The following is a 55,290-nucleotide window of genomic DNA, read 5'->3' on the forward strand; positions in this document are numbered from 1 at the left end:
GGACCGCCCTTACAGCGGGGGCTGCAGCAATCGCTCTCACCCTGGCCGCTTGTTCCGGCGGTGCCGCGCCAGGCGACGGGAATGGCGGCGGCGGAGGCGACGCCGACGCGTACAAGGTCGGCGTCCTCGTCGGGCTGACCGGCAGCTACGCGGCCCTCGGCGAACCCGAGCAGAAGGCGATCGAGCTGTACGTCAAGCAGCTCAATGCCGACGGCGGCATCGACGGTCACCCCGTCGAACTCGTCGTTCTCGACAGCGGAAGCACCGAGAGCACCGCGGTGAACCAGTTCCGCAAACTCGCGATCGAGGAGAACGTGCATGCCATCCTCGGCCCGTCATCATCCGGCGAATCGATCGCGTTGCAGACGTTCTCGAAGGATCTGACCGTACCGACGATCGCGCTGGCGTCGTCGAGTGCGATCGTCGACCCGGCCGAGAACGCGACGTACATGTTCAAGCAGTACTCCGGCACGAACGAGTCACTGAAGGCCCAGTTCGAGTTCGCGAAGGCTGAGGGGTGGACCAAGGTCGGCCTGCTCCACACCAACGACGGTTACGGCCAGGACCCGGCGAACCGCATTGACGATGTGGCCGCCGAGTACGGCATCGAGGTCACGGGCAAGGAAGCATTCGACGCCACCGCGACCGAGGTCACCGCACAGCTTTCGAATCTCGAGCAGGGAGACCCCGATGCGGTATTCGTATGGGCGGTCAATCCGGCGAATGCGATCGTTGCGAAGAGCGCGGAGTCGATCGGATTCGAACCGGCGCTGTTCAACTCGCCGGGCGCAGGTTCGGCTGCATACATCGAGAACGCCGGAGCCGCCGGTGACGGCACCTACCTCCAGGGATCCGTCGTCCTCGCGCCCGATTCGCTCACGGAGGACAGCCCGCAGTACGAAGCGACGATGGCACTCGTCGACGGCTACCAGGAGGCCTACGGCGAACCTGCCGGTCAGTACGCCGCAAACGGCTGGGACGGAGCGACCCTGTTGGTCAACGCGATCGAGAAGGCAGGCGCGCCGGACCCCTCAGATGTGCAGGCCACGCGCGACGCAATTCGCGATGCGCTCGAGAACGATACGCAGTCCGTTGTCGGCGTCAACGGCATCTACACGTACACGCCTGAGTTCCACGGGTCGACATCGCTGGAGGGGCTCGCGGTTCTACGGGTGACCGATGGCACGTTCGAGGTCGTCAAGACCTACTGATCGCTCGCCAACTCGAAGGGGATGTCCGGTTCGCCGGGCATCCCCTTCACCACATGTCAAGGAGATGAAGCATGGACGCAATGACCTGGCAGGACCTGCAGGAGATCCAGGACCTGAAAGCGCAGTACTTCTACTGGATGGACAACAAGCGGTGGGACGCACTCCGCCGCGTGTTCACCGACGACGCTCGATTCGAGGGCTTCCCGTTCGAGATGGACGGGCCGGACGACTGGGTGGAGGGGCTCAGCTCGTTCTTCACCGGCGTGACCTCACAGCATCGCGGAACCAATCCTCGCTTCCAGCAGGTGGCTGCTGGTCAGGTGCGTGGCGTGTGGTCGATGACGGATCACCTGACGTGGGAACCCGGCACGAAGGTCTACCGCGGAATCGAGATACCCGGCATGTACGGACTCTACGGATACGGCTACTACGAAGAGGAGTACCGGCGCACCGAAGCCGGGTGGCGGATCGCCTTCATGCGCCTGACACGCGTGCGCATCGACCCTCTGGTCGATAGGAAGGGCCCCGCCCCGGAGTATGACGTTCCCAGACCGACGCTCGACTGGATCGGCGGCGTGTGAGCGTTCCGTTCTATCCTGGTGCCGCAGGGCCGAGCCCGACTGTGCCCCGCGATCCGCGAACTCCCACGCCGACCCCGAGAAGAACGATCGCGGCGCCGATGAAGTGATTGAGGCTCAGGGGCTCGTGGAGCACGATGATCCCCAGCGCCACCCCGACCAGCGTCGTCAGGTATGTCACCATCGAGGCGGATGCCGCCCCCCACTGGGCGATGACGTGGAAGTTCCACACGTAGGCTATGCCCGTTGCGAAGATGCCGCTCATCAGCAGACTCCCGATCACCGGCAGACTGAGCTCCCGGAAGCCGACTGTCGCGAAGGGCACGACGGCGCCGAGCACCGCCGTGCACACCAGCATCTGCCCCATCGCGACGGCGATCGGATCGATACCCAGAGGGCTGATCGCCTTACGCGTGTAGGAGAAGGCGAACCCCAGGCCGAGCACCGCGCAGATGCACGCGACCTGCCCCCAGACATCGAACTCCGAAGCGTCCAGCCGCCACGGCTGCATCACAACGACGATGCCGAGCGCCCCGATACCGATTGCCAGCAGCTTCTGTGCGCCGAGCCGCTCCTGCCGCATGGCGACCAGCGTGACAAGGGCCGTGGCGACGGGGACGGCGGCGTTGTAGATGCTGGACAGTCCGCTCGGGATCCGCTGGCCGGCCCAGGCGTAGAAGAGGAACGGGACAGCGCATCCGACGATGCCCAACGTTCCGATGCGGCGCCACGCCGTCCACCCTCTGGGCCATCGACGACGCGTGACGAACATGATCAGGGCGAGCACCACGCTGGCCATGAGAGTCCGCGCGAACACGAACTCGACGGGAGCGAACTCGCTCATCGCCACTCTGATGAACAGGAACCCGGCGCCCCAGACGATGCCGGTGAGGACGAAGGCGACGATCGTGTACACGCCGCCCCTCAGCCGCATCTACGGCCTGTCGAACAGCTGGAAGTAGCGCGTCGCCCCACCATCGATCAGGATGTCTGCGCCGTTGATGTTCTTCGCGTCATCACTGAGAAGAAATGACGCGACCCCACCGATCTCGTCGGGATCGATGATCTGCTCCGTCGGAACCTTTCGCGGCACCTGGTCGCGGATCTCCTGGATGACCATCGGGGTGTCGACGACGCCGGGGCAGATGGAGTTCACCGTCACGCCTGTGCCCCAGAAGTCGATCACGAGCGACCTGGCGAGGTTGGACAGCCCGGCTTTGGACGCGGCATAACTCGGATACGGATATCCGGTGACGCCGGCGATCGACGAGATGTTGATGATCCGCCCCCAACGACGCTCGATCATCTCGGGCGCAAACGCCTGGATCATCCGGAACGGACCGATCAGGTTGATGTCGATCGTGCGCTCGAACGATGTGGCGTCATGATCCGCGAGGTACTTCCGATCCAGGATGCCGGCGGCGTTGACGAGCGCGTCGACACCGCCGACCCGCTCATGCACGGCATCCACCAACGCCGCGACACTCTCGTGGCTCGACACGTCCACCGCGAACGCCTCGGCACGACCGCCCGCGTCGCGCACCGACTGAGCCGCGCTCTGCGCGGCATCGAGCGACAGATCCGCGCACAGCACGGTGTGGCCGGCAGCGCCGAGTCGGGCGTTGATGCCGCGACACATACCGCCGGCGGCCCCGGTGATGAGCACGGTGCGATCAGTCTTCGTTTCCATGATTCTCCGTTTCGCGGGATGGGCGAGAGTGGAACAGCGGCTCAGAACGAGCGCGGCAGTTTGAGGTGGAACTCGCCGATGAAGTTGTGCATCATCTCGTCGGTGAGCGGGGCGAACGTGTACAACCGGGCGTCCCGCCAGAAACGTTGCATGGCGTACTCTCGGCTGAGCCCCGATCCGCCCATCGCGCGCATCCCGTTCTCCGCGATCGTGGTCGCCGCTTCGGATGCGGCGAGCTTGGCCATCGCCGACAGGGTCTCGGCCTCACCACCGTCGTCAGCGGCACGCGCAGCTCGCTGGAGAAGACCCCGCGCCCCCTCGATCTTCACGGCGCCGTCGACGAGTCGGTGCTGAAGGATCTGGAATCCCCCGATCGGACGGCCGAAAGCCTGCCTACTCTGCACGTACTCGAGCGCGGCCTCGTGCGCGCCACGTGCGATCCCGAGCGCGACGGCGGCCGCGTTCAGACGCTCGCCGTTGAGGGTGGAGATGACTTGGCGGAACCCCTTGTCGACTTCACCGAGCACGGCATCGTCGGGCAGGATGACGTCGGCGAATCCGACCTCGCATGTCGACAGCCCGTGGATGGCGACGGTGTCCATCTCGTTCACCGTGACCCCGGGCGCATCCGCGGGCACGAGGAACATGGTGATTCCGCTGACGGCCGACCGCTCGATGGGCGAGGTGCGGGCGAGCACCACGAGGAAGCCGCAGTCGGTTGCGCCCGAGATCCACATCTTGGCGCCGTTGACGACCCAGCCGCCCTCAGGCCTGCGGACCGCCTTGGTCTGCATGGCACGGGCGACATCCGTACCGCCTCCGGGTTCCGTCAACGCGAAGGCTGCGCGATGCGCGCCGCTGTACAACTCCGCGAGGTAGTTCTGCCGCTGGGCGTCGGTGCCGTGCTGCGACAGCAGCGTCACCGCCATGTACTGCACCACCAGCGAGACACCGATCGACGTCGCGGTCGCTCCGAGCTCCTCGAGGACGACAGCCTGGCTGGCATGGCTCGGCGCGTCGCCTCCGAGCTCTCCCTCCAGCTGGAGAAGCCCCGCCTCGGCCAGCGCCCTGTACAGCTCTTCGTCGAACGCTTCCCGCTCATCGTGGTCGGACAGCCGTTCAGGTGTGGCGAGCTCGGCAAGGATCTCCCGCACCATGCCGCGCAGGTCGGCCTGATCCTCGGTCTGCTCGATCGGCAACGGACTGTAGTCGCTCATCTCCGCCTCCTCAGTCGGCAACGGTCTCGCCACGGCGCATCATGAGCGCGGTGCGACGGACGACGCACACGAGCTCGTCGTTCTGGTTGTATGCGCGGTGCTCGATCCCGACGATCCCCGTCGTCGGGCGTGACTTCGACACCCGCGTGTCGAGCGCTTCGGTCTCGACACGCAGCGTGTCACCGATGAAGACCGGTTTGGGGAACTCGATGTCTCGGAAGCCGAGATTGCCGAGCGTCGTCCCGAGCGTGGTCTCCTGCACGGGGATGCCGGTCGCGACCCCGAGCGTGAACACGCTGTTCACGATGCGCTGCCCGTACATGCTCTTCCCGGCGAACTCGGAATCGAGATGCAGGGGCTGCACGTTCATCGTCAACGTCGTGAAGAGCAGATTGTCCGTCTCGGTGACGGTGCGGGTGACCGCATGGCGGATGACCTCGCCGACGACGAAGTCTTCGAAATACATGGGCATGGCGTGCTCCTGTTCACTCTGCCGTCTGGACGACGGAAAGTCCCGCGCGCCGCAACTGCTCGCGCGCATTGTTGGCGTGAGCGAGATCGATGTGCTCGCCCTCGAAGCTCACGGCCCCGTGCCCCGCGCGCTCTCCGGCTTCGAAGGCGGCGATCAGTCTCCGGTAGTAATCGACGCGATCGCTTGAGAGGCCGTACTCCTCGTTGGCGATGTCGGCATGCGTCGGATGGATGAGAACCTGACCGGTGAACCCCAGCGCAGCATTGTCGCGGGCGAAGGTGCGCATGCCGTCGAGGTCGCGCACGTCCTGCCACAGGCCGAGAACGATCAGCTCCAGCCCCGCAGCACGGGCAGCGAGCAGGATTCGACTGCGCAGATACAGCGTTTCCAGGCCCTGGGCGCTCCAGCGGAATCCGACCGCCCGCGAGATATCGGCATCCTTCGCGGCAGCGGCCATGACCCCGCCGACACGCGGTCCGCTGAGGATGCTCTCCACGTCGACGATCGACTCTGCCGTCTCGAACGACGGCACGACCTCGACGGATCCCCGCGGGACGCCGTTGAGTATCTCGGCGGCGGCGATCACGCCGTCGAAGGCCACGACGTCGTCGCGATGCCGGAGCATCGGCAGAAGAAGCCCGCCCACACCCTCGACGGCCACGGCGCGTGCGTCGTCCCCGAAGTGCGGAGTCTCCAGTCCATTCACCCTGACCAGCACGGTCTTGCCACCGGAGTACGACGAGATCGCGGTGCGTGCATTCTCACGTGCGAGCGCCTTGTCGGTCTCCGGAACGGCATCCTCGAGGTCGATGATGATGCCGTCGGCCGACGACGAGAGAGCCTTCTGGATCCAGTCCGCCTTGTGTCCGGGGACGAACAGCACCGAGCGCAGTGCCCGCATCAGGCATCCGCCTTGGCGAACTCGGCGAGAAGCGTTCCTGACGGCGTCGACTGCCCGATCTCGGCGTGCACCGCGGCGATGACACCGTCCTGCTGCGCCTGGATCGGATTCTCCATCTTCATGGCTTCGAGGACGAAGAGCACCGTTCCGGCGCTGACCTCGTCACCCGGTGCCACGTTGATCTTGACGATCGTGCCCTGCATCGGAGCCTTGACGGTGCCGTCCCCGGCCTTCTTCCGGGAGCGCCCTCCGGCCGTTCGAGGCCCGGCCCCTCGCGAGGCGGCCGGCTCAGTAGGTGCGAGGACGCCCGCTGGCGCGGCCACGACGCCCTCCGGGAAGAAGGGAATCCGATACCAGCGTCCGCCCACCTCCACCTCGAAGCGGTCTTCCGGCTCTTCGTCGAATTCGGGGAACTCCACGTCGGACTCGAGCCAGAGCGTGTTGATCTCCATGCCACGGAAGGCAGCGAGGCCGATGATGTGACGAGCCGCCGGAGCCGTCGTGGCGACGCCGGCGACGGCCAGGCGCGCAAGCCCGTCACGCAGCTGGTCGATGGCCTCCTCACGAGTGGGTGCGGCGGAGATCAATTTGCCGATGAGGCTGTCGTAGAGCGGCAGCACCTCGTCGCCGCTCTCGTAGCCGGCATCCCATCTCAGGCCATCATCGTTCGGCGCATCCAGCGTAGCGATGGGGCCGGGCGCGGGGAGGAACAGCCCACCGGAGGCGTCTTCGGCGTTGACGCGAGCTTCGATCGCCGCGCCGGTGATGCGGACGTCCGCCTGCGTCATGCCGAGTGGCTCGCCGTCCGCGACCCGCAGTTGGAGCTCGACGAGATCGAGGCCGGTCACGGCCTCGGTCACCGGATGCTCCACCTGGATTCGCGTGTTCATCTCGAGGAAGAAGAACGCCCCGTCCTCGACGAGGAACTCGACCGTACCCGCACCCACGTAGCCGACGTGGCCGGCCAGTCGCACTGCGGCTTCGCCCATCGCGGCCCGGAGCTCGTCGCTCAGCCCAGGTGCAGGAGCCTCTTCGATGAGCTTCTGGTGACGGCGCTGTACCGAGCAGTCGCGGTCACCGAGATACACGATCTCGCCGTGGCTGTCACCGAACACCTGCACCTCGACGTGGCGGGCGTTCACCAGGTAGCGCTCGCAGTACACCTCGCCGTTGCCGAAAGCCGCGGTCGCCTCGCGCACGGCGGCGGCGAATGCTTCAGGCGCTTCGTCGGCCGAACGGATCTCGCGCATGCCGCGTCCGCCGCCGCCGTATGCGGCTTTCACCAGCACCGGGTACCCGTGTGCGTCGCCGAATGCGATGACCTCGTCGGCGGATGTGATCGGCCCGTCGGAGCCAGGGGCGAGCGGAACCTTCGCCTCCACGGCGACGGCGCGGGCAGCGACCTTCTCGCCCATCGTCGTGATGGCACCCGCCGACGGGCCGATGAATGCGATCCCGGCGTCCGTGATCGCCTCTGCGAACGACGCGTTCTCGGCCAGGAACCCGTAGCCGGGGTGCACGGCCTGTGCCCCGGTGCGCTTCGCCGCCTCGACGATCTTCGCGACGTTGAGGTAGTTGTCGCTCGCGGGGCCCCCGCCGAGCGGGAACGCCTCGTCGGCGGTCCGCACGTGCAGGGCACCGGCATCCGCATCGGAGTACACGGCCACGGTCGCGATGCCGAGGCGCTTGGCGGTGCGCATCACGCGAACGGCGATCTCGCCGCGGTTGGCAATCAGGATCTTCTCGAACATCTCAGTCTCTCTTGCTGTTCTTCGGCGGATCAGTTCCAGCCGAGCTTGTGCTTCAGCTGCTCCTTGACGAGCTTTCCCGCGCCCGAGCGCGGCAGTTCGGACGCCCTCATGAAGGCGAACTCCTTGGGGATCTTGTACCCGGCAAGTTGGGTGCGAAGGAACGTCGACAGCTCCCCCGCATCGGCCTCGCGGCCCTCGCGCAACGACACGACTGCGCGGACCTCCTCGCCCCAGGCCTCGTTCGCGACGCCGACGACGGCGGCTTCGAGCACGGCGGGGTGCAGATAGAGGGCCTGCTCGATCTCGACGCAGTAGACGTTCTCGCCGCCGGACTTGATCATCTCCTTCAGTCGGTCTTTGAAGAAGTAGTACCCGCGGTCGTCCTGTGTGGCGAGATCGCCGGTGTGCAACCATCCGTCGACGATCGTCTCGGCGGTGGCCTGCGGCCGCCGGTGGTAGCCGGTCATGATGCTGGGGCCGCGAACGCAGATCTCACCCAGTTCGCCCGGCTCGACCGCACGATCATCGCCGTCGATGCTCATCAGCTTCGACTCGACGAGCGTGTACTCCTGACCGATGGATCCGTCGACACCGGGGTCGAGCATGTCGTCATGGTGGAGCCTCGTCACCATCGGTCCTGCTTCTGAGAGCCCGTACCGGAAGAACAGCTTGGCGTTGGGCATGGTCTCGATGAACTCGACCTTGTTGGGCATGCGGAGCAGGCCGGCCCCCGTGTGCATCGCCCTGAAGTGCTTCTGCACCTCCGGGGCCTCGAAAGCGCCCGCCTGCATTAGCCGGCGCATCATGTTCGGGATCATGAAGCTATTGGTGGCCCGCTCACGACCGACCCATTCCACGAATTCCTGCTCGTCGAACTTGTCGACGAGCACGGTGGTCTTTCCCGCCACGAAGTGTGTGACCAGCCACGTCAGCAGACCTGCTGAATGGAACATCGGGGTGACGAGGAGGCCGCGCTCCTGGGGGTGTGCACCGATCCCGAGGTCGATGTACTCGTTGAATGCGTTCGCGGTGGCCGCACGATGCGACAGCACCACGGCCTTCGAGGTGCCGGTGCTGCCGCCCGTGTAGATCAGGCAGAGGGCGTCATCGGGTGCGACGACGTCGGGAGCCTCTCCCTCGCCGATGCGCAGCGCGTCGACGCGCGGTTGTTCGATCACGCGCGGCAGACGCTTCGTCTCGGGTCGCGCGGCGATGATGCTGAGCGCGTCGTTGAGCAATGACAGGAAGCGATCCTCCACGACGACGATCGACGTCTCGCTCTCGCGGATCCCCTCGGCCAACTCTTCCGCTGCCCACCGCCAGTTGTACGCGGTGTAGATGCCGCCGCTGATCGCCGTGCCGATGAAGACTTCCGCGTTGAACACTGTATTGCCGGCGAGGACGCCGACGGTGCCTCCCGGCTGCACGCCCGCGGCGCGCAACCCACGGGCGAGTTGCCATGCTCGCTCGGCGACCTCGCCGAACGTCACCCGACCGTCGATGCCGACGAAAGCTTCTCGGTCGGGGTGCCGCCGAGCGTTGAGCCGAGTCCATTCTCCGATGGTGCGCATCTTTGCTTCTCCATGTCATAAACAAACGTACAAGCGTTCGTCTGTCATCGAGTGTAGCTCATCGGAGAACGGACGCAAGCCCGGCAGACCGGATACTCAGCCGAGAGTGGCGAGGTGCTCGCTCACGCGCGTATCCGCGTTCTCCACGCTCAGACTGCGGAGCACCATGGTGGTGTAGATCTCGATGATCTCGTCGAGCGGGAGGCCGCCATCTTCGCGGTACCAGCCGGCAACGTGCGTTCCGATCGCGACGATGCTGAATGCGTGAAGCCGGGCATTGAGGATGTCGGCTTCACCGGCTTCCCCTACCCGGACGATCAACTCCTCCAGCAGCTTGCGATACTCGCGGCGCTTCTGGGAGAGCTCAGCGCGCGCGTCGTCGCGCAACGACCGGAGTTCGGTGTTGCCGATGAATACTTCCTGCGCACGCTCAGCGTGAAATCGGATGTGGCATTCGACGAAGGCGATGAGCCTGTCGACGGGGTCGGTGGGACCGTCCAGAGCCTCTTCCATCAGCGCGTTCAGGTCATCCATCGTCCCGCCCATCACAGAGAGGAGCAGATCCTCCTTGCTCGTGATGTGGTTGTAGAGGCTTCCGACCTTGATGCCTACTGCAGCAGCGATGTTGCGGAGGCTTGTGGCCTCGTAGCCGTGCTTCACGAAACTGGCCGCCGCCTCACGTCGAATCGCCGCCGCCGTCTGCTGCCCGCTGGCCGTAACCCCCGTCATACCCAATACTCCTGTCGCGTGCTCACACGAACGTCCGTCCGCAGGACGCTCTAGCTTCACTTCTACCAGGTGGGCGCGTCAAGGTCACGGAATGCTGCCGTCGAAACGCGCCATCCGGTACTGCCTCGCCCACTCAAGGTGACCCCCGAGCTCGGCGGCCGCTCGCAACGCGAACCCGGGCTCGCGGAGGAACTGCCGCGCGGCGAAGATCACATCCGCGCCACCGTCGACCAGGGCCGTCTCCGCTTGTCGCGGCTCAGTGATGAGACCCGCCGCGCCGACGGGCACCCCCGCGCTCTCACGAACCGCACGCGCGAGGGGCAACTGGTAGCCAGGGCCGACCGGGATCTCCTGTCGATGGTCGTTGCCGGCCGACGAGATCGAGACGAAATCGACCCCGAGGTCACGGAGCACGGGCACGAGACGCTGCGTATCAGCCAGAGACCAGCCGCCCTGCACCCAGTCCGTCGCGGAGAGCCGGATGAGCAAGGGCATGCCATCCGGGATCGCGCCGCGAACGGCTGACACCGTCTCGCGGACGATTCGGGTGCGGTTCTCGTAGCTGCCGCCATACTCATCCTCACGTCGATTCGAGATTGGCGAGAGGAACTGGTGCTGCAGGTATCCGTGCGCAGCGTGAATCTCGACGCCGTCAAACCCCGCGGCGACTGCGCGCCTCGCCGCTGCGGTGAAGTCGTCGATGACTCCCGAGATGCCGTCAGCAGTCAGCGCCTGTGGCTCCGGCAGCTCACCGAACGGGACACCGGAGGGCCCCACCGTCTCCCATCCGCCCTCATCGACAGGCAAATAGCCGCGCCCCTGGAACGGCGGTCGGTTCGACGCTTTCCGCCCTGCGTGAGCCAACTGCACGACGATCGGCGTCTCCTGCGAGTGTACGAACTCGACGACCGGCTCCCAGGCAGCAGCCTGCTCATCGGTCCAGATCCCCGCGTCGGTGGAACTGATCCGGCCCTCAGGGTTCACTGCCGTCGCCTCGGTGATGATCAGACCGGCCCGGCCGATCGCGAACGACCCGAGGTGCACCAGGTGCCACGGCTGGACGACGCCGTCGCGCGCGGAGTACTGACACATGGCCGCGACCCAGAGCCGGTGCCGCGCGGTGACCGAACGCAACGTGATCGGCTCGAACAACCGAGGCGGAGCTTGGGACTTGGGCATCAGGTGTCACCTCTTCGTGATTCTAGCGAACGGTTGCTTGTTAGTTTACACTGAAGCATGCGCCCATCGAAGACCGGATTCAAGGAGGAACCGTGAAGCTCATTTCGTTCACTGACGCGGGTCGCGTCTCCTGGGGCTCGCTCGACGGTGAGATCATCCGCGATCTCGGTGCGGTCGGAGCCTCCGCAGGTCGATCGCTCGGCGACGTCCTGCGAAACGGCGCACTGTGGGACGTCGTCGAATCCGCAGCGGGCGCGACGGTGATCGCACGCGACAGTGTGGACCTGCTCCCCCCGGTCCCTGATGCACAGAAGATCATCTGCGTCGGTCTCAATTACGCCGATCACATCAAAGAGATGAATCGGCCGTGGCCTGAGAAGCCTGTGATCTTCACCAGGTTCGCCGACTCGCTCGTAGGCGACGGCGATGACCTGGTCGCTCCCGGGAACAGCACATCGTTCGACTACGAGGGCGAATTCGCCGTGGTGATCGGGCGCGAGGCGCGTCACGTTGATGAGGCGCACGCACTCGATCACGTACTCGGGTACACGATCATGAACGACGGATCGCTGCGCGACTATCAGCGTCATACGTCGCAGTTCACGCCCGGCAAGAACTTCCCCCGCAGTGGCAGCCTCGGCCCTGCCATCGTCACCACCGACGAGTTCGGCGCGGTGGGATCACAGCGGATCCAGACCCGCGTCAACGGACAGATCGTGCAGGATTCGAGTCTCGACCAACTCGTCTTCGACGTCGCCCACCTCGTCGCGTACTGCTCCGAATGGACGACATTGCGCCCCGGAGACATCATCGCCACGGGCACTCCTGGCGGTGTCGGTGACGGCCGCAAGCCCGCGCTCTGGCTCACCCCGGGCGACGTCCTCGAAATCTCGGTCGACGGGCTCGGAACGCTCACCTCTCCCGTCGCAGCAGAACACTGACCACTACAGAAAGGAATGATCATGACCGATGCACCCAAGGAGTTGAAGAAGCTCTCGGTTCAGCGCAAGGACGAGCTGCCCATGGCTCCTGGCCAGACAGCGAAGGCGCGACGGTACTCCGGCGTCTCCGTCGAGACGACCGAGGTCGAGAACCTCTGGTTCGGCAAGGTCTACACCGGGCCCGGTGAGGTCTCCGATCCACACCACCACGGCGAGGCCGAGACCGGGGGCTATGTGTTCAAGGGGAACGGCTTCATCCGCTTCGGCGAGCGTTATGAGGACATTCTCTATATGTCGGAGGGGGACTTCGTCTACGTTCCGCCGTTTGTCCCGCACATTGAGGGCAACCTGAGCCACACCGAGGAGCTCGTCTGGATGACGACCCGCACTCCAGACAACATCGTGGTCAACCTCGAGAACCAGGACGTTGCCGACATCGACATCAAGTACATCGACTGACGCGCGGGGTGCGCCGGCACGGGCGGCGCACCCAGTAGCGTGAGGATGTGGCCCGACTCCGTCCGCTCCCGATCGATCCGCTCGCCGAGGCGAAGCGGCAGTGGCTCGCGCACGGATGGACCGATGCCGCCGACGGCATGACCGCCGTCATCTCGGTGATGCGGGCGCAGCAGCTTCTGCTCGCCCGAGTGGATGCCGCGCTCAAGCCGTTCCGGCTGAGCTTCGCCCGCTACGAGGTGCTGCGGTTGCTGGCGTTCAGCCGCGCCGGCCGGCTCCCGCTGTCGAGCGTCGTCTCCCGACTGCAGGTGCACGCCACGACTGTCACGAGCACGGCCGAACGTCTGGTGCGCGACGAGTTCGTCGTGCGCGAACCGCACCCGCACGATGGGCGGGCCGCGATGCTGGCTCTCACCGAGGCCGGACGGGACCTCGTCGAGCGGGCGACCGCGGCTCTCAACAGCCAGGTCTTCACCAACCCGGGTCTCAGCGATACCGACACCGCCGACCTCGTCGCCATCGTCGCCAGGCTCCGCCGGGATGCCGGCGACTTCACCGAACCGCGCCCCCAGCCCGACCCGCTCTGAGTTGCGGATGCCAGTCGCGATCGCGGTTTCGGTCGAGCGCGACTCCGCGTAACCTGACGGGCATGTCCGAACTGCAGCTCACCACCACCCTCGAGCCCCGCGGCCCTGCCGCCGCGATCGTCCTCACCGACGAGGAGGTCGCGTCGCTGGGCGCCGGCAAGGCGTTCCCCGTCGTGGTCGACTTCGGCGATCGCAGCATCCGCCTGCGCCTGGCCCGCATGGGCGGGCAGAACCTGATCGGCTTCAGCAAGGCCGCACGCGCCGAAGTCGGGCTCTCCCCTGGCGACGAGGTCGAGGTGACGATCCGGGTGGATGCCGAGGAGCGTGTCGTGGAGCTCCCGCCGGCACTCGCCGAGGCACTGGATGCCGACCCCGCCGCCCGTGCGGCCTTCGACGCGTTCGCACCGTCCAAGCGCAAGGAGATGGCGCGGCAGATCACCGAGGCGAAGCAGGACGAGACCCGACAGCGGCGGTTGGAGAAGGTACTCGACGCGTTGCGCGGGTGACCGGGGCACGCATGCACGACCACGGCACAGGTGCACGACCACGGCACAGGTGCACGACCAAACCTCCTGGGGTGGCCCGCGTGTCGTGGAGTGTTGTCGTGTTTCCTCTCCTTATCAGGCCGCGACCAGTGTGGTCGGGGCGGTGAGTCGGGCCATGGTCTCGGCGGGTGTTGCGTAGCCGAGGGCTTGATGGCGCCGCTTGTGGTTGAACATGTCGATGTAGTCACGGACTTCCCAGGCCGCGGACTGACGGGTCGTGAACGTGAGCCAACGCAGTCGCTCGTTCTTCAACTTGGAGAAGAACGACTCCGCGACCGCGTTATCCCAGCACTCGAACTTCGCGCCCATCGAACGGCGGATCGCGTGTGTGCCGCAGAATCGCGTGAACCGTTTCGAGCGGTACTGGGTGCCGTGATCCGAGTGGAAGATCGCGCCAGCGGTGACGATCCCGGTGCGGATCGCTCGGCGCAACGCCGTCACGATCAGTTCTGCGGTCTGCCGTTTCCCGGTGGCGTATCCGAGGACCATCCGGGTGGCCAGATCGATCACGGTCGCGACATAAAGCCATCCCTGGGCGGTCGGAACATAAGTGATGTCACCGACGAGGACGGTCCCTGGGACCGTGATCGCAAACCGACGATCGACCAGGTCCGGCGGGTCAGGGACAACGCGAGCTCGCGCGGCGGAGCGCCGGAACGCCGCCTGCGCGGCAGGCGGCATCAGGCCCAGACCACGCATCGCTTTGAGCACCGTCTTCCGATTCGCCGACAGATCATGCTCCGCGGCCAGCGTCGCCGTGATCTTGCGGTGCCCGTCCGCGCGACCCGAGTCAATGAACGCCCCGAGCACTTTGGCCAACAACACGGAGCGGCGCAGAGCCGACACGGACTGCGGCCGGCCCCGCCAGGCATAGAACCCCGACTCGGACACCGCGAAACGCTCACACAGATACGAAACAGGGAACTGCGCCTTCATCCCCTCGATCACCGCGAATCGTTCCGCCGGTGCGAGATCTGCCGGATGAAGGCCTTCGCTTTTCTCTCAAAATCAAGATCCCTCTGCAACCGGGCATTCTCCCGCTCAAGCTCCCAGATCCGCCGCCGAGCGGCATCCGACATCGACCCGTCAGGATCGATTTGCGCCTTCCGCGCCCGCACGACCCACGCATACAACGTGTCTTCCTTCAGGCCGAGATCTGCCGCGATATCGCGGATCGTCCGCCCCGGCGACTCCCGCACGATCCGCACCGCGCTCGCACGCTCCTCCGGCGAATACCACCGCCGATCCGTCTTCCGCGGACGCCGATCCACACGCCGCTTCTTCTCATCACTCATCACATCACCAAGACAAGACTCCACCATCCCTGGGCCACCCCATCCGCTTTCGCCGTGCAGGTGTGCCCGCGTCGTGCAAGTGGGCCGAGCCGCCTACCGGTTCGTGAAGTTCGGCGACCGCTTCTCGCGGAAGGCGCTCATCCCTTCCTTCTGATCCTCGGTGTCGAAGAGCGCCGCGAAGGCCTGCTTCTCGTGTGCGAGGCCCTCGGCGAGGGTCGTCTCCATCGCGGCATCCAGCGCGGCCTTCGCGGCGTAGACCGATGGCAGGCTCTTCGACGCGATGGTCTCAGCGAGCTTCGTCGCCTCATCCAGCAGATCGGATGCCGGCACCACCCGCGACACGAGACCGGCACGCTCCGCCTCCTCGGCGCCCATCAGACGCCCCGACAGGACGAGCTCCGCCGCCTTGTAGTACCCGACAGCCCGGATGAGGCGCTGCGTGCCGCCCATTCCGGGGATCACCCCGAGGTTGATCTCGGGCTGACCGAACTTCGCGGTGTCGGCGGCGAGGATGATGTCGCACATCATCGCGAGCTCGCATCCGCCGCCGAGTGCGAAGCCGCTCACAGCGGCGATGACGGGAGTGCGGACTGCGGCGAATTCGGTCCACGCACCGAAGTGATCGGTGGAGAGCATGTCGGATGCCGTCATCCCCTCCATCTCCTTGATGTCGGCGCCGGCGGCGAACGCCTTCTCGGAACCGGTCACGACGATCGCACCGACGCCCTCATCGCGGTCGAAAGCGGTGGCCGCAGCCGTGACCTCGTCGGCGATCTGCCCGTTCAGGGCGTTCAGCGCGTGCGGGCGGTTCAGGATGATCCAGCCCACGCGTCCGCGTTGCTCGACAAGGATCGTCTCATACTCGGTCATCGGATTCCTCTCCGTCGGGGTCGTGCTCAAGTCTGCCGGATGCCGGTCAGACGCGGCCGTCGCGGATGTCGGTGATGATGCCGGAGAAGTCGCGACCGGCGCCGTCGCCGGAGGCGAAGGCCGCGTACAGCTCCTGCGCCAGTCGGCCCATCTTCGCGTCGGTGTCGGTCTGCTCGATCGCCTTCAGCGCGAGCCCGAGGTCCTTCGCCATGAGCGCTCCGGCGAACCCCGGCTGGTAGTCGCGGTTCGCCGGACTCGTCGGAACCGGTCCGGGTACAGGGCAGTTGGTCGACAGCGCCCAGCACTGCCCCGACGCCTGCGACACCACGTCGTACAGGGCTTCGTGTGCGAGGCCGAGGCGCTCGCCCAGCACGAACGCCTCACCCACGACGATCTGCGATACCGCGAGGATCATGTTGTTGCACACCTTCGCCGCCTGGCCGAGGCCTGGCCCGCCGCAGTGCACGATCCGCTTGCCCATCGCCTCGAGCAGGGGGCGGGCCGCCTCGAAGTCCTCATCGGACCCGCCGACCATGAACGCGAGCGTGCCGTTCTCGGCTCCGACCACGCCACCCGAGACCGGGGCATCCACGTTGCGATGCCCCGCTGCAAGAGCGAGTTCGTGCGCAGCGCGTGCCTCGTCGACGGCGATCGTCGACGACTCGATGAACAACGTGCCAGGAGCGGCGGCGGCCAGCAGCCCGCCCTGATACGCCTCGAGCACGTGCTTGCCCGCCGGGAACATCGTGATGACGACGTCCGCACCGGCCGCGGCCTCCGGCCCCGACTCGCCGACGACCAACCCGGCGTCGGCAGCGGCGGAACGCGCGACCTCCATCACGTCGAAGGCGACGACATCGTGACCCGCCTTGACCAGGTTCAGGGCCATCGGCAGCCCCATGTGTCCGAGGCCCAGGAAGGCGATACGGGTCATGATGCGCTCCTCACCGGTTCGCTCGCCGTGCTGCGCATGGATGCGGAGCCTGCGGGGCGGAGCATCTCGCGGCCCACGATGAGTCGCATGATCTCGTTGGTCCCCTCCAGGATCTGGTGGACGCGCAGGTCGCGAACGACCTTCTCGATTCCGTAGTCCTGAAGGTAGCCGTACCCGCCGTGCAGCTGAAGAGCACGGTTGGCGACGTCGAATCCGGCATCCGTCGCGAAGCGCTTGGCCATGGCGCAGCGCATCGTGGCATCCGGAGCCTTCTCGTCCACAGCCTGTGCGCCGTCCCTGACCATCAGCCGCGCGGCCTGCAGTTCGGTGCGCATGTCGGCGACGGCGAACAGGATCGACTGCTTCTCGGCGAGCGGCTCACCGAATGCGACTCGCTCGTGCACGTACTGCACGGCGCGGTCGAGCGCCCATTGCGCGCCGCCGAGCGAGCAGGCGGCGATGTTGAGCCGGCCGCCGTTGAGAGCCGACATCGCGATCGCGAATCCGGTTCCCTCGTCGCCGAGCATGGCGGATGCCGGAACACGGACGCCGTCGAAGATCACCTGGCGCGTGGGCTGCGCGTGCCAGCCCATCTTCTTCTCCAGCGCACCGAAGCTCAGCCCGTCGGCATCGCCGGGGACGAGGAATGCGCTGATGCCGCGAGCGCCGCTTGCAGAGTCGCCGGTGCGAGCCATGACGACGTAGACCGCCGCTTCGCCGGCGCCGGAGATGAACTGCTTGACACCGGTGAGGACGAACTCGTCGCCCTCGCGGACCGCGCTGGTCGCGATGGCTGCGGCGTCCGATCCTGCACCCGGCTCGGTGAGGCAGTAGCTGCCGAACCCTGACATCCCGGTGAGTTCGGGCAGCCAGCGGCCGCGCTGGGACTCGTCGCCGTAGGTGTCGATCATCCAGGCGACCATGTTGTGGATGGAGATGTACGACGCGATGGCGGGGTCGCCCTTCGCGAGCTCCTCGAAGATCGCGACGGTGTCGACCCGGGAGAGGCCGGTGCCGCCGGACTCCTCGCGGACGTAGATGCCGCCCAGCCCCAGTTCGCCGCCGCGGTGCAGCGACTCCCTCGGGAACAGGTGCTTCTCATCGCGCTCGCCCGAGAACGGGGCCAACTCCGTCTCGGCGTATTCGCGCACGGCGCCGAGGATGGCCTCGCGCTCTTCGGCGGTGGTGGTGATCATCGTCATGTGCGTTCCTTGTGGGCTCAGTGCATGGTCGGGATGACGAAGCTGGCGCCGTCACGGGTGTCATGAGACAGCCAGCGGCTCGTCACCGTCTTGGTCTTCGTGTAGAAGCGGAAGGCGTCGGCGCCGTGCTGGTTGAGGTCTCCGAAGCCGGACTTCTTCCAGCCGCCGAACGTGAAGTACGCGATCGGGACGGGGATCGGCACGTTGACGCCGACCATGCCCACGTTCACGCGTGCGGTGAAGTCGCGGGCTGCGTCGCCGTCGCGGGTGAAGATCGCGACGCCGTTCCCGAATTCGTGGTCGGAGGCCATCGCCAGCGCCTCTTCGTAGTCGTTCGCCCGCGCGATCACGAGCACCGGTCCGAAGATCTCCTCGCGGTAGATCGACATGTCCGTCGTCACGTTGTCGAACAGCGTCGGGCCGAGGTAGAAGCCCTCCTCATGCCCGTCGACGGAGAAGCCTCGGCCGTCGGCGAGCAGTGTCGCTCCGGCATCCACGCCCTGCTGGATGTAGTCCTCGACGCGCTCGACCGCGGCGCGGCTGACGAGCGGCCCGTAGTCGACGCCCTGGGAGAGCGAGGGTCCGATCTTGAGTTGCGCGACCCGCTCGGTGAGCTTGGCGGCGAGGGCGTCGGCGGTCTCCTTGCCGACGGGGACCGCGACCGAGATCGCCATGCAACGCTCGCCCGCCGAGCCGTAGCCGGAGCCGATGAGAGCGTCGACCGCCTGGTCGAGGTCGGCGTCGGGCATCACGATCATGTGGTTCTTCGCGCCGCCGAAGCACTGCGCGCGCTTGCCGTGCGCGGCTGCGGTCTCATAGATGTACTGCGCGATCGGGGTGGATCCGACGAAGCCGACCGCCTTGACGCGGTCGTCGGCGAGCAGCGTGTCGACGGCTTCCTTATCGCCGTGGATGACGTTGAGGATTCCCTCGGGCAGACCCGCTTCCAGGAACAGCTCGGCCAGACGAACCGGTACCGAGGGGTCGCGCTCACTGGGCTTGAGGATGAAGGCGTTGCCGGCGGCGAGCGCCGGCCCCGCCTTCCACAGCGGGATCATGGCAGGGAAGTTGAACGGCGTGATGCCGGCGACCACGCCGAGCGGCTGACGCATCGAGTACACGTCGATGCCGGTGCCCGCCTGCGTGGAGTACTCGCCCTTGAGCAGGTGCGGTGCACCGATGCAGACCTCGATGACCTCGAGACCGCGCTGGATATCACCCTTGGCGTCGTCGAGGGTCTTGCCGTGCTCACTGGAGAGGAGCTCGGCAAGCGCGTTCATGTCACGATTCACGAGATCGACGAAGCGCATCAGGACCCGAGCGCGCTTCTGGGCATTGGTGGCCGCCCATCCCGGCTGGGCAGCCTCGGCGTTCTCGATCACGCGACAAACCTCATCGGCCGAAGCCAGCGGCACCCGCGCCTGCACGGCACCGGTGCTCGGATCGAAAACGTCACTGAAGCGTCCGGCATCCGGCGTGATGAGCGATCCGCCTATGAGATGCGGGATTGTACGAGTCATTGTGCACTGTCCCTTCACGCCTTCTTTGGCGTGATGTCCAGATTACTCGGCATCCCGGGGATTTACTAGGGCGTCCTTGTATCCTTCGAAACGCACTCGGTCCTGGTGTTCCCGGCGCGTTCACCGATGAGACACTTTCGGCACGTAGAACTGCTCTTGCGCGGAGCGACTCAGACCGGATCGGGTAGTCAGAAGCTTTCCGCGCACGGTGAGCTCAGCTCCCGAAAAGACCCCCGCCGAATCGGGTCGGCGGGGGTCTTGCCTTTCTGCGATGCCGTGTCAGCGGACGATGTTTCCGTTCACGTGCACCTTGCCCTTCGCGATGCTGACGATCGTGCCAGGACCGCCGGAGAGATCCGCCGTCGCCGCCCACACTGTGCCGTTGGATGTGACCGCCACAGAGAGTGCCCCGCTGAGGGCGGCGTACGTCGACGGGGTACCGGCGGTGACTTTGGTCACCCCTGCGCCGAACAGTTCAGCGACATAGACGTCCTTGCCTTTGACCGCTGCGCTCGTCGGACCGGACAGTCCGGACACGAGCTGCGTGACAGAGCCACTTCTGGCGTCGACCTCCCACAGCGCCCCTTGCGAGGCGCTCTCCCCAGGGAAGCCCGGCAGGGTGGTGACGTAGATCGTGTTGCCACTGCCGACGGCGACGCCTGTTGGCACCGGTTCGACATAGTAGGTGTCACCCGCCGCACACGCGGGCAGGCCGAGCATCCCGGCGGTCTCGGCGGTGAGCGTCACCGGCACGGGCGGCAGCACCGCCAGCGTGCTGATCTGCCCGGAGTCGGTCACCCTCATCACGGCGTTGGCACCTGCATCGGCGACCAGCCAATCGCCCTTCCACGACGCGACGTTGTAGGCGTGCGCATCGATCAGGCCCGGGTAGCTCAGCGGCATCTCGCCGGCGGCGTCGATGACGCACTGGCTCGGGTCGATGATGCCGTAGGTGTTGGCCCCATCAGGGTTGTTCGCGACCTCGTACGCGTGCAGATCGGCGTAGACGGTCGCCCCCTTCGGGCCGCGGATGTTGAGCCCGCTCTGCAGAATCACCGGAGGTTCGGTGGATCCGTCCTCGATCGACGATCCCCAGGCCATCGATGCGCCGCGGATCGCGAGGCCCGTTAGACCCGGGATGCCTTCGACGAGCGGAGCGACCTGTCCGTCGGGCTGCAACTGGCCGATCGTCCCCGTCGCTCCATCGGCGATGTACACGCGCGTGCCGTCGAGGGCGATGCTGAAGGGCGCGCCAAGCTGCGTGGACCACTCCTGCGGGACTGGCGGGTCGGATGCGGCCGTCGCGGTCGCGGGGAGTCCGAGGCCCAATGCCACGGCAGCCGCCGCGGCGAGAACCATTCGAATGCTGCGCATACCTAACTCCGATCTCGGTGTGAGCCGTCCTCAGCGACGACTCATCCGGGATTCTCCTCCGCGGTGCGGCGGCTGCAATCGGGGTTATGCCCCATCTTGGCGCCGACGATCCCCCCATTTGGGCAGATCAGGAGTCAGAGCGTCTCGACGATCAGCGCGTTGGCCATACCGCCGCCCTCGCACATCGTCTGCAGGCCGTAGCGGCCACCCGTCGCGTGGAGGTGGTCGAGCAGCGTGCCGAGCAGCCGCGTGCCCGATGAGCCGAGCGCATGCCCGAGCGCGATCGCGCCGCCCCGCGGATTGAGCCTGGCGGGGTCGGCGTCGAGTTCCGCGGCCCACGCCAGCGGTACCGAGGCGAATGCCTCGTTCACTTCATACGCGTCGAGGTCATCGATGCCGAGTCCTGCCCGCTCGAGCACCCGGTGGGATGCCGGAATCGGCCCCGTCAGCATGAACATCGGATTATCGCCGACCACGTCGAACGCGCGGAAACGCGCACGCGGAGTCAGCCCCAATGCTTCGGCGCGCTCGGCGCTCATCAGCAGGGCGGCGGAGGCACCGTCGGTCAGCGGCGAGGAGTTGCCCGGCGTGATGCGCCAGTCCAGCTCCGGGAAGCGGGCCGCGAGCGCGTCGGTGCGGAAGGATGCCGGGAGCCCGGCGAGCTTGTCGACGGTGGTTCCGGCGCGCACGGTCTCGTCGCCCCGCGCCTCCGGCGCCTCGGGCACGGGGACGATCGTCCGGTCGAAGAATCCGCCCTCCCACGCTTGCGCTGCACGCCGGTGCGACTCGGCGGCGAACGCGTCGAGGTCGTCACGGGTGAGGTTCCACTTCTGGGCGATGAGCTCGGCAGACACGCCCTGGTTCACGAGGCCGTCCGGGTAGCGTGCGCGCATGCGCGGCGACATCGGCGAGACGCCGGCGAGCGATGAGCCGAGCGGCACGCGGCTCATCGACTCCACTCCCCCGACGATGACGATGTCATAGGCTCCGGCGGCGATGCCCTGTGCGGCGAAGTGCACGGCCTGCTGACTCGAACCGCACTGCCGGTCGATGGTCGTCGCCGGGACGGTCTCGTCGAACCCGGCCGCCAGCGCCGCCTGCCGTGCGATGTTCATCGCCTGCTCGCCGATCTGGCTCACGCATCCGAGCAGCACGTCGTCGACCTGCGTCGATTCCAGCCCGTTGCGCTCGAGGATCTGCTGCAGCACTCCGGCAGCGAGATCGACCGGATGCACCTCCGACAGCACCCCGCCGGGCTTGCCGCGCCCTACCGGGGTGCGGACGACATCGACGACGACGGCTTCATTGCTCATGGTCCCAGTCTGCCCCGCAAACCCGCAGGCGGCGCGGTATCCGCTCACTTACACTCGTATGCGGCCATCCGCCGCCCACTCCCCACACTCACATCCGAGCAGCATCCCGAGGACCCACCTTGTCCGAGCCCATCACCGTGTCCATCCGCCGCGAGGTCGACCCCGAGCACGTGCCCGAGGCGACCGCCTGGGTGCAGACCGGCGTGAATCTCGCAAACCGCTATCCCGGGTTCCTCGGCTCAGGGTGGGTGCGGGCCGGCCAGGACTCGCACGTCTGGCACATGCTGTACCGCTTCGCCACCGAAGAGGACCTCGTCACCTGGGAGAGGTCCCCCGAACGCGAGTGGTGGCTGTCGATGGGCGAAGGGTTCGTGCTCAGCGAGCGCACCAAGCGCCGCACCGGCATCGAGGGCTGGTTCGACGAGCCGACCACCGGAACCATCACGGTCCCGAACCCGGATACCGGCGGCACGACGACGGTCGCGATGGTGCACACACCGCCGCGCTGGAAGCAGGCCGTGTCGATCTGGCTCGGGTTCTTCCCCGTCAACCTCGCGTTCAATTACGCGATCGCGCCTGTCCCCGGGTGGGACCTGCTGCCGATCTGGCTGCGCGCGCTCGCCACGACCGTCGTGCTGACGCCGATCATGACGTACTGGGTGCTGCCGTGGGTGACACTGATGCTGCGCCCGTGGCTGAATCGCTGACCCCGGCTCAGCCCGCCGCCTCCTCCGGCCGCTCCTGCACATCGATCGCAGCGGTGTCCGGCACGTACTCGTCAATGTGCCGCTCATCCGGTCCGTTGTATGCCGACAGCGGGCGGATCAGCGCGTTCGACGCCTGCTGCTCCAGAATGTGTGCGGTCCACCCGGTGATGCGCGCCGCGATGAACAGCGGCGTGAACGTGAGCGTGTCGTATCCGATGAGGTTGTACGCCGGACCCGACGGGTAATCCAGGTTCGGGTAGATGCCCTTCCGCGAGACGAACTCGTCCTCGAGCGTCGAGTAGAGCTCGGCGACATCCGGTCGGTCGTAGTGCTCGACGAGCGTGTCGAGCGCGGCCTTCATCGTCGGCACGCGCGAGTCGCCGCGCTTGTAGACGCGGTGTCCGAAGCCCATGATCTTGCGCTTCTCGGCGAGCGCGGTGTCCAGCCATCCCGAAACCTCAGAAGCCGTCCCGATCTCATCGAAGATGTGCATCACGGCTTCATTGGCGCCCCCGTGCAGGGGGCCCTTCAGCGCGCCGATCGCACCGACCACAGCCGAGTACAGGTCGCTCAGTGTCGACGTGATCACCCGCGCCGTGAACGTGGACGCATTGAAGGAGTGCTCCGCATACAGGATCATCGACCGGTTGAAAGCGTCGACGACGACGGCATCCGGCTCTTCACCGAACGTCAACCACAGGAAGTTCGCCGCGTAGTCGAGGTCATCGCGCGACTCGACCGCGTCCAGGCCGCGACGACGCCGCTGCCCGTACGACACGATCGCGGGAAGAGCCGCGAACAGCTGCAGGCTCCGCTCGAGATTCTCCTCAGCGGTGCCGACCGCATCCAGGACGTTCGTGATGCCGGCCGTCTCGATCGCGCCGATCACGCTGACCGCGGTGCGCACTTCGTCCATCGGGTGCGAGTCGATCGGCAGGCGGTCGATCGCCTCCTTGACCGCAGGGCTGAGCGCTCGGTGCTTGCGCTCGCTCGCGCGGAAGGCCGCCAGTTCGGATGCCGTGGGCAGCTCGCCATGCCAGAGCAGATACGCGACCGCCTCGAACGACTGGGTCGCGGCGAGCTCCTGCACCGGGTAGCCGCGGTAGAGCAGGCTGTTCGTCTCAGGGTTGACCTTGCTGATCGCCGTCTCGTCCGCGACGACTCCGGCCAGGCCCTTCTTGATGTCGGTCATGCTCACTCCTTCGTGATGGTGAAGTTGAAGACCCCGGAGTCGAAGTGGTTGTACGACTCGTAGTCGATCAGGTCATAGAGGTCGGCACGGTGCTGCATCTCGCCGAGCTTGCCGGTCAGGTGCCCTTCCTCCAACAGGGTATCGAGGCCCCGACCGGCCGCGCCCATGGCCAGACGCAAGAGAGACACCGGCCAGATGACGATGTTCACGCCGACATTCCGCAACTGGTCGACCGAGAACAGGTCCGATTTACCGAACTCGGTCATGTTGGCCAGGATCGGCACGTCGACGGCATCCCGGATCGCGGCGAACTCCTCGAGCGACCGCATCGCCTCGGGGAAGATCGCATCCGCTCCGGCATCCACCAGCGCCTTCGCGCGATCCTTCGCCGCCTCGAGACCGTCCACGGCCGCGATATCCGTCCTGGCCATGATCAGAAAATTCGAGTCGCGCCGCGCATCGACGGCGGCGCGGATGCGCTTGACCGCCGTGTCCGCATCGACGACGGCCTTGCCGTCGAGGTGACCGCACCGCTTCGGGTTGATCTGGTCCTCGATGTGGGCGCCGGCGAGGCCGGCATCCTCGAGCGTCTGGATCGTGCGCGCAACGTTCATCGGCTCGCCGAACCCGGTGTCGGCGTCGATGATCGCCGGCAGCTCGGTCATCCGCGCGATCTGCTGGCCGCGGCCGGCGACCTCGGTGAGCGTCGTCAGCCCGATGTCGGGCAGGCCGAGATCGGCCGACAGCACGGCGCCCGAGATGTACACACCCTCGAACCCCTTCTGCTCGATGAGTCGCGCAGACAGCGGATTGAACGCGCCGGGGAAGCGCAGCAGCTCACCGGTCGCGAGCCGCTCCCGGAACAGCCGCCGCTTCTCGGCGGGCGTGGTGTGCGCGTACAGCATCAGAACAGTCCCTTGGTGGCGGGTTCGGATGCCACGACACCGGGCTTCGCGATGATCGAGAGCTCTGCGACCTCGGCGGCTGACAGCTCGGGCAGCCGCTGCACCAGCGAGAGGAACCGCTCGATCTCCGCCTCTTCGAGCACCGGCTCGGCCAGCAGCCGGAACTTCGCGATGTAGTTCTCGCGGGCGAACGGACGAGCGCCCAGCGGATGTGCATCCGCCACGGCGATCTCGTCGACCAGCGTCGTCCCGTCGGTGAACGTGATCTCCACGCGGCCGCCGAATGCCTTCTCGGCGATGTCGTTCGAGTGGTAGCGGCGCGTCCATTCGGCGTCCTCGAGCGTGGTGACCTTGTTCCACAGCTCGACGGTGTCGGGACGCGCAGCCCGCGAAGGAGCGTACGAGTCGACGTGGTGCCACGTGCCGTCCTGCAGCGCGACGGTGAAGATGTACGGGATCGAGTGGTCGAGCGTCTCGCGCGACGCCTTCGGGTCGTACTTCTGCGGGTCGTTCGCCCCGGAGCCGATCACGTAGTGCGTGTGGTGCGAGGTGTGAAGAACAACAGAAGCGATCGCAGAGGTGTCGACGCCCTCGTTGTGCAGCTTGCGCGCCAGGTCGATCCACGCCTGCGCCTGGTACTCGGCGGAGTGCTCCTTCGTGTACGTGTCGAGGATCGCGCGCTTCGCCTCACCGGCTGCGGGCAGCGGCACCTCGTACGCGGCGTCCTTGCCGTCCAGCATCCAGGCGATGACGCCGTCTTCGCCTTCGTAGATCGGCGACGGGCTGGTCTGGCCGCGCATGGCGCGATCGACGGCCTCGACGGCCATCTTCCCGGCGAACGCCGGGGCATGCGCCTTCCACGTGGAGATCTCGCCCTTGCGGCTCTGCCGAGTGGCGGTCGTCGTGTGCAGCGCCTGCGCGACGGCCTGGTAGATCGTCTCGGTGTCGAGGCCGAGCAGGGTGCCGATGCCGGCCGCGGCCGACGGGCCCAGGTGCGCGACGTGGTCGATCTTGTGCTTGTGCAGGCAGATCGCCTTCACGAGATCCACCTGGATCTCGTAGCCGGTTGCGATACCGCGGACCAGCGCGCGGCCGTCGGCGCCGACGTGCTGCGCGACCGCGAGGATCGGCGGGATGTTGTCGCCGGGGTGCGAGTACTCGGCCGCGAGGAACGTGTCGTGGTAGTCCAGCTCGCGGACGGCGACGCCGTTCGCCCACGCCGCCCACTCCGGGCTGGTGCGCTTCTCGAGCGCGGCGCCGAAGACGGACGCCCCCTGCCCGCCGGTTGACACAGGATGGCTGAAGGCCTGGTCGCGGGCGGCGACGATCGGGGCCCGGGTGAGGGATGCCGCAGCCACCGACGCATTGTCGATGATGCGGTTGATGATCATGTCGACGACGTCCTTCTCGATCTCGACGGCATCGGCCGCGACCTCGGCGATCTTCCAGGCCAGCTGCTCCCCGCGGGGCAGGTCCTCTTCGCTCTTGTAGACGCGGACGTGGTGGTTGACGGTCATGGCTGTCCTTCGCTTTCGGCGTGCAGGGAATCGAGGATGCTGGTGAGCGCGTTGCGCAGGTGCACGTGCGTGGCGTGAGCGGCGAGCTCGCCGTCGCGTTCGGCGAGTGCTTCGGCGATGAGGCGGTGCTCGGCGACAGACGCGGCCAATCGCTCAGGGTTGTCGCGCGCCATGCGTCGCACCCGCACGAGGTGCGTGCGGACGGTGCGCAGGGCTGCGGCGATGTAGTCGTTGTCGACGGCGGCATCGACGGCCGCGTCGAAGCGGGCGATGAGCGCGTAGTAGTCGTCACGCCCTGTTGCAGCCCCGAGGGATGCTCCGGCGAGCGCGAATTCGGATGCCAGAGCGCCGAACTGCTCGGCATCGCCGCGTTCTGCGGCCAGGCGCGCAGCGGACTCCTCGAGCGCGCGGCGGATCTCGAACAGCGAACGGATGTCGTCGGCATCGATGCCGCTGACGACGGTGACCCGTGGCGACTGCTGTTCGACGAGTCCGGCGGCACTCAGCTGCTGAAGCGCCTCGCGCAGCGGGGTGCGGCTGACGCCGAGCCGCGCGGCCTGCTCGACCTCGGCGAGCACGGTGCCAGGAGCGAGCGCGCCGGACTGGATCTCTTCGAGAAGCGTCGCGTATGCGCGATCACTCGCTCTGGTGCGCTCGACTGTGGTGCTCACATGGCTAGTGTATACATAAATCGCGTGAAGGGGCGCCAATGTTCACTAGGGCGGGCTGAAGGTATACAGGACAACTCAGTCGGCATCGACGCCGGCACGGCAAGTCTCGCCCCGCCGCCGGTCGAGATCAAGAGGGTTCGGCGAGCTCCTCGGCGGGGAGGGCGAGTGCGGGATCACCCGCGGTGGATGCAACGCCGTCGGATGCCGCCGGCTCGCCGAGTTTCACCACGACGACACCGGCCAGCACCAGCGCCGCACCGACACCCTGGAGGAGGTTCGGCAGCTGTCCGAGCAGCAGCCAGCCGAACAGCAGAGCGGCAACGACCTCGGCGAGCGCGATGAACGAGGCCAGACGCGAGCCGAGCAGGCGGGTCGAGGCGATCCCGAGCACGTACGCCAGCGCCGTCGCGACGATGCCGATGGCCAGCACGGGCACGAACCAGGGCACTGTCCCGAACCGATAGGTCACGTCATCCGTGTTCCACGACATCGGAAGGATTCCGACTGCACCCGCGACCGTCAGCCCGAGTGCGCCGACGAAGAGTCCCGCACCGGCGAGCACCAGAGGCGGCAGCCCGGTGTCGCTCTTGCCCGACAGCACGAAGTACGCCGCGGCACCGACCATGGCGCCGAACGCCCAGAGGATGCCGCCGATGTCGACGGTGCGCCCGGAGAGCACGTCGAGCATCAGCACGAGCCCGACGAATGCGATGAGGGCGCCCAGGATGCTACGCCGCGTGGGCTTCTCGCCTCGGCGCATCCACAGCCACAGCACGACGGCGATCGGCGCGGTGTACTCGATGAGCAGGGCGAGCCCGACGTCCATCACGGCGACGGCCTGAAAGTAGAACAGCTGCGTCGCCGTCACGGCGAGCAGACCGTACGTGGCGATGATCCCGGCGTTCTTGCGCAACAGCTTCCATCGCCCGCGCAGCGAGATGACCGTCGGGATCAGCAGCACGATCGCCGCGACCCAGATCCGAACGGTGACAGCGGCGCCCGGCGTCCACCCGGCGTCGATGAGTCCGCGCGCCCACGCACCGGACATCCCGAATGTGAAGGCCGCAGCGATCGCCAGCGGCAGACCGAGCCGCAGCCCGGTGCGCGCACTCGTGTCATTCGCCAAAGTGCTCATGATAGATGACGTTATCCCGCGGCGGTGTAAGGTGTCAACATGCTCTTCACCAATGACACGGTCGAGGCGATGCGCGCGGCGGTTCACCTCGTCAACAGCGCGGAGGATCCGGATACGCTCACCACGCCCGAGGACTTCGTGGCGTTCCTCGACGCGTTCCCGTACACCGGGCGGATCGACCACTCCCCCGCGGAGCTCGACGCCCTTCGCATTCTTCGCCCGCGGCTGCGCCGGATGCTGCTCGCGCCCCGCGATGAGATGGTCGACGGCATCAACGAGGCACTGCGGGATGTGACCTTCGACGCGCACGTCGTCCGGCACGACGGCGCCGACTGGCACCTGCACGCCGTGGCGGACGACCGTCCACTCGCAGAACGGGTGCTGGCGGAGACCGCGATGGGACTTCTCGACATCGTCCGCGCCGACGAAGGCAGCCGTCTCGCCGTCTGCGCCGACGAGGACTGCCGGGGGGTGGTCTTCGACCTCTCCCGCAACCGCTCGCGCCGCTACTGCTCCACCACGTGCACGAACCGCAACGCCGTCGCCGCGTACCGCGCGCGGCAGCGCTGACCGGTCACGCGTCTGCGCTGTACCCGACGTGGTCGGGGTTGAGCTTGAGGCTCCAGCCGTCGCCATCCACGACGACGAGGTTCTTCATGCCGCCCGCCTCGGCGATGACGCCGTAGTCCTGCCCGGCATCCGCGGCGTAGCAGAACAGGGTGACGAAGGGCTCGTCGCCGACGTTCACACTCCGGTGGATCCAGTGCCCCGGCACGTCGACAGCCTTGCCGGGCGTGAGCTCGATCGCCGACGTCTGCCCATCGAGAGTCTCCAGCAACATGACACCACGCCCGCTCAAGCAGTAGTACAGCTCGGCACGATCAGCCTCGGCATGCAGGTGACCCCGAGTAACGGCGAACTCCTCGCCGCACCGACCGGGCAGCAGCGTGCTCGTCCCGACGATCAGCGCACCGGGGCCCTCCTGGTAGCGGTGGTCGTCGACCCAGTACACGAGGTCGTCCGCGCCACGCTCGCCGACGGCATCCTGCCAGGCCCGGTCGTCGCGGTAAACGCCGTCCATGTCGCCGAGGAACTTCTCGTAGCGGCGCGAGCGCCCCTCGATGCCGCCCTGCGGAGATATCTCCAGCAGGGTGGGGATGTCGACGGCGGATGGGGTGCTCACAATGATCTCCTACAACTTGTAACTACAGGACTTGTAATTACAGGTATACTCCAAAACAGCAGGATCCGGAACCGCAACCAACGAAGCAGGCACGAACTGTGATCATCGCCCACGACCTCGGCACCACCGGGAACAAGGCATCGCTGCACCACGACGACGGGCGGCTGGTGGCATCCACGACCGTCGGCTATCCGGCGCACTTCGCCGCCGGCGGCATCGCCGAACAGGATCCCCAGGACTGGTGGGATGCCGTCGTGCATGCCACCCGCGACCTGCTCGCCCGCACCGACACGGCGCCCGCGGACGTCCAGGGGCTCGTCGTCAGCGGCCAGATGATGGGCGCCGTCCTCCTCGACGCCGACGGCACCCCCGTGCGCCCCGCGATCATCTGGGCGGACACGCGTTCAGGCGCGCAGCAGCGCGAACTCGAGCAGGCGCTGGGCGCGCAGCACGCCTACGAGGTCCTCGGCCACCGGCTGAACCCCACCTACTCGATCGAGAAGGTCATGTGGGTGCGTGACAACGAGACGGACAGCTGGGCCCGCGTCCGTCGCTTCTGCGTCGCGAAGGACTACATCGTCCTCGGCCTCACCGGTCGCCTGGCGACTGACCGCTCCGACGCCTCGGGCACCAACGCCTACGACCAGCGCACGGGCGATTGGTCCGAAGAGGTGCTCGCAGCCGCCCGCCTCGACCGTGCGCTGTTCCCCGAGATCCTCGACTCGACGGCGGTCGTCGGGACGCTGACGGATGCTGCGGCCGATGCTCTCGGCCTGCACGATGCTTCGGGCCGACACAGGGGCGTGCGCGTCGTGATGGGCGGCGGCGACGGACCGATGGCGGCAGTCGGGTCCGGCATCGTGGCGCCCGAGGACGGCGCCTACGTCTGCCTGGGAACCTCGTCGTGGATCTCGTTCGCGTCGAACGCCCCGGTCCGCGACCCGGGGCTCCGGACCTTCACGTTCGACAACGTGGTCCCGGGCTCGTTCGTGCCGACCGCCACGATGCAGGCCGGTGGCGCCTCGATCCAATGGATCTCAGAAGCGCTCTCCCCCGATCCGGCCAAGCCGGAAACCGCGCGGCTGACCGATGAGGCCGGGCGCGACATCGACACCGAGGACCTCTACTTCCTGCCGTATCTGCTGGGCGAGCGCTCCCCCATATGGGACCCGAACGCCCGTGGCGCCTTCGTCGGCATCGGCCGCCATCACACGCGCCAGCACCTCGTCCGCGCTGTGCTCGAAAGCATCGGATACAACCTGCTCACCAGCATCCACGCGTTCCGCGAATCGGGCGCCGCGATCGATCGCATCGACGCCGTCGGCGGTGGCGCGCAGAGCGACGCGCTGCTGCAGGTCCTCGCGGATGTGTGGGGCATGCCGGTCCGTCGGCGCACGATCGTCGAGGAGGCGAACAGCCTCGGCGCCGCCGTCACGGCGGCCGTGGGCCTCGGACTCGCCGACTTCTCGGCGGCCCGCGCGCTCAGCGAGGTGACTGCGGAGTTCACGCCGGACGCGACGCGCCACGGTGTCTACGCCGAGCGCCACGGCCGCTTCACCGCCGCCTACGACGCCCTCGCCCCCTGGTTCGCCTCCGCTCCGGCTGCTGCTCCGACCGGAGACGCACGATGACCCCGCCCCGATACGGATGCACGACCCGGGCACGGATGCACGCCCGAACACCCGATCCTGTCGTGCATTCGTTCCGCGATCGTGCAGGTGTACCCGTCGAGACCGAGGGCACGCGCTGATGGGCGTCATCCTCGCCACCAGCCGATCCTTCTCGGACGGCGACGCCGACCTCGTCGCCCGCGCGGCGGACGCAGGGCACGAGATCGTGCGCGGCCCCGCCCATCACGATCTGGACGAGCTCGCTCCCCTGCTCGCCGCAGCAGATGCCTGGATCGCCGGTACCGGTCCGGTCACCGCAGCGCATCTCGATGCGGGCCCCGGACTGAAGATCGTCGCGCGGTACGGCGTCGGCACCGAGGCTGTCGACCTCGCCGCAGCTGCCGACCGCGGCATCCCGGTCACGAACACCCCCGGTGCGAACGCGGATGCCGTCGCCGACCACGCCGTCGGCCTCATGCTCGCGGCCCTCCGGCTCATCCCGGACGGCGACCGCCGCGTGCGCCACGGCGACTGGAGCGTTCGCCGCGGGCGCGAACTCGGCGCGGCCACCGTCGGCATCGTCGGGTTCGGCCGGATCGGCCAGGGCGTCGCGAAGCGCCTGAGCGGCTTCGGATCGCGCGTCGTCGCCGCCGATCCCTACCTGTCGGTCGATCGGATCGCCGAGCTCGGCGCCGAGCCCGTCGAACTCGACGAGCTGTTCCGCACGGCCGACGTGATCACGCTGCACGCCCCGGGCGGGCAGCGCCTCATCGACGCGCAGCGGCTCGGCAGCATCCGCACCGGCACCATCATCGTCAACACGGCGCGCCCTGACCTCGTCGACGAGGCCGCCCTCGCCGCAGCGCTGGTCGACGGCCGCCTCGGGGGCTACGCCGCAGACACCCTCGACGGCGACACCGCGGCCTCCGCCAGTCCGCTCCTCGCCGACGACCTCGCCGAACGTGTGATCGTCACGCCGCACCTGGGCGCCCAGACCACACAGGCCGTCGACAACATGGGATCCATGTCGCTCGACGACGTGCTCGCCGTCCTCGCGGGACGTGCGCCCGCTCACCCCGTCACTCGCTGAAAGGCCCCGCATGACCACGGAAACCACCCCAGACGCCGACTACATGGGCTTCGTCGGCGTGACCACCGGCTCGTCGTCGATCATGAACGTGTTCCCGCTGTGGGCCGACATCCTCGGCCTGCCGACACGCACGCTCATCGGCCACGACCTGCCGATTGACGCCGGCCCCGAGCAGTATCGAGCGCTCGTCGAACAGATCCGCGACGATCCTCATCACCGCGGGGCGCTCGTGACGACGCACAAGATGAACGTGTACGCCGCGGCATCCGACCTGTTCGACGAGCTCGATCCGTTCGCCGTGTCGTGCTCGGAGATCTCCAGCATCGCCAAGCGCGGGACGCGCCTTTCCGGCCGCGCTAAGGACCCGATCACGGTCGATCTGGCGCTGAACGACTTCCTCCCGGCCGACTACTTCGCGACCACGGGCGCTGAAGTGATCATCCTCGGCGCGGGCGGTTCGGGCACCGCGCTCAGCTGGGCACTGGCCGAGCGAGCGGATGCTCCCGCCGAGGTGACCGTCACCGCCCGCGACGACGAGAAGCTCGAGCACCTGCGCGAGGTGCACCGCCAGCACGGCACCCGCGACGGACTCATCTCCTATGTGCGCACACTCTCGGTCGAGGACGCCGCAGCGCTGGTCGCCGCCGCGCCGCGCGGCTCGCTCATCGTCAACGCCACCGGGCTCGGCAAGGACCGCCCCGGTTCCCCCCTTCCGGATGACGTCGTCTTCCCCGAGCACGCCTACGTGTGGGAGTTCAACTACCGCGGATCGCTGGAGTTCCTGCACCAGGCGAGGGCGCAGGAGGCGGAGCGCGGCCTGCACGTCGTGGACGGCTGGCGCTACTTCATCCACGGCTGGTCTCAGGTCGTCGCCGACGTCTTCGAGCTCGCCCTCACCCCTGAGATCGTCGAGCAGCTCGCGGAGGCCGCCGAGGAAGCACGCTGATGATCCGCACAGTCCTCGGCGATCTCGATGCCGCACGGTTGGGGCCGGTGAACTATCACGAGCACCTGTTCCAGGTCTCTCCGTTGCTGCCGGGGGACGAGCTCGACGACGAGCTCAAATCCGGTGCCGAAGCCGCGCTGCTGAAGGCGAGCGGCTTCGCCGCGATGGTGGATGCCACGCCCTTCGGCCTCGGCCGTGATCCGGAGGCCGTGGCGCGCATCAGCGCGGAAACGGGCCTCCATGTGGTCGCGACGACCGGCCGACACCGCGAGGCGCACTACGGCGACGATCATCCGATGCAGGTCTGGAGAGCGGCGCAACTCGCCGAGCTCTTCATCGCCGACGTCACGAAGGGGATGCCGGCCGACGACGCCGTGGTCTTCGAGGCCCCCGACGTGCCGACCGCGCGAACGGCGGACCGCAAGCCGGTGCGCGCCGGCATGCTCAAAGCCGGCATCGACTACTGGCGCATCAGCCCGTTCGAGCGCACCACGCTCGAGGCCGTGGGCGCCGCACACCGCGCGACGAACGCCCCGATCATGGTGCACCTGGAGTTCTGCACGGCTGCCCACGAGGTCCTCGACCTGCTGGCGGTTGAGGGAGTGGCATCCGATCGGGTCGTCCTCGCCCACGCCGACCGCGACCCCGACCCGACGCTGCACGTCTCGCTCATCGAACGCGGAGCGCACCTCGGCTACGACGGCTTCGCGCGCCCGCGCACGCGGTCCGACGCCGAGCTGCTCGCGCTGACGGAGCATGTCGTCGATCGCATCGGAGCAGATCGCATCCTGCTCGGCGGCGATGTCGCCCGCAGCTCGCGATACCTCTCCTACGGCGGGATGCCAGGGCTCGCCTATCTCGGTGACCGCTACCTGCCGCGTCTGCGATCGGCGATCGGCGCGGATGCCGTCGACCGGATGCTGGTCGCGAACCCAGCCCGGCTGCTCGACCTGGACTGAGCGACCGGAGGCGGCCGAAGCCGACAGCCACAGCATCCGAACGACGAAGCGGCCCCGCACCTTCCGGTGCGGGGCCGCCGTGTCAGACGGTGATCACTCGTAGAGAACTGCGGCGATCTTGTCGTCCTCCATGTTCGTGGCGTCGTACCAGTACGAGCCGGTGTCGTAGAACTCCTCGACCGCGTCGCCGTTGGCTGCGTCGTACGCCGCCTGGACGACCTGCGCGCCGATGCCGATCGGGTCCTGCGTGATGGCGCCGGCCATCGTGCCGTCCTTGATGGCGTTGATCTGAGCAGCGCCCGAGTCGAAGCCGATGATCGTCAGCTTGCCCTTCTCAAGGCCCAGCTCGTTCACGGCGTTCACGACGCCGATGGCCGAGCCCTCGTTGGTGCCGTAGATGCCCTTGAGGTTCGGGTGAGCGGCGATCATGGCCTTGGCGATGTCGGCGGACTTCAGGTGGTCGCCGTCACCGTACTGGATGTCGACGATCTTGATGTCGGGGTAGTCCGCCTCGATCTTCTCGACGAAGCCGTCACGGCGCTCGACGCCGGTGGAGTTGATCTGGGAGTGGCCGACGATCGCGACCTCACCCTCTCCGCCGATCAGCTCGGCCATGTGCTCCGCCGCCAGCGCGCCGGCGACCTTGCTGTCGGTCGCCGAGAGGCTGAGGCCCACGTCCCCGTTGCACGGTGCATCGAAGTACACGACGGGGATGTCCTTCGACTTCGCCTGGTCGAGCGGGGCGACGCACGCCTCGGGGTCGAGGGCGGCGTAGGCGATGGCATCCGGGTTCTTGTCGATCGCGGCCGTCAGCATCTCGAGCTGCTGGGCGATCTCCGTCTCGGCGGCGGGACCGTCGAAGGTGATCCGAACGCCCAGCTCTTCAGCCTTCTGCTCAGCGCCCTTCTTGACGGCCTGCCAGAACTGGTGCTGGAAGCCCTTCGAGACGAGGGCGATGTACATCTCTCCGTCGCCGCTGCCGGTGTCGGTTCCGCCACCTTCTTCGATGACATCCCCGCTGCCGGCACAGCCGGCCATGACGAGAGCGGATGCGGCCACCAGGGCCGCGAATGCGGTCTTCTTGCCGAATTTCATGGAAACTCCATTGTTCTGTGTTGAGTACTGCTCTGTGATGGGTGCCGGCCGAAGCCGACGGGTGGGCAGGGAGGAAAGGTCAGGTCCGCTGGCGGTTGCGCAGCGAGTCGAAGAACACGGCCAGCAGCACGACGACGCCGACCACGATGTTCTGCCACTCGGTCTGGATCGACATGATGCGCAGGCCGTTGACGAGCACGCTCATGATGAGCGCACCGACGACGGTGCCGAGGATGGAGCCGCGTCCACCCAGCAGCGAGGTACCGCCGATGATGACCGCCGCGATCGCCTGCAGCTCGTAGCCGGTGCCGATCTGCGGCTGTGCGGAGTCGAGACGCGAGGCGATGATGATGCCCGCGACTCCGGTGAAGGCGCCGGCGAACATGTAGATGAAGATCGTCCAGCGGCGGGTGTTCACACCCGACAGGCGCGTCGCCTCCTCATTCGAGCCGATGGCGAACGTGTAGCGGCCCAGCAGCGTCTTCGACAGCACGATGGCGGCGATGATCGCGAGGACGGCGGTGATGAGGACGGCGTTCGGGATGCCGGGGATGATCACACCGAGCGCGATCTTCTTGAAATCAGGGGCCGAGGTGGAGAAGTAGATCGGCGCGACGTTCGAGACGACGAGCGCGAGCCCACCGGCGATCATCATCATCGCGAGCGTCGCGATGAACGGCGGAAGCCGGAGGAAGGTGACGTTCAGACCGTTGACCAGTCCCATCAGCACACCTGTGGCGATGCCTCCGATGACGCCGACCCAGACGGGCAGGCCCCAGTTCGTGATGAACACACCGGTCATGACCGCGCACAGCGCCATTCCGGTTCCCAGCGACAGGTCGATGCCTCCGGTGATGATCACGAAGGTCGTCCCGAGCGCCAGGATCCCGATCACGGCCGTGGACAGCAGCACCGTCGCGATGTTGCTGGCGGTGAAGAAGTTCGGGCTCGCGATCGAGAAGAAGATCACCAGCACGATGAGCGTGCCGAACGCGAGGGACTGCTGGAGCTGACGCTTCAGGAACCCGGCGACGTCGCGCTTGTCGGTGTCCTCGTTGATGGCCTGCTGGATGACGGTCGTCGTCTCTCCGGACTGCTGTGGGGTGCTCATCAGTCTTCCTCCCCGTGGGCTGCGAGTTGCATGATCTTCTCCTGGCTGGCTTCCTCGTTGCGGAGGGTTCCGGTGATCCGGCCGTTCGCGAACACCGCGATGCGGTTGGCGACGCGCAGGATCTCTGGAAGCTCCGACGAGATGACGATTATGGACTTTCCGGCGTCTGCGAGCTGCTGCATGAGCCGGTAGATCTCCTCCTTCGCTCCGACGTCGATCCCTCGCGTGGGCTCGTCGAAGATGAGGATGTCGCAGTCGCGCATCAGCCAGCGGGCGATGACGACCTTCTGCTGGTTTCCTCCGGAGAGGAGCTTGACGATCTGGTTGACCGACGGCGTCTTGACCCGCAGCTGCTGCACGTACTGCTTGGTCTGGTTCTTCGCCTTGCTGTCACCCATCCAGCCGAGGGCGCCGGCGTAGTTGCCGAGCGACGCCAGCACCGTGTTGAAGGTGACGTCCTGCTCGAGCATGAGCCCGAGCTGCTTGCGGTCCTCGGAGAGGTACCCGACGCCTCGGCGCACGGCATCCTCGGGTTTGCTGATCCGGGCGTCGCGACCGTTGATCGCGATCGTGCCCGCGCTGCGCGGGTCGGCCCCGATGACGGCGCGAGCGGTCTCGGTGCGGCCGGCGCCCATGAGGCCGGCGAATCCGAGGATCTCCCCACGGTGCAGCTGGAAGGAGACATCCTTCAGCAGCGCCCTGGTGGACAGCCCCGCGACGTCGAGCACGACAGGGGCGCTGTCATGATCGCGGGCCTCAGGGCGGGTGCCCTCGTCGATCACACGGCCGACCATCATCTCGATGATCTTGGGGATGCTGATCTCGCTCTTCTCGAGTGATCCGATGTATTGCCCATCACGCAGCACGCTGACCCGATCGGCGAGGCGGCGGAGCTCGTCCATGCGGTGCGAGATGTAGACGATGCCCGTGCCGGCTGCCTTGAGCTGCTCGATCAGCGTGAAGAGGGTCTCGACCTCGCTATCGGTGAGGGCGGAAGTCGGCTCATCCATGATGAGCACCTTGGCGTTGAACGACAGCGCCTTGGCGATCTCGACCATCTGCTGCTCGGCGACGGTGAGCTCGCCGACCTTGCGGCGCGGATCGAGGCGGATGTTCAGCCGGCCCAGCAGCTCGGCCGTCTGCTTGTTGAGGCGACGTTCGGAAAGCAGCATCGCCGACGTGGGCTCGCGGCCGATGAAGATGTTCTGAGCGACTGTCAGATCGGGCATCAGGTTGAGCTCCTGATGGATGATCGTGATGCCGAGCTGCTGAGCCTGAAGCGGGCTGGTGAGCTCGACCTCCTGGCCTTCGAAGGTGATCGTCCCCTCGTCGCGCGTATAGATCCCGGAGAGGATCTTCATGAGAGTCGACTTGCCGGCGCCGTTCTCGCCGACGAGGACGAGCACCTCTCCTGCGCGCACCTCGAGATGCACATCCTGGAGTGCCTGCACCCCGGGGAACCCCTTGCTGATGCCTTCCACCCGGAGGATGGGATCGCTCATGTGCTCACCTGCTTCCTTGGAGGTCATGCCTTCGGACTCCCGCTTGGAATCCATTTCAAACATCGGATCAATTGTGCCGGGCCGCGAGACCCTGCGCAAGTTGTATCTAAATGTACGCAACTGCGCGCGGTCGTGCTACACCTGTAATAACAACCTGATCACGGATGCGCTCGAATTGCGCACAGAAAGGGACAAGATGCTCATCGGCGCGCATGGATTGGTCTTCACCGGAACCTTCGACGAGGCGGGGCTGCGGCGCTCCATCGAGGGCACGGGGAAGGCAGGCTTCGACCTCATCGAGATCCCCCTGATGGATGCCGAGGGCTTCGATTCCGCGCTCGCCGAGCGGATGCTGCGCGACAACGGTCTCGCCGTGACGGCTTCGCTCGGACTCACCCCCTCGACTGATCTCACCAGCGACGATCCCACTGCCGTCGCCGCGGGCGTCTCGACGCTGGAACGGTGCATCGACCACGTCGCGACGATGGGCGGCGACGTGCTGTGCGGCGTGATCTACTCGGCGATGGGCAAGTACATGGCACCGGCGTCCGAGCGCGGTGTCGCGAACAGTCAGGCAGCGATCAGCGAGCTCGCGGCGTACGCGGCTGAACGCGGCATCCGTCTTTCCCTCGAAGTGGTGAACCGCTACGAGTCGAACGTCTTCAACACCGGGCGCGGCGCACTGCGCTACCTGGATGGCGTCGCCGGCGAGGTGAGCGTGCACCTGGACACCTACCACATGAACATCGAGGAGTCGGACTTCTTCCAGCCGGTACACGACGTCGCCGCGGCCGGAAAGCTCGGCTACGTGCACATCGGCGACAGCCACCGCGGATACCTCGGAACGGGCACCGTCGACTTCGCGACGTTCTTCCGCGCGCTGCACGACGTCGCCTACGACGGACCTGTCGTCTTCGAGTCGTTCTCGTCGGCCGTGGTGAGCGCCGAGCTCAGCAACACCCTCGGCATCTGGCGCAATCTCTGGCAGGACTCCGACGACCTGGCCGCGCACGCGAACCGCTACATCCGAGACGCGCTTCACGCGGTCGGGACGATCGACCTGCACTAGGCGCTCGCTACGCCGACGCATGCCCGACGACGCCCTTGCGGAGCAGCGCATTGCCGTATTTGCGGGTCTCGCCGGTGCGCACCATAACGTACGCGGGCTTGGCCGCCTCGTAGTAGTCGAAGCGCTCCACGAACCGTGTGGTCTCGACCGTGGTGCCCGCGGCGTCCATCAACTCGCGCTGCACGTCGAGCACATCGCCATCGGCGGATTCCATGAGGTCGAGTCCCGGGGCGTCGTCGAGCGGGATGACGGTGCGGATCGCCGCGAGCACCTCGGGCGTCGTCGTGCCGGGCAGGTCGATCGTGCGCTCCCCCAGCGCCCAGGCCGGGAAATGCGCGTCGGCGATGACGACGGCGTCCGAGTGGCCCATGCGGTCGAGATGCAGCAGCAGCTCACCGGTCAGCAGCGGGTTGATTCCTTCGAGCATGGCGCCTCCTCAGGCGGTCGGTCACGCGGGGATGAGCCCGTCGGCGGCGAGCTCGGACCAGAAGTCCGACGGGATCGGCACCGCGGCGAGTTCGGCGTTCTGCTGCACCTGTTCCGGCCGCGAGCTTCCCACGACGACCGATCGAACGACAGACGAGCGCAGTGGGAACTGGATCGCCGCAGCCGGCAGCGGCACATCGTGCGCACGACAGACGGCGACGATGCGCTGCAGCCGATCCCAGATCTCGTCCGGGACGCCGCCGTATTCGTACCGGCTGTCGCGGCTCGGCTCGGCCTTGGCGAGCAGGCCGGAGTTGAAAACGGATGCCGCGACCACCCCGGTCCCCCGGTCGTGACAGGCCGGCAGGACATCGGCGGCCGCCGGCTGCTCGAGCAGCGTGTAGCGGCCGGCGATCATGATCGTGTCGAGGTCGGCCTCGCGTACAGCGCGCGCAAGCGCCGCGCTGACCATCGACCCGAGGCCTACCGAGCCGACGGCCCCTTCGCCACGCAGCGCCTCCAGCGCGGGGAACGCCTCGGCGAGCGCGAGGTCGAGATCATGCCGTTCCGGGTCGTGCAGGTACACGAGGTCGATCCGGTCGAGGCCCAGCCGCTCACGGGACTCGTCGATGGATGCTCGGATGCCGGCATCTGAGAAGTCCCACACCCGCTGCAGGTCGTCCGGCACGAAGAAGTCGTGGTCGGTGTCGAGGCCACCGGCGTACGCGGGGTTCGGGCGCAGCAGCCGCCCCGCCTTCGTGGAGAGCACGAACTCGTCGCGCGGCTTCGTCTGCAGGAACGCGCCCAGGCGCCGCTCCGACAGGCCGAGTCCGTAGTGCGGTGCGGTGTCGTAATAGCGGATGCCGCTCTCCCACGCGGCATCCAGAACGGCCCACGCCTCATCGTCCGTGAGCGCGCGGAAGAGGTTCCCGACGTTGGCCGCGCCGTATCCGAGCGCCGGAATCTCCAGTTCAGTCCGTGACATGCGCGCCCTTCCAGGCGTACTTCGCGATGCTCGCCGCCTTCATCTCCATGCTCGCACCCGGCTCGGTCGGAGCCATGTACGAGCCGCCCTGGATGTCGGTCGGCACGACGAAGTGCTCGTGCAGGTGGTCGACGTACTCGATCAGACGCCCCTCTCGCGACCCGCTGACCGCGATGAAGTCGAACATCGACAGGTGCTGGACGGCTTCGCACAGGCCGACGCCGCCGGCGTGCGGACAGACCGGCACCCCGAACTTCGCGGCGAGCAGCAGGTTCGCGATGTTCTCGTTCACGCCGGCGACGCGCACGGCATCGATCTGCATGACCTCGATGGCGTTCGCCTGCAGCAGCTGCTTGAAGATCATGCGGTTCTGCGCGTGCTCGCCGGTGGCGACGCGGATGGGTGCCACCCCGCGAGCGATCTCGGCATGACCGAGGATGTCGTCCGGGCTCGTCGGCTCCTCGATCCACGCGGGATTGAACTCGGCGAGCGCGTTCACCCACTCGATCGCCTCCGACACCTCCCAGCGCTGATTGGCGTCGATGGCGATCGGGAAGTCGGGCCCGACGACCTCGCGCGCCTTGCGGAAGCGGCGGATGTCGTCGTCGAGGTCGGCGCCGACCTTGAGCTTGATCTGGGTGAAGCCGTCGGCGAGCGCCTCGCGGGCCAGACGCTCGAGCTTCTCGTCGGAGTAGCCGAGCCAGCCGGGGCTGGTCGTGTACCCCGGGTACCCGGTCGCGAGCAGCTCGGCTTCTCGTTCCTCGCGACCGGCGACGCCGGCGCGGAGGATCTCGAGCGCGTCCTCGCGGGTGAGCGCATTGGTCAGGTACCGGAAGTCGACCAGGTCGACGATCTCCTCCGGTGTCATGCGAGAAAGCAGCTGCCAGAGCGGGAGCCCCGCGCGCTTGGCCTTGATGTCCCACAGCGCGTTGATCACGGCGCCGATCGCCATGTGCATGACGCCCTTCTCCGGACCCAGCCACCGCAGCTGCGAGTCGCCGATGATGTCGCGGAACGTGCCGCCCATGTCGTCGAGCAGCGGCTCGAGCTCGCGACCCACGAGATGACCTGCGAGCGCGTCGATCGCCGCGACCTGCACGTCGTTGCCGCGGCCGATCGTGAACACGAACGAGTGCCCGGCGATGTCGTCCGAGGCGTCAGTGCGGATCACGACGTACGCCGCAGAGTAGTCGGGGTCGGGGTTCATCGCGTCGGAGCCGTCCAGGCTCAGCGACGTGGGGAAGCGGATGTCGGTGGTCTCGAGTGCGACGATGCGGCTCACGGGAGTCCTCTCTAGGGGCCGGACCTCTGCGCAGCACGAATCTGCACGGATCCCTTGGAGTGTAAACATCGGATGTCTATACTGTCAATCAGACGTGTCGCCTCCGTGCGGCTCCCCTGCCGCTCAACGGCGGCTCCCCAACGAGGTAGGAGAACCATGAAGTTCGCGCGGCTTGGCGCCCCTGGATCCGAGATTCCCGTCGTCATAGACGGAGATCGTCACCTCGACCTCCGGCCCCTGACATCCGATGTAAACGGGGACTTCCTCGCCGGCGACTTCCACGCTCGCGTGGCTTCCGCGCTGGCATCCGGTGAGCTCGCCGAGGTCGATGGCGCCGCTCGAATGCGCATCGGTGCCCCGATCGCGCGCCCCAGCGCCGTCATCTGCATCGGCATGAACTACGCCGCTCACGCCGCAGAATCCGGCGCAGAGCCGCCGAAGATCCCGATCATCTTCTTGAAGACGCCCAACACCGTCGTCGGCCCCAACGACACCGTGACCATCCCCCGCGGCAGCGAGAAGACCGATTGGGAGGTCGAGCTCGGCATCGTGATCGGCGCCAGGGCCGCGTACCTCGATTCGCCCGAGGAGGCGGACGCGCACATCGCCGGCTACGTGGTCGCGAACGATGTGTCCGAGCGCGCGTTCCAGATGGACGTGTCCGGCGGCCAATGGTCGAAGGGCAAGATCGCGGCCGGCTTCAACCCGACCGGCCCCTGGCTCGTCACCCCCGATGAGGTCGACGTCGACGACCTCGGCCTGCGCAGCTTCGTGAACGGCGAGCCCCGGCAGGACTCGAACACGTCGGACATGATCTTCGACGTGCGCACGATCGTGCACCACCTCTCGCAGTACGTGACGCTCGAGCCGGGCGACCTCATCCTCACCGGCACCCCGCAGGGCGTCGCCCTCTCAGGCAAGTACCCCTATTTGGCCGACGGCGACATCGTCGACATCGAGATCGACGGGCTCGGTCACCAGCGCCAGAAGTTCGTCGCCTGGGAGGAGAGCAAGTGAGCGCTCAGGGGCAGTTGGACGGACTCGTCGCGATCGTCACGGGCGGGGCATCCGGCATCGGCGCGGCGATCGCGGCGCGTCTGCACGCCGACGGTGCGCAGATCGCCGTGCTCGACCGCGACACCGCGGGAGCGGACGCCCGCTTCGCCGCGTTCACCGCGGACGTCTCGGATCGCACGAGCGTGGATGCTGCTGTCACGGCTGTTGCGGAGCACTTCGGCCGCATCGACATCGTGATCAACAACGCAGGCATCGGCGCGGTCGGCGACATCAGCGCGAACGACGACGACGAGTGGGCGCGCGTCCTCTCGATCAACGTCACGGGCATCGCACGAGTCACCGCCGCAGCCCTCCCCTGGCTGCGGCAGTCGCCCGCCGCTGCGGTGTGCAACACGGCATCCATCGCCTCGTCGACCGGACTCCCCCAGCGCGCTCTGTACAGCGCGTCGAAGGGCGCCGTCTCGGCCCTAACCCGCGCGATGGCCGCGGACCACCTGCGCGAGGGCATCCGCGTGAACGCCGTGAATCCCGGTACCGCCGACACCCCGTGGGTGGGACGTCTGCTCGATCAAGCGGCCGACCCCGGGGCAGAGCGGGCAGCGCTGGAGGCCCGCCAGCCGCACGGGCGCCTGGTCAGTCCGGACGAGGTCGCCGCCGCGGTCGCATACCTGGTGAGCCCGGCTGCCGGGTCGACGACGGGAACGTTCATCGAGGTCGACGGCGGCATGGCGCAGCTGCGCCTGCGCGCGGAGTGAACGCGGCGTCGGCCGGCGGCCGGTAGCCGCGGCTCAGCGGATGCCGTAGAAGCCGACCGCGTTCGACCAGAAGAGCTTCTCGGCATCCAGGCCGCGGTCCTGCGCCCAATCGGCGACGGTGTGGCACCAGTCGTCACGGTTGCCGGGGAAATAGTACGCACTGTCCTGGCCGGTGACGTCGACCGAGGACACCGGCCAGTCGCTGCCCCACATCAATCGATCCTCGCCGAAGGCCTCGGCTGCGACATCGAGGTACGGCTCCATCTGCCCCTCGTCGATGCGCCCTCCGGACTCGGCCGGGAGTCCGGACAGCTTCACGAGCGCCTGCGGGTGGGCGGCCAGCTCGCGCAGGGCGTCGATCCATTCGGCACTCGGCGGCAGCGGCGACTCCACGGTGCCGATCGCCGGCTTGCCGAGATGGTCGAGCACGATCCGCAGCCCAGGGACGGCTTCGGCCAGAGCGATGACGTCGGGAATCTGATGATGCCGCACGCAGGCATCGAAGGTGAGGCCTCGTGCGGCCAGTTCTCGGGCGCCGTCGATGAAGGCGCGGCTGCGTGCGAAGCCGTCTTTCTCGTCCTGCAGCAGGTGGCGGACCCCGACGACGAGCTCGAACTCGGCGAGCGCGTCCAGATGCTTCTCGAGCTTGCGACCGCGATCCAGGCGAGCACCGGCGACGATGCCGACGACACCCGTCGCGCGCGCGATCGACTCGACCCAGCGCACTTCGTCGATCGCGTGCTTGTCGATCGGGTCGGCCTGCACGAACACCGCGACCTGGGTCTCCACGTCCTCGATCGGGTCCTCACGAAGCTCGGCTTCCGCGAACGGCGCGTCGAGGTCGCCCTCGAGCCAGCGGTAGGTGAGGATGTCCGGGTTCCACAGGTGCAGGTGAGCATCGACAACACGCATGCGACCATGATCACACAGCCGCCGGCAGACATCCGATCAATCGCTAGGATGACGAGCATGGCAGTCACCGATGAGGCGATCGAGAAGATCAAGGCGATGATCGTGTCCGGCGAACTCTCCCCGGGCGACCGACTGCCGCCCGAGAAGGAGCTCGCCGAGCGGCTCGGACTCTCGCGCAACTCGATGCGTGAGGCGGTCAAGGCTCTCGAAGTCATCCGAGTCCTCGACGTGCGGCGCGGAGACGGCACCTACGTGACGAGCCTCGAGCCGCACCTGCTGCTGGAGGCGATCTCGTTCGTCGCAGACATGCATGACGACAACTCCCTGCTCGAGATCTTCGCCGTCCGCCGGATGCTGGAATCCCAGGCCACCGGCCTCGCTGCGACCCTCGGCACCGAGGATGCCGTCGCCGCGCTGCTGGCGGAGCTGGACTCGACAGGCGCCGAGGTCAGCGTCGACGATCTGGTCGCCCATGACATCCGCTTCCACCGCGAGATCGTCCGCATGGCGGGCAACACATACCTCGCGAGTCTCATCGAGAGCCTCAGCGGACAGACGGTCCGCGCCCGCGTGTGGCGCGGACTCACCGAACAGGGTGCGGTGGAGCGGACCCTGTCCGAGCATCGGGCCATCGCCGAGGCGATCGCTCAGCACGATCCGAACCTGGCGACGTCGCTCGCGACAGCGCACATCGCCGGCGTCGAGCGGTGGCTGCGCCAGGCCGCCACCGTCTGACCCGCGCCCCGGGACGCGGGCGCGCGGCTACGCGCCGATGCGGCCCATCGCCGCCTCGAACTCCGCCGCCGAGCTGTCGCTGACGTCGTGCTGCAGCAGCTCGTCGAGCACGCCCGGTGCCGCGGTGAAGTACGGAATGCCTGCCAGACGCAGCGCGACGATGTCGTCCGCTGAGCGCAGGCTCGCCGCCAGCACGTTCGTTTCACTGCCGGCGCAGACCGCCTGCATCCGCGCGATGAGCGCATCGCCGTCGACGCCGGCATCCCGAAGCCGACCGAGGTACGGTGCGATGTACCGCGCCCCGATGCTCGAGGCGGCGAGCGCCTGGCCGACCGAGTACACCGCAGTCACGAGCACGCTCGCGCCATCGGAGACGAGGGCGGATGCCGCGGCGAACCCCTCAGCGGTGGCGGGGACCTTCACAGCCACCCGATCGCCGAGCGCACGGATGGTGTCGGCGTTGCGCAGCAGTTCGAGCCGGGATGCACCCCAGGTCTGGAAGAAGATCTCCTGCGCCCCCTCGGACTCCCACCGGGCGTAGAGGTCGGGGATGTCGGCGACCGTCCGCCCACCTCGCTCGAGGATCGTCGGGTTGGTCGTCACGCCGTGCACGACACCGGCGCCGAGGAGCGCAGAGACCCGGTCCACGTCGGCGCTGTCGACGTACAGACGCGGGGCGATGTCGACGGCAGACATGGGGGCTCCTCGATACGGCAGGCGGCAACCTGTCGTTACAGGTTCGGATTCGGCTAATGTAATGACAGGAATCGCCGGTGTCAAAGCCGGAGCCATCACCCAGACGCGTGCCGTCGATGAAGATCAGGAGCGCCATGCCCACCTCCCCCCGTGAAGGACGCACCGGCGTCGTCATCGTCGGAAGCGTCACGGCGGACGTGACGACGTTCTCGCAGCGTCTTCCCGCCAGGGGCGAGACGATCCTCGGCGACCAGTTCACCCTTTTCCTCGGTGGCAAGGGCGCCAATCAGGCGGTCGCCGCCGGACGCGCCGGTGCGACGACGAGCTTCGTCGGATGCGTGGGCGACGACCTGTTCCACGACCTCATCGTCGATGGCCTCACCGATGCCGGCGTCGATCTCACCCACCTGCGCACCGTCCCCGGCCCCACCGGCATCGCACACATCCGCGTGGATGCCTCGGCCCAGAACGACATCGTCATGGTGCCGCTGGCGAACGCCGAGCTGAACACGGCACAGATCGACGCGGCGCTCGACGACCTGGCGGCGACGACGTCCGTCCTGCTCACGCAGCTCGAGACTCCGTCCGCGCTGACCGCGCACATCACGACCCGCGGCCGCGAGCACGGAATGACCGTCATCCTCGATCCGGCACCAGCGGCTCCACTGCCGGACGATGTGTGGGGCAGCATCGACATCGTCACGCCGAACGAGACCGAGGCGTCGGTGCTCAGCGGCATCGAGGTGACCGACGCCGCGACCGCCGAGCAGGCGGGGCGCTGGTTCCTCGATCAGGGCGTCGGCGCCGCCGTGATCACCCTGGCCGCTCAGGGCTCCTGCGTGGTCACGCCGGAGGGCACCACGATCGTGCCTCCACTGCGCGTGGAGGCCGTCGACACCACCGCGGCCGGCGACGCCTACGCCGGTTACCTCGGCGCCGCCCTCGCGAACGGCGCCACCCTCACGGATGCCGTTCGACTCGCTACCGCCGCCGGCGCACTCACCGTCACCAAGCACGGCGCGTCGCCGAGCCTCCCGGTGCGCAGCGATGTCGACGCCTTCCTCACTCTCCAGAACGACAGCGCGTCGCGCGCATCCTGAGCAGGAGTCACCATGCGAAAGACCTCGACGACGATCAACCCCGCACTCTCGCGCGTGATCAGCGAGACCGGCCATACCGACCTCATCGTCGTCACCGACGCAGGTCTCCCCATCCCGCCGGGGTCCGAGCGGATCGACCTGGCGTACCGCCCCGGCGCACCGGCCTTCTTCGACGTGCTCGACACCGTGCTCGCCGAAATGGTCGTCGAGGGCGCGACGGTCTCGGCCGAGGTGGCCGACCACAGCCCTGAGGTGCTCGCACAGCTGCGCGAGCGCCTCCCCGGCATCGCCGTCGAGCTCGTCCCGCACGTGGAGTTCAAGAAGCGCACGCACGACGCCCGCGCGTTCGTCCGCTCCGGCGAGTTCACGCCGTACGCGAATGTGATCCTGCACGCAGGGGTGGCGTACTGATGGCCACCAGCGTTGTCACCGGAACCGTCATCGGCACAGACGCGATCGACCGGCACTCGGCTGCCCCCATGTACGACCAGCTGCGCCAGCTCATCATCGACGGCATCGAGCGCGACGGGCTGCAACCGGGCGACCCGCTCCCCGGCGAGCACCGGCTCTGCGAGCGCTACGGCATCTCCCGCACCGTGGTCCGGCAGGCGCTCGCGCAGCTCGAGCACGAGGGCATGGTCGAACGGGTCAAGGGAAAGGGCACGTTCGTGTCGCGGCCTCGCACGAGCGAGTCCCTGGTGCACACGCTGATCGGTCTCTACGACGACGTCGAACAGCGCGGCGGTCATGTGCACAGCGACATCCTCCGGCATGAGCCCGAGGAGGCCGACCCCGAAGTGGCGGCGGCTCTCGAGATACCCGTCGGTTCGCCGGTCATCGCGCTCGAGCGACTGCGCCACGTCGACGGCGAACCGTGGTCGCTGTCGACGACTTGGATGCCCGAGCAGGTCGGGGCCCTGACCCTCGGCGTCGACCTGTCCGAAGCATCCCTCTACCGGCTGCTCGCAGAGCACGGCATCCAGGCGACCGACGGTGTCCGCTCCGCCGAGGCGACCGTCGCGACGCACGACCAGGCCCAGCATCTCGGCATCAGCGCCGGATCGGCGCTGCTGCGACTGCGCAGCATCAGCCGCGATGCATCCGGCACACCGATCGAGTACTTCATCGCGCTGCACCGCGGCGACAGGTCGCGGTTCGAGTTCCAGCTGCGCCGCGACCAGTCGCAGGCGTCGTTGCTGCATGTCGATGACACCGGTGGCGCGTCGAGGGCGGGTACAGTCTCTGTCTGAGGCGTCCTCACGCCTCGGAGAGGACGATGATGGTCGCAGGCGCCACTTCTGACCAGACGCCCGGGGACGAGCGCAAGCCCGAGACGGGTTCCACGCCGCCGCTCGCGGACCTGACCAGCCGCCCTGTGCCCATCCCCGGTCCTCTCACCAAGCCCTCACCGGTGGTGCGACCGCCGCGTCGGCGCGCACGCTGGCTGGTGCCCGTGATCGTCGTCGCGGTCCTCGCCGCTGTCGCCGTCGGCATCGTCCTGTGGCAGGCGGCCCAGCCCGGCATCGCATGACCTCCTGGACCAGCGCCGCGATCGCTCTGCTGGAGGCCGACGCCAACCGCAGCGCGGACACGCATCTGCATGTCTTCCCGCTGCCGGCGGAGTGGGGCATCGACCTGTACCTGAAGGACGAGTCGGTGCATCCGACGGGCTCGCTCAAGCACCGCCTCGCCCGCTCCCTCGTCCTGTACGGCCTGGTCAACGGCCGCATCGGCGAGAAGACGACGCTTGTCGAGGCATCCAGCGGATCGACGGCCGTGTCGGAGGCGTACTTCGCCAGGATGCTGGGACTCGACTTCATCACAGTCGTGCCGCGGTCGACGAGCCCGGAGAAGATCGAGCTCATCGAGTTCTACGGCGGCCGGTGCCACTACGTCGACAGCGGGCCGGAGATGTACGGCGAAGCCGAGCGCCTCGCCGCTGAGTGCGGCGGACACTACCTCGATCAGTTCACGTACGCCGAGCGGGCGACCGACTGGCGCGGCAACAACAACATCGCCGAGAGCGTGGTCAGCCAGCTCAGTCAGGAGCGGCATCCGATCCCGGAGTGGATCGTCGTGGGTGCGGGCACCGGCGGCACGAGCGCGACGTTCGGCCGGTACGTGCGCTACCGTCAGCATCCGACCCGGGTCGCGGTCGTGGACCCGGAGGGGTCGGCTTTCTACGGCGGGTGGAGCACCGGGGCCTCGGATTACACGACCGGCACTCCGAGCCGCATCGAGGGCATCGGCCGGCCACGGGTCGAGCCCTCGTTCGTGCCGAGCGTGATCGACGAGATGCTGCAGATCCCGGATGCCGCGTCCGTCGCGGCCATCCGGCTGCTGAAGGAGCGCACGCTGCACTGGGCCGGCGGCTCGACCGGCACGAATCTCGTCGGAGCGTTCCAGCTGATCGCGCGCATGCTGGCTTCCGGTCGAACGGGCAGCGTCGTGACGCTGATCTGCGACGGAGGCGCCCGCTACGCCGGAACGTACTACTCCGACGACTGGGTCGCCGCCCAGGGCTGGGACCTCGCCCCGCACCGCGCCCGCCTCGACCACTTCCTGGCCACGGGCGTCTGGCAGGCCTGACCTCCTGGTGGCTACGCTGGCCGCATGACCACTCTGATCCTCACCGTCGCCGGATCCGACCGCCCTGGCCTCGTCGCAGCCGTCGCCGACATCGTCGACGCGCACGGCGGCAACTGGGAGAGCAGTCAGCTCGCCGAGCTCGCCGGCGTCTTCGCCGGTGTGATCCAGGTGTCGGTGGCGCCCGATCGCGAGGCGGAGCTGCAGGATGCGCTTCGCGCCCTCGACGGGACGCTGGCGATCACCGTGCACACCGGGGCGGATGCCTCCACCGCAGCCGAGCAGCCCATCACCCTGCAGGTGCTCGGCAACGACCGGCCCGGCATCGTGCGCGAGGTCTCCGCCGTGCTCCGAGCGCATGAGCTCAGCATCCAGGACATGACGACCGAGACACGGGATGCCGCCATGGCCGGTGGCCGCCTGTTCGAGGCATCCGTGGCGGCGACGGTACCGGCATCCGCCGATCTCACGGCCCTGCGCGCCGACCTGGAGCGGCTCACGGCCGAGCTCCAGGTCGACATCACGCTCGACTGAGCGCTGCCGCGCCGCCGCCGAGACCCCGTCTTCCCACCGAGACCCCGTCTTCTGGACGCCAGTACGACGGGGTCTCGGTGGGAAGACGGGGTCTCGGCAGGGCCGAGGGCGGAGCATCAGACCAGGCGCGACTTCGGCGAGACCGAGTAGGTGTCCTCGGCGTCGCTGTTGACCGTGTCGCCGAGCGCCTCGTCGATCGCAGCCATGGTGTCGGCGTCGAGGGTCACGCCGGATGCCTTGACCGTGTCGGCGAGCTGCTCGGGACGGGATGCTCCGACCAGCGCAGCCGCGACGTTCTTGTTCTGCAGCACCCACGCGATCGCGAGCTGCGGCATCGTGAGGCCGGCCTGCTCGGCGATCGGCTTCAACCGCTGCACGGCCGTGAGGATGTCGTCCTGCAGAAGACGCTTGATGAAGTCGGCGCCGCTGTGCGGGTCGGTCGCGCGCGAGCCCTCTGGCACCGGCTGCCCGGGCAGGTACTTGCCGCTGAGGACGCCCTGCGCCATCGGCGACCAGACGATCTGCGAGATGCCGAGCTCTTCGGATGCCGGCACGACCTTGCCCTCGATGACGCGGTGCAGCATCGAGTACTGCGGCTGGTTCGAGATGAGCTGCACGCCCAGCTGCTTGGCGAGGGCGTGGCCTTCGCGCAGCTGTTCCGCGGTCCACTCGCTGACGCCGATGTAGAGCGCCTTGCCCTGACGGACGACGTCGGCGAACGCCTGGAACGTCTCCTCCAGCGGCGTCTCGTAGTCGAACCGGTGCGCCTGGTACAGGTCGACGTAGTCGGTGCCGAGACGCTTCAGCGAACCGTTGATCGACTCGAGGATGTGCTTGCGCGACAGACCGGTGTCGTTCGGGCCCTTCGGCCCGGTCGGGAAGTAGACCTTCGTGAAGATCTCGAGACCCTCGCGCCGCTGACCTTCGAGCGCCTTGCCGAGGATGACCTCGGCCGCCGTGTTGGCGTAAGTGTCAGCCGTGTCGAACGTGGTGATTCCGGCGTCGAGCGCGGCGTGCACGGTCTTCACCGCGGCGTCGTCTTCGACTTGAGAAGCGTGCGTCACCCAGTTGCCGTAGGTGATCTCCGAGACCTTGAGGCCGCTGTTTCCGAGGTAGCGATAGTTGACCATGCATCTACGCTAGGGCCTTCAGACGACCGCGGGCGCGGATCGCAGGCGCATCGGCACCACGATCGCGATGGCGATGGCTGCGACGGCTGCGAGAGCGCTGATCGCATAGAGCGGAAGGTGCCACGGCGAATGGCTCCCGCCGGAGATCAGGTACGTGTCCGCTAGCGACATTCCCGGTCCGAACGAGGCGATGAAGTACGCCGGAGCCCCGGAGACGAGCAGGCCGAGTTGAGCCGATATCGCCACGACGGGTGGAGATTTCGAAGCGATGCAGACCCACGCCACGGCCACGGCGAGTACGACGCCGAGCCCCAGGATTGCGAACACCCACCCGATGCTGAACATCTGACCGGCATCCGACATGGTCGCGTAGATCTCGACGAGGCCAGTGCCAGGAACCGCCGCGAGCGGGTTGATGACCAGGATGTGCACGGCGGCCCACGTCGCGTACAGCGTCACGGCGAGCACGCCGACGATCGACGCTGCTACGGCAGTGCGGGTCCGAGTGGTCATGCGGCGATCGTAGGAGCGATCGCTGGGAGATCGCCGGTCGCCGGCCGCTAGACCGAAACGGATTCGCGCAGGTCGGCGCGCGTGATCGGCTGCGTTGGAGTGCCGTTGGCCGAGAGGTCGTCGTCGAGTGCTGTGTCGGATGCCGTGGCATCCGCCGTCGTCACGATCGACGCCCTGTCACGGAATCCCTCAGCGGTCACCCGATCGAGATCGACCTGCTTCCGGATCGCGTGCGCCTTCTCGTACAGCGACGGGTCGCCGTAGCTGGTGAGCACCTTCACGATGACGGGCAGCAGCTCGATCATGAAGAACAGCGCAGCGATCAGCCAGTGGGCCCACCAGATGGTCGGCTCCTTCTCGGCGAGACGGTTCAGGCCGCTGATCTGACTGAGCAGGCCGACCGCTCCGGCGTTGCCCTGCGCGACGGAGTCCGCGCGCGCGTTGTAGGCGGCGAGCGCCTGCTGGTAGGAGTCGCGTGCCGCCGGCAGCTGGTCGTTCGCCTGCTGACGGTTCGCAGCCTCGGACGATGCGGTGTTCTCCTTCGCCGCCCCCTCGGCCGTCGCCAGATCGTCGTTCGCGGTGCGCAGCTGGCCCGCGAGACCGTCATAGGTCTGCTGCGCCTGAGCGAGCTGCGCCTTCGCGGCGTCGGAGCTCGAGCCCTCACCGTTGACTCCGGTGCACCCGGGGACCTCCCCGGCGCCCTCACCGGTGAGCTCGCACTGGTACAGAGCACGGGCTTGATCTATGACCTTCTGCTGCTCCGCCATCTTGGCCGTGATGTCGTCGATCGTCGCCTGCGCGGCTGAGGTGGTGGCAGACCCGGAGTCCGTGTCGGCGACGATGCCGGTCGCCGCCTGGTTCTCGAGGGTCGCGACGCGCTCGGTCGCGGCATCCAGTGCCTTGCGCTCCGGCCCGCTCTCCAGGGCATCCTGATCGGACTGCGCCTGGACGATGTTGGTCGCTGCGACCTCACGGTTGATGTCGTTGTGGAAGACCTGCAGCACGAGCGGCTCGGCGACGAGGAATCCGATCAAGACGGCCATCGCGACGCGGGGCAGGGCGAGTCCGAGGAGCTTCCACACGCTGCGCGTCGACGTCATGGTCGAGGTGAGGAAGCGGTCGAGATTGAAGATGATCGCCGCCCAGACGACCGCGAGCGGCACGGCGATCCAGATGGCCGCCTGCACACCCGTGGTGAGGGCGAAGAACATGGAGATCGCCGAGACGAGGGCGGTGCCGGCGAGCACGAAGAACATCTGCACGAACCGCGGAGTCTCACCGGGGACGCGGTCGAGGATCTCTCCCTCCGCGCCGCCGAGGATCGCGAGCGTGCGCAGGCGGGAGCCTGGCGTCCGCGCCGTCTTCTGCCGCGGCATCCGCTCGCGCTTCTTGCGCGGAGCCTTCTCGGCCTTCCGGAGCTTCATCTTGGAAGGCCCGAAGACGCCCTGCGCACGCCGCAGATCGTCGAGCTCATCGTCCTCCGGAGCGGCGGTCGACGGCGCGGCGGGCGACGGCTCGTCAGCGGCAGGAGCCGGCTCGCTGCCCGTCGGCTCGTAGTCGCGCAGGAAGTCGATCTCGTCGTCGACCGTGCCGTTCTGAGCGTCGGCGTCGACGGAGATCTTGCCGTCGGAGCCCATGCGACCAGGGCGATGTGCGGAATAGGACATCCCTCCAGGTTAGGAAAGGTCGCCTGTGGGACAGCCGGACGACCTCTGCTCGCACGCTGAGAGGAGGCTTCCCACCCACACACGACCAGCCCGCGATGCGAGATGGATTTCCGCGCTCGGATGTCAGGCGAAGCCGCGAAAACGTTCTTCCATCGGGGCGCGCGGGGCAAGGCCGCGCGCCGACTCAGGCCAGGGCTTCGGCCGCCGCTTCGTCCTCGGTGGTGGCGACGAGCTGACCGCAGGCCCCGTCGATCTCCTTGCCGCGGGTGTCGCGGAGGGTCGTCGGGATGCCGGCATCGTTGAGCCGGCGGACGAACTCGTCCGTGACGTCCTTCTCCGACGACGTCCACACCGACCCGGGCGTCGGGTTCAGCGGGATCGGGTTCACGTGCACCCATCCACGGCCGCGCTGGTTGAGCTTCTCTGCGAGCAGATCGGCGCGCCAGGCGTGGTCGTTCATGTCCTTGATGAGCGCGTACTCGATCGAGACGCGGCGACCCGTCTTCTCGTAGTACTCGCGCGCGGCATCCAGTGCCTCGTCGACCTTCCAGCGCGAGTTCACCGGGATGAGCTCGTCGCGCAGGTGGTCGTCCGGCGCGTGCAGCGACAGGGCGAACGTGACCGGGATGTTCTCGTCAGCGAGCTTGCGGATGGCCGGCACCAGTCCGACGGTCGAGACCGTGATGCCACGGGCGCTCATGCCGAGGCCGTCCGGCTGCGGTGCGACCATGATACGCACGGCATCCATGACCCGCTTGTAGTTCGCGAGCGGCTCTCCCATGCCCATGAAGACGATGTTGCTGACGCGCTCCATGCTGTGGTCGTCGGCCTTCTTTCCGCCGAGCCCGCCCTCGGCGATCAGACGGTTGGCGCGCACGATCTGCTCGATGATCTCGGCGGTCGACATGTTGCGGGTGAGTCCCGCCTGGCCGGTGGCGCAGAAGGGACAGTTCATACCGCAGCCGGCCTGGCTCGACACGCACAGCGTGATGCGTCCGGGGTAGCGCATGAGCACCGACTCGACCAGGGCACCGTCGTGCAGGCGCCACAGGAACTTGATCGTGTCGCCGCGGTCCGTCTCCAGGCGTCGCACCTCGGTGAGCAGCGGCGGCAGCATGCCGGCCACCAGCTCGTCCCGCAGGGCTGCGGGGAGGTCGGTCATGTGAGCGGGATCGGATGTGTAGTGCGTGAAGTAATGGGTGGCGAGCTGCTTCGCGCGGAAGCCGGGAAGCCCGAGCTCCTTGACCTTCTCGATGCGCTCCGCCGGCGTCAGATCGGCCAGGTGCACGGGCGGCTTGCCGCGCTTGGGGCTGGCGAACTGCAGCAGCGGGCGACCGCTCTCATCCTTCTTCTGGGTCCAACCCTCGGTGCGCGGGCGTACCTGCGCTTTCGCGGGTCCCGTCTGGCGGATGGGAGATTTCTCGGTCATACCCTCCAGGGTACGGGCTGACGGATGGAAAGAGCCTGGGGCGCCCGGAACCCCATCACTTGTCATTACAGGTTGTGATCCGAGAGAATGGGATCGTCCCCCGACGAAGGAGCCCCATGTCCGACCGTCTCGCGCGCGCCCGCACCTCCGGTGTTCTCGCCGTGCTTCGCGCCCCCTCCCCCGAACTCGCGCTCGAGACCGCCGAGGCGATCATCCGCGGCGGAATCACGGGCATCGAGGTCACGTACTCGACGCCCGATGCGCCGTCGGTCATTCGCGAGCTCATCGCCCGCCACGGGGATGCCGCCTACATCGGCGCCGGCACCGTCACCACGGCCGACCAGGCGCGCGCAGCCGCGGACGCCGGTGCGGAGTTCCTCGTGAGCCCGGGCACCCTGCCCGACCTCACGCGCGCAATGCTCGACACCGACCGCGTCGTCATGACCGGAGCCATGACGCCCACCGAGGTCATGGGCGCGCTGGCGCTCGGCGTGG

58 protein-coding genes (2 of these 58 cut by a window edge) are annotated in these 55,290 nt (G+C 67.6%); 23 read left to right on the top strand and 35 right to left on the bottom strand.

Features of this window, described 5'->3' with window-relative positions:
• Together KHB019_RS14260 and KHB019_RS14265 are read left to right on the top strand one after the other, a co-directional pair.
• A protein-coding gene (locus KHB019_RS14260) for an ABC transporter substrate-binding protein (protein WP_230102740.1) crosses the window boundary here: on the top strand, positions 1–1,211 show its 3' portion. 37 nt of this gene lie to the left of the window's left edge; the window shows 1,211 of its 1,248 coding nt (coding positions 38–1,248); its start codon lies beyond the left edge, outside the window; its stop codon occupies positions 1,209–1,211.
• Positions 1,212–1,282: 71 nt separating this feature from the next.
• Positions 1,283–1,792 carry a nuclear transport factor 2 family protein gene (locus KHB019_RS14265; RefSeq protein ID WP_230102739.1) on the top strand — a complete coding sequence of 170 codons (510 nt, stop codon included), beginning with the start codon at positions 1,283–1,285 and terminating at the stop codon, positions 1,790–1,792.
• Between the two features lie 10 nt (positions 1,793–1,802).
• Here the strand turns inward: KHB019_RS14265 and KHB019_RS14270 are convergent, their stop codons facing one another.
• From KHB019_RS14270 to KHB019_RS14310, 9 genes are all read right to left on the bottom strand, one after another.
• Positions 1,803–2,705 carry a DMT family transporter gene (locus tag KHB019_RS14270; protein WP_230102738.1) on the bottom strand — a complete coding sequence of 301 codons (903 nt, stop codon included), beginning with the start codon at positions 2,703–2,705 and terminating at the stop codon, positions 1,803–1,805.
• Positions 2,706–2,723: 18 nt separating this feature from the next.
• Entirely contained in the window at positions 2,724–3,479 is a 756-nt protein-coding gene (locus KHB019_RS14275) for an SDR family NAD(P)-dependent oxidoreductase (protein ID WP_230102737.1), read from the bottom strand.
• 41 nt (positions 3,480–3,520) lie between these two features.
• Entirely contained in the window at positions 3,521–4,696 is a 1,176-nt protein-coding gene (locus KHB019_RS14280; protein ID WP_230102736.1) for an acyl-CoA dehydrogenase family protein, read from the bottom strand.
• A 10-nt stretch (positions 4,697–4,706) separates the two neighbouring features.
• Positions 4,707–5,168 (bottom strand): MaoC family dehydratase, encoded by a 462-nt coding sequence (locus KHB019_RS14285; RefSeq protein WP_230102735.1) that lies wholly within the window; start codon positions 5,166–5,168, stop codon positions 4,707–4,709.
• 13 nt (positions 5,169–5,181) lie between these two features.
• The gene (locus tag KHB019_RS14290) at positions 5,182–6,069 is read right to left on the bottom strand and encodes an HpcH/HpaI aldolase/citrate lyase family protein (RefSeq protein ID WP_337459274.1); all 888 of its coding nucleotides are present in this window, start codon (positions 6,067–6,069) and stop codon (positions 5,182–5,184) included.
• On the bottom strand, positions 6,069–7,820 hold the full coding sequence (locus KHB019_RS14295) for an acetyl/propionyl/methylcrotonyl-CoA carboxylase subunit alpha (protein WP_325472046.1): 1,752 nt from the start codon (positions 7,818–7,820) through the stop codon (positions 6,069–6,071). Before KHB019_RS14295 ends, KHB019_RS14290 begins: the two co-directional genes overlap by 1 nt.
• Positions 7,821–7,849: 29 nt before the next feature.
• A complete protein-coding gene (locus KHB019_RS14300; protein ID WP_230102732.1) occupies positions 7,850–9,391 on the bottom strand; it encodes a class I adenylate-forming enzyme family protein in 1,542 nt (513 codons plus the stop codon).
• 96 nt (positions 9,392–9,487) lie between these two features.
• Positions 9,488–10,120 carry a TetR/AcrR family transcriptional regulator gene (locus KHB019_RS14305; RefSeq protein WP_325472047.1) on the bottom strand — a complete coding sequence of 211 codons (633 nt, stop codon included), beginning with the start codon at positions 10,118–10,120 and terminating at the stop codon, positions 9,488–9,490.
• An 84-nt stretch (positions 10,121–10,204) separates the two neighbouring features.
• A complete protein-coding gene (locus tag KHB019_RS14310; protein ID WP_230102730.1) occupies positions 10,205–11,299 on the bottom strand; it encodes an NADH:flavin oxidoreductase/NADH oxidase in 1,095 nt (364 codons plus the stop codon).
• Positions 11,300–11,391: 92 nt separating this feature from the next.
• On the opposite strand from KHB019_RS14310, the gene KHB019_RS14315 reads away from it, so the two are divergent.
• From KHB019_RS14315 to KHB019_RS14330, 4 genes are all read left to right on the top strand, one after another.
• A complete protein-coding gene (locus tag KHB019_RS14315; RefSeq protein ID WP_230102729.1) occupies positions 11,392–12,240 on the top strand; it encodes a fumarylacetoacetate hydrolase family protein in 849 nt (282 codons plus the stop codon).
• Between the two features lie 21 nt (positions 12,241–12,261).
• Entirely contained in the window at positions 12,262–12,699 is a 438-nt protein-coding gene (locus KHB019_RS14320; protein WP_414684058.1) for a cupin domain-containing protein, read from the top strand.
• A 47-nt stretch (positions 12,700–12,746) separates the two neighbouring features.
• Positions 12,747–13,283 (top strand): MarR family winged helix-turn-helix transcriptional regulator, encoded by a 537-nt coding sequence (locus KHB019_RS14325; protein WP_230102728.1) that lies wholly within the window; start codon positions 12,747–12,749, stop codon positions 13,281–13,283.
• A 62-nt stretch (positions 13,284–13,345) separates the two neighbouring features.
• Positions 13,346–13,789, top strand: coding sequence for a YdeI/OmpD-associated family protein (locus tag KHB019_RS14330; protein ID WP_230102727.1), 444 nt, complete (start codon positions 13,346–13,348; stop codon positions 13,787–13,789).
• Positions 13,790–13,903: 114 nt separating this feature from the next.
• Here the strand turns inward: KHB019_RS14330 and KHB019_RS14335 are convergent, their stop codons facing one another.
• The 8 genes from KHB019_RS14335 to KHB019_RS14370 all read right to left on the bottom strand — a co-directional run bounded on the left by KHB019_RS14335 (position 13,904) and on the right by KHB019_RS14370 (position 22,336).
• Positions 13,904–14,776 carry an IS3 family transposase gene (locus KHB019_RS14335; protein ID WP_337459275.1) on the bottom strand — a complete coding sequence of 291 codons (873 nt, stop codon included), beginning with the start codon at positions 14,774–14,776 and terminating at the stop codon, positions 13,904–13,906.
• A complete protein-coding gene (locus tag KHB019_RS14340) occupies positions 14,773–15,123 on the bottom strand; it encodes a transposase (protein ID WP_337459276.1) in 351 nt (116 codons plus the stop codon). Before KHB019_RS14340 ends, KHB019_RS14335 begins: the two co-directional genes overlap by 4 nt.
• Before the next feature lie 93 nt (positions 15,124–15,216).
• On the bottom strand, positions 15,217–15,993 hold the full coding sequence (locus KHB019_RS14345; protein ID WP_337459277.1) for an enoyl-CoA hydratase: 777 nt from the start codon (positions 15,991–15,993) through the stop codon (positions 15,217–15,219).
• A 46-nt stretch (positions 15,994–16,039) separates the two neighbouring features.
• Complete coding sequence (gene mmsB / locus KHB019_RS14350) at positions 16,040–16,927, bottom strand: 3-hydroxyisobutyrate dehydrogenase (protein ID WP_337459278.1); 888 nt, start codon at positions 16,925–16,927, stop codon at positions 16,040–16,042.
• Positions 16,924–18,123: an acyl-CoA dehydrogenase family protein gene (locus KHB019_RS14355; RefSeq protein WP_414684065.1), complete on the bottom strand. Its 1,200-nt coding sequence runs from the start codon at positions 18,121–18,123 to the stop codon at positions 16,924–16,926. The genes mmsB and KHB019_RS14355 overlap by 4 nt, the downstream gene beginning before the upstream one ends.
• A gap of 23 nt (positions 18,124–18,146) precedes the next feature.
• Positions 18,147–19,649, bottom strand: a complete 1,503-nt coding sequence (locus tag KHB019_RS14360; protein WP_325472050.1) for a CoA-acylating methylmalonate-semialdehyde dehydrogenase — start codon at positions 19,647–19,649, stop codon at positions 18,147–18,149.
• 279 nt (positions 19,650–19,928) lie between these two features.
• Entirely contained in the window at positions 19,929–21,023 is a 1,095-nt protein-coding gene (locus KHB019_RS14365; protein ID WP_230102722.1) for a ScyD/ScyE family protein, read from the bottom strand.
• A 134-nt stretch (positions 21,024–21,157) separates the two neighbouring features.
• Complete coding sequence (locus KHB019_RS14370) at positions 21,158–22,336, bottom strand: thiolase family protein (RefSeq protein WP_230102721.1); 1,179 nt, start codon at positions 22,334–22,336, stop codon at positions 21,158–21,160.
• A 119-nt stretch (positions 22,337–22,455) separates the two neighbouring features.
• On the opposite strand from KHB019_RS14370, the gene KHB019_RS14375 reads away from it, so the two are divergent.
• Positions 22,456–23,043 carry an antibiotic biosynthesis monooxygenase gene (locus tag KHB019_RS14375; protein ID WP_337459279.1) on the top strand — a complete coding sequence of 196 codons (588 nt, stop codon included), beginning with the start codon at positions 22,456–22,458 and terminating at the stop codon, positions 23,041–23,043.
• A gap of 7 nt (positions 23,044–23,050) precedes the next feature.
• Here the strand turns inward: KHB019_RS14375 and KHB019_RS14380 are convergent, their stop codons facing one another.
• From KHB019_RS14380 to KHB019_RS14400, 5 genes are all read right to left on the bottom strand, one after another.
• Entirely contained in the window at positions 23,051–24,235 is a 1,185-nt protein-coding gene (locus tag KHB019_RS14380; RefSeq protein WP_443193217.1) for a bifunctional 2-methylcitrate synthase/citrate synthase, read from the bottom strand.
• Between the two features lie 2 nt (positions 24,236–24,237).
• Positions 24,238–25,140, bottom strand: a complete 903-nt coding sequence (prpB, locus tag KHB019_RS14385; RefSeq protein ID WP_230102718.1) for a methylisocitrate lyase — start codon at positions 25,138–25,140, stop codon at positions 24,238–24,240.
• Complete coding sequence (locus KHB019_RS14390; protein ID WP_230102717.1) at positions 25,140–26,657, bottom strand: MmgE/PrpD family protein; 1,518 nt, start codon at positions 26,655–26,657, stop codon at positions 25,140–25,142. Before KHB019_RS14390 ends, prpB begins: the two co-directional genes overlap by 1 nt.
• Positions 26,654–27,328, bottom strand: coding sequence for a GntR family transcriptional regulator (locus KHB019_RS14395; protein ID WP_230102716.1), 675 nt, complete (start codon positions 27,326–27,328; stop codon positions 26,654–26,656). The genes KHB019_RS14390 and KHB019_RS14395 overlap by 4 nt, the downstream gene beginning before the upstream one ends.
• 127 nt (positions 27,329–27,455) lie before the next feature.
• Entirely contained in the window at positions 27,456–28,463 is a 1,008-nt protein-coding gene (locus KHB019_RS14400; RefSeq protein ID WP_337459280.1) for an EamA family transporter, read from the bottom strand.
• Between the two features lie 39 nt (positions 28,464–28,502).
• Between KHB019_RS14400 and KHB019_RS14405 the strand changes: the two genes are divergently transcribed.
• On the top strand, positions 28,503–29,033 hold the full coding sequence (locus KHB019_RS14405; protein ID WP_337459281.1) for a CGNR zinc finger domain-containing protein: 531 nt from the start codon (positions 28,503–28,505) through the stop codon (positions 29,031–29,033).
• Positions 29,034–29,037: 4 nt separating this feature from the next.
• Here the strand turns inward: KHB019_RS14405 and KHB019_RS14410 are convergent, their stop codons facing one another.
• Positions 29,038–29,646: a glucose-6-phosphate isomerase family protein gene (locus KHB019_RS14410; protein ID WP_230102713.1), complete on the bottom strand. Its 609-nt coding sequence runs from the start codon at positions 29,644–29,646 to the stop codon at positions 29,038–29,040.
• A 98-nt stretch (positions 29,647–29,744) separates the two neighbouring features.
• Here KHB019_RS14410 and xylB point away from each other — a divergent pair, with 98 nt between their 5' ends.
• The 4 genes from xylB to KHB019_RS14430 all read left to right on the top strand — a co-directional run bounded on the left by xylB (position 29,745) and on the right by KHB019_RS14430 (position 34,251).
• Entirely contained in the window at positions 29,745–31,277 is a 1,533-nt protein-coding gene (xylB, locus tag KHB019_RS14415; protein WP_230102712.1) for a xylulokinase, read from the top strand.
• 118 nt (positions 31,278–31,395) lie between these two features.
• Positions 31,396–32,346, top strand: a complete 951-nt coding sequence (locus KHB019_RS14420) for an NAD(P)-dependent oxidoreductase (RefSeq protein ID WP_337459282.1) — start codon at positions 31,396–31,398, stop codon at positions 32,344–32,346.
• Between the two features lie 10 nt (positions 32,347–32,356).
• Positions 32,357–33,292, top strand: coding sequence for a shikimate dehydrogenase family protein (locus tag KHB019_RS14425; protein WP_337459283.1), 936 nt, complete (start codon positions 32,357–32,359; stop codon positions 33,290–33,292).
• A complete protein-coding gene (locus KHB019_RS14430; protein WP_337459284.1) occupies positions 33,292–34,251 on the top strand; it encodes a phosphotriesterase family protein in 960 nt (319 codons plus the stop codon). Before KHB019_RS14425 ends, KHB019_RS14430 begins: the two co-directional genes overlap by 1 nt.
• 93 nt (positions 34,252–34,344) lie before the next feature.
• On the opposite strand, the gene KHB019_RS14435 is transcribed toward KHB019_RS14430, so the two are convergent.
• From KHB019_RS14435 to KHB019_RS14445, 3 genes are all read right to left on the bottom strand, one after another.
• Positions 34,345–35,346: an ABC transporter substrate-binding protein gene (locus tag KHB019_RS14435; RefSeq protein ID WP_337459285.1), complete on the bottom strand. Its 1,002-nt coding sequence runs from the start codon at positions 35,344–35,346 to the stop codon at positions 34,345–34,347.
• A gap of 79 nt (positions 35,347–35,425) precedes the next feature.
• Positions 35,426–36,457, bottom strand: coding sequence for an ABC transporter permease (locus tag KHB019_RS14440; RefSeq protein ID WP_230102690.1), 1,032 nt, complete (start codon positions 36,455–36,457; stop codon positions 35,426–35,428).
• On the bottom strand, positions 36,457–37,959 hold the full coding sequence (locus tag KHB019_RS14445) for a sugar ABC transporter ATP-binding protein (RefSeq protein WP_230102689.1): 1,503 nt from the start codon (positions 37,957–37,959) through the stop codon (positions 36,457–36,459). Before KHB019_RS14445 ends, KHB019_RS14440 begins: the two co-directional genes overlap by 1 nt.
• 196 nt (positions 37,960–38,155) lie before the next feature.
• On the opposite strand from KHB019_RS14445, the gene KHB019_RS14450 reads away from it, so the two are divergent.
• The gene (locus tag KHB019_RS14450; protein WP_337459286.1) at positions 38,156–39,028 is read left to right on the top strand and encodes a sugar phosphate isomerase/epimerase family protein; all 873 of its coding nucleotides are present in this window, start codon (positions 38,156–38,158) and stop codon (positions 39,026–39,028) included.
• A 7-nt stretch (positions 39,029–39,035) separates the two neighbouring features.
• Here the strand turns inward: KHB019_RS14450 and KHB019_RS14455 are convergent, their stop codons facing one another.
• The 3 genes from KHB019_RS14455 to KHB019_RS14465 are packed head-to-tail and all read right to left on the bottom strand — an operon-like array spanning position 39,036 to position 41,721.
• Entirely contained in the window at positions 39,036–39,455 is a 420-nt protein-coding gene (locus KHB019_RS14455; RefSeq protein WP_230102687.1) for an RbsD/FucU family protein, read from the bottom strand.
• A 21-nt stretch (positions 39,456–39,476) separates the two neighbouring features.
• Positions 39,477–40,439 carry an aldo/keto reductase gene (locus KHB019_RS14460; protein WP_325472074.1) on the bottom strand — a complete coding sequence of 321 codons (963 nt, stop codon included), beginning with the start codon at positions 40,437–40,439 and terminating at the stop codon, positions 39,477–39,479.
• Positions 40,426–41,721 carry an L-fuconate dehydratase gene (locus tag KHB019_RS14465; RefSeq protein WP_337459287.1) on the bottom strand — a complete coding sequence of 432 codons (1,296 nt, stop codon included), beginning with the start codon at positions 41,719–41,721 and terminating at the stop codon, positions 40,426–40,428. The genes KHB019_RS14460 and KHB019_RS14465 overlap by 14 nt, the downstream gene beginning before the upstream one ends.
• Before the next feature lie 156 nt (positions 41,722–41,877).
• Here KHB019_RS14465 and KHB019_RS14470 point away from each other — a divergent pair, with 156 nt between their 5' ends.
• Complete coding sequence (locus tag KHB019_RS14470) at positions 41,878–42,738, top strand: fumarylacetoacetate hydrolase family protein (RefSeq protein WP_337459288.1); 861 nt, start codon at positions 41,878–41,880, stop codon at positions 42,736–42,738.
• Complete coding sequence (locus tag KHB019_RS14475; RefSeq protein ID WP_325472077.1) at positions 42,735–43,493, top strand: SDR family NAD(P)-dependent oxidoreductase; 759 nt, start codon at positions 42,735–42,737, stop codon at positions 43,491–43,493. Before KHB019_RS14470 ends, KHB019_RS14475 begins: the two co-directional genes overlap by 4 nt.
• Before the next feature lie 33 nt (positions 43,494–43,526).
• Here the strand turns inward: KHB019_RS14475 and KHB019_RS14480 are convergent, their stop codons facing one another.
• Positions 43,527–44,405 carry an amidohydrolase family protein gene (locus KHB019_RS14480; protein WP_325472078.1) on the bottom strand — a complete coding sequence of 293 codons (879 nt, stop codon included), beginning with the start codon at positions 44,403–44,405 and terminating at the stop codon, positions 43,527–43,529.
• A gap of 57 nt (positions 44,406–44,462) precedes the next feature.
• Between KHB019_RS14480 and KHB019_RS14485 the strand changes: the two genes are divergently transcribed.
• The gene (locus KHB019_RS14485; protein WP_230102681.1) at positions 44,463–45,140 is read left to right on the top strand and encodes a FadR/GntR family transcriptional regulator; all 678 of its coding nucleotides are present in this window, start codon (positions 44,463–44,465) and stop codon (positions 45,138–45,140) included.
• Positions 45,141–45,167: 27 nt separating this feature from the next.
• Here KHB019_RS14485 and KHB019_RS14490 read toward each other — a convergent pair whose 3' ends face one another.
• A complete protein-coding gene (locus KHB019_RS14490; RefSeq protein ID WP_230102680.1) occupies positions 45,168–45,836 on the bottom strand; it encodes a transaldolase family protein in 669 nt (222 codons plus the stop codon).
• A 134-nt stretch (positions 45,837–45,970) separates the two neighbouring features.
• Here KHB019_RS14490 and KHB019_RS14495 point away from each other — a divergent pair, with 134 nt between their 5' ends.
• From KHB019_RS14495 to KHB019_RS14520, 6 genes are read left to right on the top strand one after another with little or no spacing between them, the layout of a single operon-like run.
• A complete protein-coding gene (locus tag KHB019_RS14495) occupies positions 45,971–46,936 on the top strand; it encodes a ribokinase (RefSeq protein ID WP_325472079.1) in 966 nt (321 codons plus the stop codon).
• Positions 46,937–46,948: 12 nt separating this feature from the next.
• A complete protein-coding gene (gene rbsD, locus KHB019_RS14500; RefSeq protein ID WP_230102678.1) occupies positions 46,949–47,347 on the top strand; it encodes a D-ribose pyranase in 399 nt (132 codons plus the stop codon).
• Positions 47,347–48,186 carry a GntR family transcriptional regulator gene (locus KHB019_RS14505; protein ID WP_337459289.1) on the top strand — a complete coding sequence of 280 codons (840 nt, stop codon included), beginning with the start codon at positions 47,347–47,349 and terminating at the stop codon, positions 48,184–48,186. Before rbsD ends, KHB019_RS14505 begins: the two co-directional genes overlap by 1 nt.
• A gap of 26 nt (positions 48,187–48,212) precedes the next feature.
• Positions 48,213–48,467: a hypothetical protein gene (locus tag KHB019_RS14510; RefSeq protein ID WP_337459290.1), complete on the top strand. Its 255-nt coding sequence runs from the start codon at positions 48,213–48,215 to the stop codon at positions 48,465–48,467.
• Positions 48,464–49,525: a PLP-dependent cysteine synthase family protein gene (locus KHB019_RS14515; RefSeq protein ID WP_337459291.1), complete on the top strand. Its 1,062-nt coding sequence runs from the start codon at positions 48,464–48,466 to the stop codon at positions 49,523–49,525. The genes KHB019_RS14510 and KHB019_RS14515 overlap by 4 nt, the downstream gene beginning before the upstream one ends.
• Before the next feature lie 24 nt (positions 49,526–49,549).
• Positions 49,550–50,056, top strand: a complete 507-nt coding sequence (locus tag KHB019_RS14520) for a glycine cleavage system protein R (protein WP_325472082.1) — start codon at positions 49,550–49,552, stop codon at positions 50,054–50,056.
• A 116-nt stretch (positions 50,057–50,172) separates the two neighbouring features.
• Here KHB019_RS14520 and KHB019_RS14525 read toward each other — a convergent pair whose 3' ends face one another.
• From KHB019_RS14525 to rlmN, 4 genes are all read right to left on the bottom strand, one after another.
• Positions 50,173–51,186 carry an aldo/keto reductase family protein gene (locus KHB019_RS14525; protein WP_337459292.1) on the bottom strand — a complete coding sequence of 338 codons (1,014 nt, stop codon included), beginning with the start codon at positions 51,184–51,186 and terminating at the stop codon, positions 50,173–50,175.
• A gap of 18 nt (positions 51,187–51,204) precedes the next feature.
• A complete protein-coding gene (locus KHB019_RS14530; RefSeq protein WP_337459293.1) occupies positions 51,205–51,699 on the bottom strand; it encodes a hypothetical protein in 495 nt (164 codons plus the stop codon).
• Positions 51,700–51,746: 47 nt separating this feature from the next.
• Positions 51,747–53,366 carry a DUF4407 domain-containing protein gene (locus KHB019_RS14535; RefSeq protein ID WP_325472084.1) on the bottom strand — a complete coding sequence of 540 codons (1,620 nt, stop codon included), beginning with the start codon at positions 53,364–53,366 and terminating at the stop codon, positions 51,747–51,749.
• Between the two features lie 184 nt (positions 53,367–53,550).
• Positions 53,551–54,795, bottom strand: a complete 1,245-nt coding sequence (gene rlmN / locus KHB019_RS14540) for a 23S rRNA (adenine(2503)-C(2))-methyltransferase RlmN (protein ID WP_337459294.1) — start codon at positions 54,793–54,795, stop codon at positions 53,551–53,553.
• A 116-nt stretch (positions 54,796–54,911) separates the two neighbouring features.
• Here rlmN and KHB019_RS14545 point away from each other — a divergent pair, with 116 nt between their 5' ends.
• Positions 54,912–55,290, top strand: partial view of a bifunctional 4-hydroxy-2-oxoglutarate aldolase/2-dehydro-3-deoxy-phosphogluconate aldolase gene (locus KHB019_RS14545; RefSeq protein ID WP_337459295.1) — the 5' portion only. 260 nt of this gene lie beyond the right edge of the window; only the first 379 of its 639 coding nucleotides appear in the window; its start codon is at positions 54,912–54,914; its stop codon lies off the right edge, out of view.

This window comes from Microbacterium sp. KHB019 (genome assembly GCF_037285405.1).
Lineage (GTDB): Bacteria > Actinomycetota > Actinomycetes > Actinomycetales > Microbacteriaceae > Microbacterium.

What these genes read in the sequence shown, in the direction of transcription:
- KHB019_RS14430 (WP_337459284.1), top strand. Translation starts at nt 33,292, where the DNA reads ATGATCCGCACAGTCCTCGGCGATCTCGATGCCGCACGGTTGGGGCCG.
- KHB019_RS14310 (WP_230102730.1), bottom strand. Translation starts at nt 11,299, where the DNA reads ATGCCCAAGTCCCAAGCTCCGCCTCGGTTGTTCGAGCCGATCACGTTG.
- KHB019_RS14450 (WP_337459286.1), top strand. Translation starts at nt 38,156, where the DNA reads ATGCTCATCGGCGCGCATGGATTGGTCTTCACCGGAACCTTCGACGAG.
- KHB019_RS14365 (WP_230102722.1), bottom strand. Translation starts at nt 21,023, where the DNA reads ATGCGCAGCATTCGAATGGTTCTCGCCGCGGCGGCTGCCGTGGCATTG.
- KHB019_RS14355 (WP_414684065.1), bottom strand. Translation starts at nt 18,123, where the DNA reads ATGATCACCACCACCGCCGAAGAGCGCGAGGCCATCCTCGGCGCCGTG.
- KHB019_RS14390 (WP_230102717.1), bottom strand. Translation starts at nt 26,657, where the DNA reads ATGACCGTCAACCACCACGTCCGCGTCTACAAGAGCGAAGAGGACCTG.
- KHB019_RS14480 (WP_325472078.1), bottom strand. Translation starts at nt 44,405, where the DNA reads ATGCGTGTTGTCGATGCTCACCTGCACCTGTGGAACCCGGACATCCTC.
- KHB019_RS14295 (WP_325472046.1), bottom strand. Translation starts at nt 7,820, where the DNA reads ATGTTCGAGAAGATCCTGATTGCCAACCGCGGCGAGATCGCCGTTCGC.
- KHB019_RS14370 (WP_230102721.1), bottom strand. Translation starts at nt 22,336, where the DNA reads ATGAGCAATGAAGCCGTCGTCGTCGATGTCGTCCGCACCCCGGTAGGG.
- KHB019_RS14275 (WP_230102737.1), bottom strand. Translation starts at nt 3,479, where the DNA reads ATGGAAACGAAGACTGATCGCACCGTGCTCATCACCGGGGCCGCCGGC.
- KHB019_RS14495 (WP_325472079.1), top strand. Translation starts at nt 45,971, where the DNA reads ATGCCCACCTCCCCCCGTGAAGGACGCACCGGCGTCGTCATCGTCGGA.
- KHB019_RS14285 (WP_230102735.1), bottom strand. Translation starts at nt 5,168, where the DNA reads ATGCCCATGTATTTCGAAGACTTCGTCGTCGGCGAGGTCATCCGCCAT.
- rbsD (WP_230102678.1), top strand. Translation starts at nt 46,949, where the DNA reads ATGCGAAAGACCTCGACGACGATCAACCCCGCACTCTCGCGCGTGATC.
- KHB019_RS14515 (WP_337459291.1), top strand. Translation starts at nt 48,464, where the DNA reads ATGACCTCCTGGACCAGCGCCGCGATCGCTCTGCTGGAGGCCGACGCC.
- KHB019_RS14380 (WP_443193217.1), bottom strand. Translation starts at nt 24,235, where the DNA reads ATGACCGACATCAAGAAGGGCCTGGCCGGAGTCGTCGCGGACGAGACG.
- rlmN (WP_337459294.1), bottom strand. Translation starts at nt 54,795, where the DNA reads ATGACCGAGAAATCTCCCATCCGCCAGACGGGACCCGCGAAAGCGCAG.
- KHB019_RS14485 (WP_230102681.1), top strand. Translation starts at nt 44,463, where the DNA reads ATGGCAGTCACCGATGAGGCGATCGAGAAGATCAAGGCGATGATCGTG.
- KHB019_RS14535 (WP_325472084.1), bottom strand. Translation starts at nt 53,366, where the DNA reads ATGTCCTATTCCGCACATCGCCCTGGTCGCATGGGCTCCGACGGCAAG.
- KHB019_RS14280 (WP_230102736.1), bottom strand. Translation starts at nt 4,696, where the DNA reads ATGAGCGACTACAGTCCGTTGCCGATCGAGCAGACCGAGGATCAGGCC.
- KHB019_RS14440 (WP_230102690.1), bottom strand. Translation starts at nt 36,457, where the DNA reads ATGAGCACCCCACAGCAGTCCGGAGAGACGACGACCGTCATCCAGCAG.
- KHB019_RS14525 (WP_337459292.1), bottom strand. Translation starts at nt 51,186, where the DNA reads ATGGTCAACTATCGCTACCTCGGAAACAGCGGCCTCAAGGTCTCGGAG.
- KHB019_RS14505 (WP_337459289.1), top strand. Translation starts at nt 47,347, where the DNA reads ATGGCCACCAGCGTTGTCACCGGAACCGTCATCGGCACAGACGCGATC.
- KHB019_RS14345 (WP_337459277.1), bottom strand. Translation starts at nt 15,993, where the DNA reads ATGACCGAGTATGAGACGATCCTTGTCGAGCAACGCGGACGCGTGGGC.
- KHB019_RS14400 (WP_337459280.1), bottom strand. Translation starts at nt 28,463, where the DNA reads ATGAGCACTTTGGCGAATGACACGAGTGCGCGCACCGGGCTGCGGCTC.
- KHB019_RS14435 (WP_337459285.1), bottom strand. Translation starts at nt 35,346, where the DNA reads ATGAAATTCGGCAAGAAGACCGCATTCGCGGCCCTGGTGGCCGCATCC.
- KHB019_RS14265 (WP_230102739.1), top strand. Translation starts at nt 1,283, where the DNA reads ATGGACGCAATGACCTGGCAGGACCTGCAGGAGATCCAGGACCTGAAA.
- KHB019_RS14460 (WP_325472074.1), bottom strand. Translation starts at nt 40,439, where the DNA reads ATGTCACGGACTGAACTGGAGATTCCGGCGCTCGGATACGGCGCGGCC.
- KHB019_RS14455 (WP_230102687.1), bottom strand. Translation starts at nt 39,455, where the DNA reads ATGCTCGAAGGAATCAACCCGCTGCTGACCGGTGAGCTGCTGCTGCAT.
- KHB019_RS14330 (WP_230102727.1), top strand. Translation starts at nt 13,346, where the DNA reads ATGTCCGAACTGCAGCTCACCACCACCCTCGAGCCCCGCGGCCCTGCC.
- mmsB (WP_337459278.1), bottom strand. Translation starts at nt 16,927, where the DNA reads ATGACCCGTATCGCCTTCCTGGGCCTCGGACACATGGGGCTGCCGATG.
- KHB019_RS14425 (WP_337459283.1), top strand. Translation starts at nt 32,357, where the DNA reads ATGACCACGGAAACCACCCCAGACGCCGACTACATGGGCTTCGTCGGC.
- KHB019_RS14300 (WP_230102732.1), bottom strand. Translation starts at nt 9,391, where the DNA reads ATGCGCACCATCGGAGAATGGACTCGGCTCAACGCTCGGCGGCACCCC.
- KHB019_RS14530 (WP_337459293.1), bottom strand. Translation starts at nt 51,699, where the DNA reads ATGACCACTCGGACCCGCACTGCCGTAGCAGCGTCGATCGTCGGCGTG.
- KHB019_RS14305 (WP_325472047.1), bottom strand. Translation starts at nt 10,120, where the DNA reads ATGACGGGGGTTACGGCCAGCGGGCAGCAGACGGCGGCGGCGATTCGA.
- prpB (WP_230102718.1), bottom strand. Translation starts at nt 25,140, where the DNA reads ATGCTGTACGCGCACACCACGCCCGCCGAGAAGCGGCGGCTGTTCCGG.
- KHB019_RS14520 (WP_325472082.1), top strand. Translation starts at nt 49,550, where the DNA reads ATGACCACTCTGATCCTCACCGTCGCCGGATCCGACCGCCCTGGCCTC.
- KHB019_RS14490 (WP_230102680.1), bottom strand. Translation starts at nt 45,836, where the DNA reads ATGTCTGCCGTCGACATCGCCCCGCGTCTGTACGTCGACAGCGCCGAC.
- KHB019_RS14420 (WP_337459282.1), top strand. Translation starts at nt 31,396, where the DNA reads ATGGGCGTCATCCTCGCCACCAGCCGATCCTTCTCGGACGGCGACGCC.
- KHB019_RS14320 (WP_414684058.1), top strand. Translation starts at nt 12,262, where the DNA reads ATGACCGATGCACCCAAGGAGTTGAAGAAGCTCTCGGTTCAGCGCAAG.
- KHB019_RS14510 (WP_337459290.1), top strand. Translation starts at nt 48,213, where the DNA reads ATGATGGTCGCAGGCGCCACTTCTGACCAGACGCCCGGGGACGAGCGC.
- KHB019_RS14290 (WP_337459274.1), bottom strand. Translation starts at nt 6,069, where the DNA reads ATGCGGGCACTGCGCTCGGTGCTGTTCGTCCCCGGACACAAGGCGGAC.
- KHB019_RS14360 (WP_325472050.1), bottom strand. Translation starts at nt 19,649, where the DNA reads ATGACTCGTACAATCCCGCATCTCATAGGCGGATCGCTCATCACGCCG.
- KHB019_RS14470 (WP_337459288.1), top strand. Translation starts at nt 41,878, where the DNA reads ATGAAGTTCGCGCGGCTTGGCGCCCCTGGATCCGAGATTCCCGTCGTC.
- KHB019_RS14340 (WP_337459276.1), bottom strand. Translation starts at nt 15,123, where the DNA reads ATGAGTGATGAGAAGAAGCGGCGTGTGGATCGGCGTCCGCGGAAGACG.
- KHB019_RS14445 (WP_230102689.1), bottom strand. Translation starts at nt 37,959, where the DNA reads ATGAGCGATCCCATCCTCCGGGTGGAAGGCATCAGCAAGGGGTTCCCC.
- KHB019_RS14405 (WP_337459281.1), top strand. Translation starts at nt 28,503, where the DNA reads ATGCTCTTCACCAATGACACGGTCGAGGCGATGCGCGCGGCGGTTCAC.